The 56,615-nt window shown below is 59.4% G+C and carries 57 protein-coding genes and 1 tRNA gene (2 of these 58 only partly in view); 33 read left to right on the forward strand and 25 right to left on the reverse strand.

Translation table 11 applies throughout. From position 1 onward, the window contains the following. From VK574_RS20175 to VK574_RS20195, 5 genes are all read left to right on the forward strand, one after another. Positions 1-790: the 3' end of a sulfate adenylyltransferase subunit 1 gene (locus VK574_RS20175; RefSeq protein WP_472801673.1), read on the forward strand. The gene continues 992 nt to the left of window position 1, outside the view; the window shows 790 of its 1,782 coding nt (coding positions 993-1,782); its start codon lies off the left edge, out of view; it ends in the stop codon at positions 788-790. Next, complete coding sequence (locus VK574_RS20180) at positions 768-1,448, forward strand: phosphoadenylyl-sulfate reductase (RefSeq protein WP_472801674.1); 681 nt, start codon at positions 768-770, stop codon at positions 1,446-1,448. The genes VK574_RS20175 and VK574_RS20180 overlap by 23 nt, the downstream gene beginning before the upstream one ends. Before the next feature lie 14 nt (positions 1,449-1,462). After that, positions 1,463-2,215, forward strand: a complete 753-nt coding sequence (locus tag VK574_RS20185; protein WP_472801675.1) for a sulfite exporter TauE/SafE family protein — start codon at positions 1,463-1,465, stop codon at positions 2,213-2,215. A gap of 149 nt (positions 2,216-2,364) precedes the next feature. Beyond that, on the forward strand, positions 2,365-3,183 hold the full coding sequence (locus tag VK574_RS20190) for a ferredoxin--NADP reductase (RefSeq protein WP_472801676.1): 819 nt from the start codon (positions 2,365-2,367) through the stop codon (positions 3,181-3,183). Positions 3,184-3,191: 8 nt separating this feature from the next. Beyond that, positions 3,192-3,392, forward strand: a complete 201-nt coding sequence (locus VK574_RS20195; RefSeq protein ID WP_472801677.1) for a hypothetical protein — start codon at positions 3,192-3,194, stop codon at positions 3,390-3,392. A 13-nt stretch (positions 3,393-3,405) separates the two neighbouring features. On the opposite strand, the gene VK574_RS20200 is transcribed toward VK574_RS20195, so the two are convergent. Then, a complete protein-coding gene (locus VK574_RS20200; protein WP_472801678.1) occupies positions 3,406-4,245 on the reverse strand; it encodes a LytR/AlgR family response regulator transcription factor in 840 nt (279 codons plus the stop codon). Between the two features lie 68 nt (positions 4,246-4,313). Here VK574_RS20200 and VK574_RS20205 point away from each other — a divergent pair, with 68 nt between their 5' ends. Continuing rightward, positions 4,314-4,550, forward strand: coding sequence for a hypothetical protein (locus tag VK574_RS20205; RefSeq protein WP_472801822.1), 237 nt, complete (start codon positions 4,314-4,316; stop codon positions 4,548-4,550). A gap of 83 nt (positions 4,551-4,633) precedes the next feature. On the opposite strand, the gene VK574_RS20210 is transcribed toward VK574_RS20205, so the two are convergent. From VK574_RS20210 to VK574_RS20225, 4 genes are all read right to left on the reverse strand, one after another. Beyond that, a complete protein-coding gene (locus tag VK574_RS20210) occupies positions 4,634-5,170 on the reverse strand; it encodes a double zinc ribbon domain-containing protein (RefSeq protein ID WP_472801679.1) in 537 nt (178 codons plus the stop codon). A gap of 394 nt (positions 5,171-5,564) precedes the next feature. After that, entirely contained in the window at positions 5,565-5,927 is a 363-nt protein-coding gene (locus VK574_RS20215) for a hypothetical protein (protein WP_472801680.1), read from the reverse strand. Then, a complete protein-coding gene (locus tag VK574_RS20220) occupies positions 5,924-6,574 on the reverse strand; it encodes an RNA polymerase sigma factor (protein ID WP_472801681.1) in 651 nt (216 codons plus the stop codon). Before VK574_RS20220 ends, VK574_RS20215 begins: the two co-directional genes overlap by 4 nt. A gap of 195 nt (positions 6,575-6,769) precedes the next feature. Continuing rightward, positions 6,770-7,063: a hypothetical protein gene (locus VK574_RS20225; RefSeq protein WP_472801682.1), complete on the reverse strand. Its 294-nt coding sequence runs from the start codon at positions 7,061-7,063 to the stop codon at positions 6,770-6,772. A gap of 157 nt (positions 7,064-7,220) precedes the next feature. On the opposite strand from VK574_RS20225, the gene VK574_RS20230 reads away from it, so the two are divergent. Then, positions 7,221-7,520, forward strand: coding sequence for an ASCH domain-containing protein (locus tag VK574_RS20230; RefSeq protein WP_472801683.1), 300 nt, complete (start codon positions 7,221-7,223; stop codon positions 7,518-7,520). A 62-nt stretch (positions 7,521-7,582) separates the two neighbouring features. On the opposite strand, the gene VK574_RS20235 is transcribed toward VK574_RS20230, so the two are convergent. Continuing rightward, on the reverse strand, positions 7,583-7,798 hold the full coding sequence (locus tag VK574_RS20235) for a hypothetical protein (RefSeq protein ID WP_472801684.1): 216 nt from the start codon (positions 7,796-7,798) through the stop codon (positions 7,583-7,585). Between VK574_RS20235 and VK574_RS20240 the strand changes: the two genes are divergently transcribed. The 6 genes from VK574_RS20240 (at position 7,799) to VK574_RS20265 (ending at position 14,055) form a co-directional block, all read left to right on the forward strand. Then, positions 7,799-8,479, forward strand: coding sequence for a YdeI/OmpD-associated family protein (locus VK574_RS20240; protein WP_472801685.1), 681 nt, complete (start codon positions 7,799-7,801; stop codon positions 8,477-8,479). It begins immediately after the preceding gene. 23 nt (positions 8,480-8,502) lie between these two features. Continuing rightward, positions 8,503-9,309 carry a 23S rRNA (guanosine(2251)-2'-O)-methyltransferase RlmB gene (gene rlmB / locus VK574_RS20245; RefSeq protein ID WP_472801686.1) on the forward strand — a complete coding sequence of 269 codons (807 nt, stop codon included), beginning with the start codon at positions 8,503-8,505 and terminating at the stop codon, positions 9,307-9,309. Continuing rightward, positions 9,306-11,285 carry a M1 aminopeptidase family protein gene (locus tag VK574_RS20250; protein ID WP_472801687.1) on the forward strand — a complete coding sequence of 660 codons (1,980 nt, stop codon included), beginning with the start codon at positions 9,306-9,308 and terminating at the stop codon, positions 11,283-11,285. The genes rlmB and VK574_RS20250 overlap by 4 nt, the downstream gene beginning before the upstream one ends. 103 nt (positions 11,286-11,388) lie before the next feature. Beyond that, the gene (locus VK574_RS20255) at positions 11,389-12,747 is read left to right on the forward strand and encodes an APC family permease (RefSeq protein WP_472801688.1); all 1,359 of its coding nucleotides are present in this window, start codon (positions 11,389-11,391) and stop codon (positions 12,745-12,747) included. A gap of 60 nt (positions 12,748-12,807) precedes the next feature. Beyond that, positions 12,808-13,386 (forward strand): carboxymuconolactone decarboxylase family protein, encoded by a 579-nt coding sequence (locus VK574_RS20260; RefSeq protein ID WP_472801689.1) that lies wholly within the window; start codon positions 12,808-12,810, stop codon positions 13,384-13,386. A gap of 108 nt (positions 13,387-13,494) precedes the next feature. After that, positions 13,495-14,055 (forward strand): carboxymuconolactone decarboxylase family protein, encoded by a 561-nt coding sequence (locus tag VK574_RS20265; RefSeq protein WP_472801690.1) that lies wholly within the window; start codon positions 13,495-13,497, stop codon positions 14,053-14,055. A gap of 171 nt (positions 14,056-14,226) precedes the next feature. On the opposite strand, the gene der is transcribed toward VK574_RS20265, so the two are convergent. After that, the gene (der, locus tag VK574_RS20270; protein WP_472801691.1) at positions 14,227-15,729 is read right to left on the reverse strand and encodes a ribosome biogenesis GTPase Der; all 1,503 of its coding nucleotides are present in this window, start codon (positions 15,727-15,729) and stop codon (positions 14,227-14,229) included. A 133-nt stretch (positions 15,730-15,862) separates the two neighbouring features. Further along, a complete protein-coding gene (locus VK574_RS20275; RefSeq protein ID WP_472801692.1) occupies positions 15,863-17,179 on the reverse strand; it encodes a hypothetical protein in 1,317 nt (438 codons plus the stop codon). Between the two features lie 314 nt (positions 17,180-17,493). Here VK574_RS20275 and VK574_RS20280 point away from each other — a divergent pair, with 314 nt between their 5' ends. The 4 genes from VK574_RS20280 (at position 17,494) to queD (ending at position 20,989) form a co-directional block, all read left to right on the forward strand. Beyond that, the gene (locus tag VK574_RS20280; RefSeq protein ID WP_472801693.1) at positions 17,494-19,521 is read left to right on the forward strand and encodes an ATP-dependent DNA helicase; all 2,028 of its coding nucleotides are present in this window, start codon (positions 17,494-17,496) and stop codon (positions 19,519-19,521) included. Between the two features lie 36 nt (positions 19,522-19,557). Beyond that, positions 19,558-20,190 carry a bifunctional nicotinamidase/pyrazinamidase gene (gene pncA / locus VK574_RS20285; RefSeq protein ID WP_472801694.1) on the forward strand — a complete coding sequence of 211 codons (633 nt, stop codon included), beginning with the start codon at positions 19,558-19,560 and terminating at the stop codon, positions 20,188-20,190. Positions 20,191-20,234: 44 nt separating this feature from the next. Next, positions 20,235-20,507, forward strand: coding sequence for a hypothetical protein (locus tag VK574_RS20290; RefSeq protein ID WP_472801695.1), 273 nt, complete (start codon positions 20,235-20,237; stop codon positions 20,505-20,507). 104 nt (positions 20,508-20,611) lie between these two features. Then, the gene (gene queD / locus VK574_RS20295; RefSeq protein WP_472801696.1) at positions 20,612-20,989 is read left to right on the forward strand and encodes a 6-carboxytetrahydropterin synthase QueD; all 378 of its coding nucleotides are present in this window, start codon (positions 20,612-20,614) and stop codon (positions 20,987-20,989) included. A gap of 81 nt (positions 20,990-21,070) precedes the next feature. On the opposite strand, the gene VK574_RS20300 is transcribed toward queD, so the two are convergent. Further along, the gene (locus tag VK574_RS20300) at positions 21,071-21,652 is read right to left on the reverse strand and encodes a DNA-3-methyladenine glycosylase I (RefSeq protein WP_472801697.1); all 582 of its coding nucleotides are present in this window, start codon (positions 21,650-21,652) and stop codon (positions 21,071-21,073) included. A 45-nt stretch (positions 21,653-21,697) separates the two neighbouring features. Further along, a complete protein-coding gene (locus tag VK574_RS20305; protein ID WP_472801698.1) occupies positions 21,698-22,363 on the reverse strand; it encodes a hypothetical protein in 666 nt (221 codons plus the stop codon). Positions 22,364-22,419: 56 nt separating this feature from the next. On the opposite strand from VK574_RS20305, the gene VK574_RS20310 reads away from it, so the two are divergent. The 5 genes from VK574_RS20310 (at position 22,420) to VK574_RS20330 (ending at position 27,357) form a co-directional block, all read left to right on the forward strand. After that, positions 22,420-23,763, forward strand: coding sequence for a 3-deoxy-D-manno-octulosonic acid transferase (locus VK574_RS20310; protein ID WP_472801699.1), 1,344 nt, complete (start codon positions 22,420-22,422; stop codon positions 23,761-23,763). Continuing rightward, the gene (gene lpxK, locus VK574_RS20315; protein WP_472801700.1) at positions 23,760-24,767 is read left to right on the forward strand and encodes a tetraacyldisaccharide 4'-kinase; all 1,008 of its coding nucleotides are present in this window, start codon (positions 23,760-23,762) and stop codon (positions 24,765-24,767) included. The genes VK574_RS20310 and lpxK overlap by 4 nt, the downstream gene beginning before the upstream one ends. A gap of 12 nt (positions 24,768-24,779) precedes the next feature. Beyond that, complete coding sequence (locus VK574_RS20320) at positions 24,780-25,853, forward strand: glycosyltransferase family 9 protein (RefSeq protein ID WP_472801701.1); 1,074 nt, start codon at positions 24,780-24,782, stop codon at positions 25,851-25,853. Continuing rightward, positions 25,850-26,479, forward strand: a complete 630-nt coding sequence (locus VK574_RS20325) for a methyltransferase family protein (RefSeq protein WP_472801702.1) — start codon at positions 25,850-25,852, stop codon at positions 26,477-26,479. The genes VK574_RS20320 and VK574_RS20325 overlap by 4 nt, the downstream gene beginning before the upstream one ends. Positions 26,480-26,577: 98 nt before the next feature. Next, on the forward strand, positions 26,578-27,357 hold the full coding sequence (locus VK574_RS20330) for a DUF3108 domain-containing protein (protein ID WP_472801703.1): 780 nt from the start codon (positions 26,578-26,580) through the stop codon (positions 27,355-27,357). A 111-nt stretch (positions 27,358-27,468) separates the two neighbouring features. Here the strand turns inward: VK574_RS20330 and VK574_RS20335 are convergent, their stop codons facing one another. Together VK574_RS20335 and VK574_RS20340 are read right to left on the reverse strand one after the other, a co-directional pair. After that, the gene (locus VK574_RS20335; protein WP_472801704.1) at positions 27,469-27,795 is read right to left on the reverse strand and encodes a hypothetical protein; all 327 of its coding nucleotides are present in this window, start codon (positions 27,793-27,795) and stop codon (positions 27,469-27,471) included. A 97-nt stretch (positions 27,796-27,892) separates the two neighbouring features. After that, positions 27,893-28,999: a DnaJ domain-containing protein gene (locus VK574_RS20340; protein ID WP_472801705.1), complete on the reverse strand. Its 1,107-nt coding sequence runs from the start codon at positions 28,997-28,999 to the stop codon at positions 27,893-27,895. Positions 29,000-29,146: 147 nt separating this feature from the next. Between VK574_RS20340 and mnmG the strand changes: the two genes are divergently transcribed. Then, positions 29,147-31,249: a tRNA uridine-5-carboxymethylaminomethyl(34) synthesis enzyme MnmG gene (gene mnmG / locus VK574_RS20345; RefSeq protein ID WP_472801706.1), complete on the forward strand. Its 2,103-nt coding sequence runs from the start codon at positions 29,147-29,149 to the stop codon at positions 31,247-31,249. A 12-nt stretch (positions 31,250-31,261) separates the two neighbouring features. Here mnmG and VK574_RS20350 read toward each other — a convergent pair whose 3' ends face one another. Together VK574_RS20350 and VK574_RS20355 are read right to left on the reverse strand one after the other, a co-directional pair. Continuing rightward, entirely contained in the window at positions 31,262-31,828 is a 567-nt protein-coding gene (locus VK574_RS20350; protein ID WP_472801707.1) for a nuclear transport factor 2 family protein, read from the reverse strand. 98 nt (positions 31,829-31,926) lie between these two features. Next, a complete protein-coding gene (locus tag VK574_RS20355) occupies positions 31,927-32,676 on the reverse strand; it encodes a Crp/Fnr family transcriptional regulator (RefSeq protein ID WP_472801708.1) in 750 nt (249 codons plus the stop codon). A gap of 631 nt (positions 32,677-33,307) precedes the next feature. Here VK574_RS20355 and VK574_RS20360 point away from each other — a divergent pair. The 6 genes from VK574_RS20360 to VK574_RS20385 all read left to right on the forward strand — a co-directional run bounded on the left by VK574_RS20360 (position 33,308) and on the right by VK574_RS20385 (position 40,875). Next, positions 33,308-34,276: a DmsE family decaheme c-type cytochrome gene (locus VK574_RS20360; protein ID WP_472801709.1), complete on the forward strand. Its 969-nt coding sequence runs from the start codon at positions 33,308-33,310 to the stop codon at positions 34,274-34,276. Positions 34,277-34,290: 14 nt separating this feature from the next. Next, positions 34,291-36,684: a hypothetical protein gene (locus VK574_RS20365; RefSeq protein ID WP_472801710.1), complete on the forward strand. Its 2,394-nt coding sequence runs from the start codon at positions 34,291-34,293 to the stop codon at positions 36,682-36,684. A 173-nt stretch (positions 36,685-36,857) separates the two neighbouring features. Next, positions 36,858-37,181: a c-type cytochrome gene (locus VK574_RS20370; RefSeq protein ID WP_472801711.1), complete on the forward strand. Its 324-nt coding sequence runs from the start codon at positions 36,858-36,860 to the stop codon at positions 37,179-37,181. Between the two features lie 226 nt (positions 37,182-37,407). Further along, positions 37,408-37,728 (forward strand): c-type cytochrome, encoded by a 321-nt coding sequence (locus VK574_RS20375; RefSeq protein WP_472801712.1) that lies wholly within the window; start codon positions 37,408-37,410, stop codon positions 37,726-37,728. Positions 37,729-37,848: 120 nt separating this feature from the next. Then, complete coding sequence (locus tag VK574_RS20380) at positions 37,849-39,276, forward strand: cytochrome c3 family protein (protein ID WP_472801713.1); 1,428 nt, start codon at positions 37,849-37,851, stop codon at positions 39,274-39,276. Between the two features lie 120 nt (positions 39,277-39,396). Further along, positions 39,397-40,875 carry an RNB domain-containing ribonuclease gene (locus tag VK574_RS20385; protein ID WP_472801714.1) on the forward strand — a complete coding sequence of 493 codons (1,479 nt, stop codon included), beginning with the start codon at positions 39,397-39,399 and terminating at the stop codon, positions 40,873-40,875. Positions 40,876-40,897: 22 nt separating this feature from the next. Here the strand turns inward: VK574_RS20385 and VK574_RS20390 are convergent, their stop codons facing one another. From VK574_RS20390 to VK574_RS20410, 5 genes are all read right to left on the reverse strand, one after another. Further along, positions 40,898-41,716 (reverse strand): hypothetical protein, encoded by an 819-nt coding sequence (locus VK574_RS20390; protein ID WP_472801715.1) that lies wholly within the window; start codon positions 41,714-41,716, stop codon positions 40,898-40,900. A 72-nt stretch (positions 41,717-41,788) separates the two neighbouring features. Then, positions 41,789-41,865, reverse strand: a tRNA-Arg gene (locus VK574_RS20395). Between the two features lie 121 nt (positions 41,866-41,986). Further along, positions 41,987-42,244: a hypothetical protein gene (locus VK574_RS20400; protein ID WP_472801716.1), complete on the reverse strand. Its 258-nt coding sequence runs from the start codon at positions 42,242-42,244 to the stop codon at positions 41,987-41,989. A gap of 65 nt (positions 42,245-42,309) precedes the next feature. After that, on the reverse strand, positions 42,310-43,173 hold the full coding sequence (locus VK574_RS20405) for a sugar phosphate isomerase/epimerase family protein (protein ID WP_472801717.1): 864 nt from the start codon (positions 43,171-43,173) through the stop codon (positions 42,310-42,312). Between the two features lie 23 nt (positions 43,174-43,196). After that, positions 43,197-44,534 carry a Gfo/Idh/MocA family protein gene (locus tag VK574_RS20410; RefSeq protein ID WP_472801718.1) on the reverse strand — a complete coding sequence of 446 codons (1,338 nt, stop codon included), beginning with the start codon at positions 44,532-44,534 and terminating at the stop codon, positions 43,197-43,199. A gap of 165 nt (positions 44,535-44,699) precedes the next feature. Between VK574_RS20410 and VK574_RS20415 the strand changes: the two genes are divergently transcribed. Further along, positions 44,700-46,454, forward strand: coding sequence for a coagulation factor 5/8 type domain-containing protein (locus tag VK574_RS20415; protein ID WP_472801719.1), 1,755 nt, complete (start codon positions 44,700-44,702; stop codon positions 46,452-46,454). Between the two features lie 73 nt (positions 46,455-46,527). Then, the gene (locus VK574_RS20420; RefSeq protein ID WP_472801720.1) at positions 46,528-48,360 is read left to right on the forward strand and encodes a 30S ribosomal protein S1; all 1,833 of its coding nucleotides are present in this window, start codon (positions 46,528-46,530) and stop codon (positions 48,358-48,360) included. Positions 48,361-48,553: 193 nt separating this feature from the next. Here VK574_RS20420 and VK574_RS20425 read toward each other — a convergent pair whose 3' ends face one another. The 6 genes from VK574_RS20425 to prpB all read right to left on the reverse strand — a co-directional run bounded on the left by VK574_RS20425 (position 48,554) and on the right by prpB (position 55,634). Next, positions 48,554-48,814 (reverse strand): UBP-type zinc finger domain-containing protein, encoded by a 261-nt coding sequence (locus VK574_RS20425; RefSeq protein WP_472801721.1) that lies wholly within the window; start codon positions 48,812-48,814, stop codon positions 48,554-48,556. 27 nt (positions 48,815-48,841) lie between these two features. Continuing rightward, positions 48,842-50,416, reverse strand: coding sequence for a glycerol-3-phosphate dehydrogenase/oxidase (locus VK574_RS20430; protein WP_472801823.1), 1,575 nt, complete (start codon positions 50,414-50,416; stop codon positions 48,842-48,844). Then, positions 50,416-51,903 (reverse strand): glycerol kinase GlpK, encoded by a 1,488-nt coding sequence (gene glpK / locus VK574_RS20435; RefSeq protein WP_472801722.1) that lies wholly within the window; start codon positions 51,901-51,903, stop codon positions 50,416-50,418. The genes VK574_RS20430 and glpK overlap by 1 nt, the downstream gene beginning before the upstream one ends. An 82-nt stretch (positions 51,904-51,985) precedes the next feature. Then, on the reverse strand, positions 51,986-53,431 hold the full coding sequence (locus tag VK574_RS20440) for a bifunctional 2-methylcitrate dehydratase/aconitate hydratase (RefSeq protein ID WP_472801723.1): 1,446 nt from the start codon (positions 53,429-53,431) through the stop codon (positions 51,986-51,988). A gap of 92 nt (positions 53,432-53,523) precedes the next feature. Continuing rightward, on the reverse strand, positions 53,524-54,687 hold the full coding sequence (gene prpC, locus VK574_RS20445; RefSeq protein ID WP_472801724.1) for a bifunctional 2-methylcitrate synthase/citrate synthase: 1,164 nt from the start codon (positions 54,685-54,687) through the stop codon (positions 53,524-53,526). 47 nt (positions 54,688-54,734) lie between these two features. Then, entirely contained in the window at positions 54,735-55,634 is a 900-nt protein-coding gene (gene prpB / locus VK574_RS20450; RefSeq protein ID WP_472801725.1) for a methylisocitrate lyase, read from the reverse strand. Between the two features lie 125 nt (positions 55,635-55,759). Between prpB and VK574_RS20455 the strand changes: the two genes are divergently transcribed. Continuing rightward, positions 55,760-56,311, forward strand: coding sequence for a DUF2911 domain-containing protein (locus tag VK574_RS20455; protein WP_472801726.1), 552 nt, complete (start codon positions 55,760-55,762; stop codon positions 56,309-56,311). A 101-nt stretch (positions 56,312-56,412) separates the two neighbouring features. Beyond that, on the forward strand, positions 56,413-56,615 hold the 5' portion of the coding sequence (locus tag VK574_RS20460; RefSeq protein ID WP_472801727.1) for an FmdB family zinc ribbon protein. 133 nt of this gene lie beyond the right edge of the window; the window shows 203 of its 336 coding nt (coding positions 1-203); the start codon lies at positions 56,413-56,415; the stop codon falls past the right edge of the window.

Raw genomic sequence — 56,615 nt, forward strand, 5'->3', positions numbered from 1 at the left:
CGATGGCGAGCTGACCCATGCCCGCGCCCCTCAATCCGTAGTCCTCACTCTCGAAGACGAAATCGACCTCAGCCGCGGCGATATGATCACCTCCATCGCCGCCCCGCCCCGCAAAACCAGCCACATTGAAGCCACCGTCGTCTGGATGCATTCGAAGCCCCTTCGTCCCGGCGCAAGCTACATGCTCAAGCACACCAGCCAGAACCTTCGCGCAACGATCACCGAACTCCGCTCTCGAATCGACGTCGAACACCTCGCCGAAAACTCAGCCTCTCAGCTATCCCTCAACGACATCGGCCACATCGTTATCGAAACGAGCCGCCCTCTGATCGCTGATCTCTATCGCGATAGCCGCGCCACCGGCAGCCTCATCCTCATCGATCCCACAGACAACACCACTGCCGGCGCCGCCATGATCCGCGCAATCCACGACACATTCAACGCAACCGGATCACATGCAACCATAGGGTTGCTCAACGTCGGCTATCGTTCCGGTCACGCCACTCGGATCGAACAATCCCTTCGCGCCGAAGGCGCCATCGTCTTACGTACCTGGGCCCCGGTTTCACCCCAGCTGCTCACCTTTGCGCGCCTCGGCGCATTCGTGATCCTTGAGTCAAATGAAGCCACGCCCATTACATTCACACGGGCCGACGTGGCCGATGCCAAGCCCATTCAGCTGCCTTCTGACCTCGTCTACGCCGGCCCCGACGAGATTCTCAACGAAATCCACCGCCTCGCCTCAGCCCCAACAGGAGAAGACGACAATGACAACGGCCTCGGCATCTGACGCTCTCGCTCTCACCGCCTCGATCTTCCTCCGCGAGCACCTCCAGAACGCGCATCGCGCCTGCATCTCCTCGAGCTTTCAGGCCGAAGACGTCGCCGTGCTCCACATGGTGCTCCAGCTTCAGCCGCAGATCCCCGTCATCTTCCTCGAGACCGGCTATCACTTCCCGGAAACACTCGTCTATCGCGATCGCATTGCCTCCGAGTGGAACCTGAATCTCGTCAACGTCGAGGCTGAGCAGTCCGTCGCCGATCAGGAGGCGCAATTCGGCATTCTCAATCAGACCGCACCCGACCGCTGCTGCGGCCTGCGCAAGGTCGAGCCGCTCTTCCGCGCCCTCGGCTCTTACACCACCTGGGTCACCGGCCTGCGCCGCCAGCAGTCCAAGTCGCGAGCAAACCTGCAGCGGCACGAGTTCTTCACCCTGCCCACCGGCAAAATTCTCGCCAAGCTCAGCCCCCTCGCAGAGTGGACCACTCGCGACGTCTGGCATTACGCCGAGCAGCACTCGATCCCATTGCTCCCGCTCTACGAACAGGGTTATACCTCCATCGGTTGCGCTCCATGTACCAGCCTGCCCTTCGACGAAAGCGACCCGCGCTCGGGCCGTTGGTCCGGCCGCAAGCTCGAGTGCGGCATTCACCTGCAGGCTCACTGACCCCGGAGATCGCCATGGAACTGCTTTTAGGATTTGCAATCGCCACGCTCATCGCCATCACCGGCGTCGGCGCCGGCACGCTCATCGCGCCATTGCTCATCCTGTTTCTGCACGTGCCCGTTGCCGAGGCCGTCGGCACCGCCCTCGCCTACTCCGCCGCCGTTAAACTCGTTGTCGTTCCCGTGCAGATATGGCGCCGACAGGTTGAGTGGCGCACCCTCGCAATCATCCTCACCACAGGAATTCCCGGCGTTGCCATCGGTTCACTCATCTTCCAGCGCGTCGCCCACAACACCGCCAACAACCTCTGGCTCTTTCTCGCTCTCGGCATCATGATCGCCGTGTCTTCCGCTTGGCATATCTTCCGTCACTTTCGCCCCGCCGCCGAACCCGCGCAGCGCACCAACTCCCCAAAGTGGCTCGCCCTCGTCATGCTCCCCATCGGCGCTGAAGTCGGCTTCTCCTCTTCCGGCGCAGGGGCTCTCGGCACTCTCGCTCTCCTCGGCCTCACCCCGCTCGATACCCGCCGCATCGTTGGCACAGACCTCGCCTTCGGCCTCTGCCTCTCGCTGATCGGTGGCACGCTTCACCTCAGCAGCGCCGGCCTCAATTCCGGACTGCTGATCAACCTGATCGTAGGCGGCGTTCTCGGCGCTCTCGTTGGCACTGGCCTAGCCTCCCGCATCCCCGTCCGCACCATGCGACTCGCGCTCTCGCTCTGGCTATTCGTCATGGGACTCCAACTCTGCTGGCACGCGCTGGCATAGAACAAAACCACCGCAGCCTCCGTCGTTTCATTCCATAAACTTCCGTATCTATGCACGCAAAATGCCGGCCCGGCTCTGCGCATCCCGGGCGATATACTGCATTTGGCTATCCTTAAGCCATATTTTCTTTTCGCAAGCGAGAATCCACCTTGGCGCGTGAAACCTATACGGCACGTCTGGCAAGCAAGTCGTTAATCTCTGAATCGGCCCAGTGTTACCACTTCGATTTCGTTCTCGACGGTCTGGAATCTTTTCCCTTCATCTCCGGCCAATTCATCTCAGCCGTTGCTCCTGACCCCACAGGTAAGCAGCAAACTCGCGCCTACTCCATCGCCTCCGCCGCCAACGTCAACCACTTCGAGTTGTGCGTCAACCGCGTGCCCCAGGGATTCTTTTCCAACCACCTCGCCGATCTCACCGAACTCCCTCCCGGTGGCACCGTCCAGGTTCACGGGCCACACGGCCACTTCATCCTCAAGCAGCCGATCACGGATTCCATCTTTATCTCCACCGGCACCGGCATTGCTCCCATGCGCGGCTTCGCGCAATGGCTTTTCCCTGAAACCGGTCCTGACGCCGGCATCGATCGCAGCGAAGGCAAAGAGATCTGGATGGTTTACGGAACCCGCCATGAAAGCGAGCTCTACTACCGCGAAGAATTCGAAGCCCTCGCCGCACGCAAGCACAACTTCCATTACCTGCCCACGCTCAGCCGCGCCGACGATACATGGAAAGGCCTTCGCGGTTATGTGCAGGAGCACGTAGCCCTCATCGTTGAAGAGCGCGCCGCACGCCTCGGCCAGACGCTCCCCGCCCCTCCGCCCGATCCGTCCGTGCCTCCGTCTGAATTGAAGTTCGACATCTACTCCTACATCTGCGGCCTAAACAATATGGTCGCCGGCGTCCGCGAAAAATTAGCCAGCTACGGCTGGCACCGCAAACAAATCATCTTCGAACGCTACGACTGATCGCATGCTTGAGTGTCATTTCGACCGAGCGTAGCGAGTGCAGGAACCTGCAATTGCTCTTCTTTCAGCTTCTCCGCCCGCGCATGGACCTCATCGCAGATCCCACAGGCACACTCTGGCACACTGCCGCCATCCTCCGCGCCAGTGCATTCGTTTCAATTGTCATTGTGGGATCGTTCGCGTTCATCGCCTGGCTCCGCATCCCTTGAGCCAGTTCCACCGCTAAAGGTTAAACAACTCCCGCAGCCGCTTCGTCTGCGCCCGGCTCACCGGAATCTCCGTCTGCTTCTTGTCATTCATGCGCAACTGGTACGTCGACTTGAACCACGGCACCACTTCGCGGATCTGGTTGATGTTTGCCACAAAGCTCCGATGCGCGCGCCAGAACATCGCCGGTTCCAGCTGATCGAGCAACTCCTCAATCGTCCGGCACTTCGACTGTCCCTCGAACTGCTGAGTCACCACACGAATCACGCCTTCTTCAATCTCGGCAAAGCAGATATCAGCCTGGTCCACCAGCAGCAACCTGCTTCCCGCCTGCACAATCAACTTCGCCGGCGGTGCCGTGCGCGCAGCACCCTGCGGACTCTTCAGCAAGCTCAGCAACGCATCCAGCTGCGATTCGATCGGAGACTCGCTGCTACCATTCGCCGCAGCGGCGCCGTTCGTCATCCGCCCCCGCACCCGCTCCAGCGCCTTCTCCACCCGCCCGCGATCAAACGGCTTCAGCAGATAATCCACCGCGTTCACGTCAAAGGCCCGCACCGCGTACTGGTCATATGCCGTCGCAAATACAAACTGCGGCAGAGACCATCCGTTGCTGCCGTCCTTCTGCTTGCGATGCCGATCCATTACGCGCTGGATCACCGCAAACCCATCCAGCCCTGGCATCTGCACATCCAGAAAAACCAGGTCCGGATGATGCTCTTCGATCAGTTCCACGGCCTCGATGCCGTTTGCCCCCTGCGCCACCACGTCCACATCCTTCGCCGACTCCAGCAGGTACGCAAGCTCGTCGCGAGCCAATTGTTCGTCGTCGATAATCAGTGCGGATATTGTCATGAGAGGAACGGAAGGCGCAGCCACGGCACAAACTACAGTCTACCCGCCCCGGGGCAGCCAATCCATCAATCGTTTCTCTCCGCCATTTGCTCGGCATGTCCCGCCAGGTCATCGTGCTCGCCTATCAATCCAGCGTTCTCATCGGATGCCTGCTCGCGCCCACTGCCGGCCCCACGCTCGCCATGCTCGCTGTCGCAAAAATCCCTTACAGCAAATCGCTCCGCGCCATGACCGTTCCTGTGGCACTCCTGATTATCCTGTCTCTTGTGGAAGTATTAGTCGGCGTAAAGCTGAACCTGCGTTGAGTAAAGCTGAATTTGCAGTGAAGGGAACTGTTGGAGCGTCAGTCTAGATCAAAATAAAAGCCGCGACGGGATGATTCCGTTTTCTAGTCCCTAGTCCCTACGCCCTGAAGCCTCAGCCGCGCTGGCATCTGGTCCGTCTCTAGTTCATGCCCGCAACGCGTGCAGTACTGATCCGTCCCCCGCACCGTCCTGAAGCAATTCCCGCAACTCGCCGTCAGCTGATAATTGCATTGTGGACAGAAGTGAAAATCACCCTGCACATGCGTCCCGCACGCCGGGCACTTCGAAACCAGCGGCGCACGCAGCAGGAAGTACAGCACCGCACCGATCCCGCCCGGCATCACAAAGCAGATCAGCATCCAGAACCGCGCACTCATCGCCCGCCGCGGCGCATCCTTGCTCACATATCCCACCATCAGGAAATAGAGCGACGCCAGCAGCCCCCACGACAGGTTCATGTAGATCCGCAGACCCAGCGGCGGAACGTGGTGCTGCGTCTGCGGAAACACCAGCCAGAAGTAGTACTCCACCAATACAAACACCACCGCCGCGATCGCAATCGACCACAACGGCACCAGCCGCGTCTCTTCGTTTGGGTTAATCACTTCAGGTTCACGCATAGGAGTTCCACCCTCGCCCCGAGGGATCGAGCAGCAATCTGGCCAAGCCGAATGCTATTCAATGGACGAACACAATCGCAGTGAAGTTGCGACTGAGTATAGAGGAAATGCACCCCGCAGGTGAAAGATCCTGACATTGGTGCATTACGAAGATGCGCTATGGAGGGTTTGCATCAAGGCATGACTTCAGTCATGCATCGGGAACATCCAAGCCGGTGTCATCCTGACCGGAGCGGTTTTGGAGCCCCGCAGACGCGCGCGTCTGGGGGTAGGCGGGGGAAGGATCCGCTTTCGCACTCACCCCGTGTCAGGAAACAAGTGCTTCCCGGCCGCCGGATGAGGGAGGATTTGTTTCTGAGCACCTGACAATTGCCGTGGGTTCTAGAACTCAGCCCTACGACTTCCGCCGTAACCACCCCGCCAGCAGCGCCGAACCCAGGAGCGCAGTCACTGAGAAGAATCCCCACACGGCCAGTTCGCTTACCAGGCTAGTCAAGTGCTCTTCCTCAATCAGCGCCTCCGCCACCCACCACACCGGCGGGCCCACCACAAAGAACACCACCAGCGTCGCCGCGAGCGCCATCGCGCGCACCCGTTTCCGGCCCGCCCGCTGTTCCTGCATTACCCCTGCTGAAGCCACCACCACGCGCCGCGTCCGGTCTGCCGTCGCCCGCTCGCGATCCGCGCCAAATCCTGCCACGGCCTTTACCAGCTCGCCATGCGCGGACGGTTCCGTCACCGGCCCCGGTACGGTCACACGGCCTCCCGGCGATGCGCGCGCTCCAGGTGAGGCTTGATCGAGGCCATCCCGCGGTACAGCCGCGACTTCACCGTCGACAGCGGAGCCCGTGTCACCTTCGCAATCTCTTCGAGTGATAGATCCTCGTGGAAGCGCAGCACCAGCACCTCGCGATACAGCGTATCCAGCTGCAGCAACGCGGTCACAATCTGCTCCCGGTCTTCCACGTTCGACATTCGGTCAAACGGTCCCGGCCCGTGATCGGCAACCTCGAGAGTCATCGGCTTGTCGTCGTCGCCGCCTGCTTCAAACATCTCGTCCAGGCTGCTCATCGTCCGCTTGCGCCGCAGGTCGATCACCAGGTTGCGCGCAATCGTGAACAGCCAGGTCTCAAACCGGGCCTTCCCATTGAACTGCCCGCCCCGCGTCAACACCCGCATCCAGACCTCTTGGAACATGTCCTCGGCGATCTCGCGGTTCCCGGTCAAAAACAGCAGATACCGCAGCAGCCGGTGCTGATAACGCACAATCAGTTGGTCCAGCAGCCCCACATCTTGTCGCTTAAGTCCTTCAGATACAGCAAGATTCTCCTGCCGAACCAGCTCCTCGGCCGCGGAGGAAGCTCCCGCGACAAACAATGATCGTATGGCCGAAACGGTACTCATCTTGCTCAATTAGACGGCAAATCACACCCCAAAGCCGCAAAAAAGAAAGCGTTTGCACCAAAAATACAGCGATTTACTTGATTTCGCGGTGCTCCATGCGGAACTGTATCTCGTGTCAGGGCACGACTTCAGCCACGCGCCGCGCGCGTTTCTGAGCGGCATTGTGCCGCGAAGCGTTGAATTGGGAAATGGTACCTACTCTTCGATGTCGGCAACGTAAAGCAGTCCCAGGTCGCGCAAGGTTTGACCCGAGTTGCGCCCCAGAACCTCGGCAACATTTTCGGCCAATCCCCTATTCGAAGCGAAGAATCGGAAGGTCACGACTTCTTTGCCGAACATGCAGGTCATGTCGATGCGCGTGCCCACAATCCTGTCGACTTTCCTGAAGGTCACCGATTCCGGAGACTTCACAAAAGTGGCTTTGCGGGTATCAAATGGCCCGGCGCCTCCCTGAGGCGGCCAACCAGCTAAATTCAACAACTGCTGCATTCCGTACTCCCTGCAGACTTGATGTTACCCTACAGAACGTCGATTCGGACGTTCGTCCAGGTTTTAAGGCGATCGAAAGTTTCCTTGAAAGCATCGGATCTCACGCCATTCTTGCTGGTCTCTGCTCCTGGCACACCGCTGGCGTAAACTCTCTCCCATGATGTTCACCAGGCGCCTCCGCGAAGGCGTTCGTTGCGGCGACATCACCTCGAGCATCCGTATCTGGAAGAGCCCCCGCGTCAAAGTCCGCGGACGTTACCCCATGGAAGAAGGCGAAATCGAAGTCGATTCCATCGAACCCATCGGTTTCCCCGACATCACTCCCGAGCTGGCCCGCGCATCCGGCTTCCTCGGCGTCCTCGACTTGTTGAAAGTAGCCAAACACGGCAGCGGCGACAAGATCTACCTGGTTCGCTTCCACTACATCCCGCCCGCCAAACCCAAACCCCGGGGCTAACTCACATGCCTAACTCCGCTAGCTCCGCCAACTTTCCGGTTGCCTGGCGATCCCTGTCTCTCTCACTCACACCGCAGAGCCGTCAATGGATCCACCCGTGTCGCGCGCCGCGCCGGAATCCAGCCAGCCAGCACCCTCATCGCACTTACCACGAGGCCCGCAGCAATGAACGCAATCGGGTCCATTGCGCTGACCTGGTAAAGTTGCGCCTTCAGCACGCCCTCGAGCTTTGCCATTGATCCGACGACGTCGAAATCTGCAAACTGGGAATTCAGCACGTGAACTCTAAACTCACCCAATCCTTTCGCGCCCCTCTCGAAGCCACTGGCACCTCGCTGCGCTGGGTCATCGCTCGCGTTCCCGTCGACCTGAAAAAAGCCTGGCCCATGTGGAAGAGCCGCCGCGTCTTAGGCGAAATCAACGGCTTCGCCTTCAAGACCGCGCTAATCCCCGGCACCAGGGGCCAGGGCCACGTCCTCATCGTTAATAAGAAAATGCAAACCGGTGCGCGCGTCCGCGCTGGAGAACGCGCCCTCATAAAGCTGACTCCCGACCTCGGCGAAGTCGTCATCGATCTCCCGCCGGAGTTTGCGAATATTCTCAAGGGCGATCGCGCCCTCAGAAAGTTTTTCGATGCCATGAGCCCTTCCATGCGCAAGGGCTTCACCAATCTCATCGCCGACGCAAAGACCGACGAAACGCGCCGCAAGCGCGCCGAAGCCATGGCCGAAAGTCTCATGCTCGCAATGGAAGGCGAAGTGGAACCGCCGCCCATTCTGCGCGCCGCATTCCAGCGCCAGCCCGAAGCCCGCCGCGGCTGGGACCGGATGACGCAAACCCAGCGCAGAAACCATCTCCTCGGCATCTTCTACTCGCAGACCGTGGAAGGCCGCGAACGCCGCGCCGCCAAAGCTATCGAAAGCTGCCTCGCCGTAGCCCGCCGCCGATCGGATCCTTAGCGCGAGCCATCTACACTAGACACATGGAAGTTCTCTACGGCGTCCATCCCGTTGCCGAAGCTCTCAAGGCCGGCCGACGCCGCTTCGATCACGTTTTGGTTGCCGCCGAACGCCACGACGAACGCCTCGCGCGCCTCGTCGCCGATTGCAAGCAGGCCGGTGTTCGTGTCCGCCAGGAACCACGCGACCAGCTCACGCACCTCGCTGGAACAACGTCCCACCAGGGTGTCGTCGCCCTCGTCCGCCCGCAGGAAGCACTGGCCATCGAAGACCTCTTCACTGCGCCCGATCCATCGCAGCCCCGCCTGCTCCTCGCTCTCGACGGCGTAGAAGATCCGCAGAATCTCGGCGCACTTTTGCGCGTTGCCGACGGAGCCGGCGTCGACGGCATCGTCCTCACCGAGCGCCGCTCGGCACCCCTTAGCCCTGTTGCCGTGAAAGCAAGCGCCGGCGCCAGCGAACATCTTCGCATCGCCCGCGTCGTCAACCTCGTCCGCGCACTGGAAGAATTGAAGCAGCAGAACATCTGGGTGATCGGCCTCGACGAACGCGGCTCTTCCGACTACGACCAGTTCGACCTGACCGGCGACTGCGTCCTGGTGCTCGGCCGCGAGGGCGCCGGTCTTCACGACCTCGTCCGCCGCACCTGCGACCATCTCCTCAGGATCCCCATGGCCGGAGGCGTCAGCTCACTCAACGTCTCCACCGCCGGAGCCGTCGTTCTATACGAAGCTGCCCGTCAGCGCCGTGCCGCTACGCGCAAGCCCGCAGATGCTCGCTACGACAGTGCTCCAGCGTCCAAAAAGAAGCAGAAAGGCCTAGGTTCATGAAGTTGTTTCTCGCCCGAGCGCTGGCGATCACCTCCTTTGCCGCGCTCATGGCCGCAGTCCCTGATCAAGCCCAGACTCCCGCTAACCCCAGTCCCGCCAGTCAATCCGGCCCGGACCAACCTACTCCTCAGCCCGCCAAGCCCTCCGGCAAGGTCCTCTTCCAACGTTCCCTCGACCCCAACGGCGACACCGTCAGCACCACCGGCCCCGCAGCAAAGCCCGCGCCCACCGCCGAAGCCGCTTCAGTCAGTGACGCTGAGTTGAAGTCCCTGAACATCACCGCGCTTGATCTCGACGTCCGCCTCAACACGACCGCCCAGCAACTCGCCGCCCGCGCGCTTGTCACCGTTCGCAACACCGGTACCACGCCGCTGTCGCACATTCCGCTGCAGATTTCCTCTTCCCTCAACTGGGAAAGCATTCGCATCGCCGGCCGCAACATAACCTATCCGCTCGCCACCATCAACTCAGACGCCGACCACACCGGGCAGTTGCACGAAGCCGCCGTGGCTCTCGCCGAGCCGCTCGCCCCCGGCGCAACTGTTCAGCTCGACGTTACCTACGCCGGTACCATCGCCGCCACCGCGCGTCGCCTGGTCTCCGTGGGAACACCGGAGGACTCCGCATCCCACTCCGACTGGGATGAGATCAGTCCCGCTTTCACCGGCCTGCGCGGCTTCGGCAATGTCGTTTGGTATCCCGTCGTCAGCGTCCCCGTCATCATTGGCGATGGAGCGCGTCTCTTCGACGAAATCGGCCGCCAGAAACTTCGCTCGTCTGGAACTGAATTCCGCCTTCGCCTCACCGTAGAGTTTCCCCACGGCCAAGCGCCCAACATCGCTGTGGTCAATGGAAATGCAATCCCATTCAAGGCTGTTGATTCACAGACCGCGGATTCCGACCTGCCCGGCATCGCGACCGCCGAAACCGGTCCAACCACGCTCAACTTCGAGTCACCCAGTCTGTTTGTTGCGACAGAAGCGGCTCATGCGGGCACTCATCTCAATGTCTACACCATTCCTGAAGATGAACAATCGGTCCAAAACTGGCTGACCACGGCGACAAATGTATCCCCCATGATCGAACGCTGGCTCGGTCCCAACCCGCGCACCCAACTCACGGTGCTCGATTTGCCAGACACCGAGGATGTGCCTTGGGAATCAGGTCCACTGCTCGCAATCCCTCTGCGCGGCGGACCGTCCGACCAACTCTCTTCCGTGCTCGCGCACGCCATGACCCATGCGTGGATGGCTCCCAACCCCTATTGGCTTAACGAAGGCACAGCCAATTTCATGGGTACGCTTTGGGACGACCACCTGCACCGTCGCGATCAGGCTCTCGGCACGCTTGAGGCGGGCCGGCAGGCGCTGGCGCTCCAAGAACCACCCAGCCCCGGTGAAGGCGCGGGTCAGCCCCTCGCGCATGCCACATCGCCCGTCTACTACAGAACCAAGGCTGCGTACATTCTGTGGATGCTCCGCGATCTCGTCGGCGACGATGCGCTTGCCGGCGCTCTCCGCGCGCTCAACGACGCAGCCGACAAGGGTACAGACCCAACAAATGGCTTCCCATCTGCTTCGTTTCAGGCGGCTTTGATGGCTGCCGCGCCCAGGGCGAATCTCAAGTGGCTCTTTGCTGACTGGATCGACGCCGACCATGGCCTGCCCGATCTCACCATCGACAGGGTCTTTCCGAACGCAGTGCAATCCGGCAACTGGCTCGTCTCGGTCACCATCACCAACGCTGGCTATGCGGCCGCTGAGGTTCCCGTCACCGTGCTCTCAGCGACGAATACTACGACCGAGCGCGTTTTTCTTCCGGCACGCGGAACGGTCACACCCCGCCTGCTTGTGCAGGGCAAACCAACTGAAGTCCAAGTGAATGATGGAACCGTGCCGGAGATTCAGGCGAGCCTGCATATAACTCATCTTGACCAGCGGCCGGATTCCGAACCGACAAATGTCGCTCCGCAATAGCAAAACCCCGCATCCGCACCCGATCAATCCTCTCGACGGGTCCGGCTTCTCCATCCAAAGACTGATGCGCTGGCATAGATCATCTACGTAGGATTGGCAGGCCATGGAGGCCCTTCCCCAAACCCGACGGCAGATGGGCGTGTGGGCGGCCACGGCGGTCGTTACCGGGGAAGCAATCTCTCTCGGCATCTTCCTGACCCCTGCCGGCATGGCACGCTCGCTGGGCTCGCCAGCACTGCTGGCCGCTGTCTGGTGCGGCATGGCGTTGCTCACGTTGGCCGGGGCGCTCTGTTTTACCGAACTGGCCATCCGCAATCCCCATGATGGCGGCGAATATCTTTACCTCCGCCGCGGCTTCGGAGCGCGCGTGGCATTTCTGTATGGCTGGATGGTCGCCATCGTCATGTATCCCGGCGTGGCCGCCGCTCTCTCCGTTGGCAGCGTACCGTATCTTCAGGCACTTCTTCCCGTTTCCACCGCGGTTGCCAAAGTCCTCCCCGCATTGATTCTGATCACCCTCGGAGCACTCAATTACTTCGGTGCAGGGTTCAGCAGCCGCGTGATGACTGCGCTTAACTGGCTCAAAATTCCCGTTCTCGCAGCCTTGGTCGGCTGGGCGCTTCTCTCCGGGCACGCCACGATGGCCAATGTCGCCCCGTTCGCTGCGCGGCGACCTGGTTCAGATCCCTTGATCGATGCCATTGCCGGAGCTGCTATCAGCGCCTTCTTTTGCTTCGGTGGCTGGTGGGAGGCCGGAAAAATTGCCGGCGAGGTTCGCAACCCATCGCGCAACCTCGCAGTTGCCTTTTCCGGTGGAGTGTTGATCGTGACGGCAATCTACCTCCTGCTCAGCTTTGCGTTCGTGGCCGTCGTGCCCATGCAGCAGATTCAGTCAAACACTGCCTTCGTCGCTCTGTTTGGCCAGGCACTTTTCGGTTCTGCCGGCAGCCGCGTGCTGTCAATGTGCGTCGTGCTCTGCGTCCTCGGCGGCCTGTTGGTGCTTAGCATGGCCGTTCCGCGGGTCACGTACGCACTCGCTCTCGGGGAAATGGGAGGCACAAAGCAGGGCGGACCTCTTTCCGCATTTGCGCGCCTGCATCCGCGCTATGGCACGCCGGCCAACGCGGTCCTGTTGCAAACCGGTATGGCCCTTCTCGTCATGATGCTTGGCGCTTTCGACCGCATCCTTGCTTACATTATCTTTTGCGCCGTCGTCTTTCTCGCGCTCACCGTTGCAACGCTGTTTCGGACCATTACGCCTGTGCGCCGCTGGTGGTATCCGCTCGCGCCTGTCGTTTTCATCGGCGGCAGCGGTGTGCTTGCCATCATGCTCCTGATGCACAACCTGGGCTCCGCGCTGCTTGGTGCCGGTGTCGTTCTCTGTGGTCTTCCCGTTCGCTGGCTTCTGACGAGGCGAAGTGAGACGCCATCCGTCGTTGCAGCAGATTCCGTTTCTTCATAGAACCTTCGCTTTCCAACTTAATTGCGTTGAACTAAGAACTCAGAACAGGAGTAACTCCCAATGCCCCACATCCCGTTATCCCCTGAACACATCGGCATTCGCGGCGCGATGGCCTTTCGACCCGAAACGGCGCGCCCCCTCAACGACCTCGTCGAAATCCTGCTCACCGGACCAAGCACATTAAGCAAAGGAGAGCGTGAATTGATCGCCACCTACGTCTCGAGCCGCAATTGCACGCACTTCTGCGCCAGCATTCACGGCGCGATCGCCGCAGCCCACCTGGGCGGAGACGAGGCGCTGGTCAAACAGGTGAAAACCGACTTCACGCAGGCCGACATCAGTCTCAAGCTCAAGGCGCTTTTCGTGATCGCCGGCAAGGTCCAGAAGGACGGAAAGCTCGTAACCGCCGCCGACGTTGAAGCCGCTCGTAATCTGGGTGCCACCGATCTGGAAATCCACGACACAGTCCTGATCGCCGCCGCTTTCTGCATGTACAACCGCTACGTCGATGGACTCGGCACCGTCCAGCCCGACGACGAAGCTCTTTACCGCGAACGTGGCCGCATGGTTGCGCGCAACGGATACGTCAACACCAGCAAGGAATACCTCGGCAAAACCGAAGAGGTTCACAGTTCATAGTTCGTAGTTCGCAGGCAATATCTGCAGGATCAGGTCAGATTTCGGCCTGTGCTCTCTCGGGTTGTGAACTAAGAACCAAGAACTCTGAACTCTGAGCTGAGGTCAATCATGCCGCATATCGATCTTCCCGAAGGCTATCCTGGCATCAGCGCCGGATTCATCTATCGTCCCGAGACCGCGAAGCCCATGCGTGAGCTCGCCGATATTCTGCTCCATCAGCCCAACTCGCTCACCGCAGGCGAACGCGAACTGATCGCCACCTATGTCTCATCACGCAACTGTACGACGTTTTGCGTGCTTAGCCATGGTGCCGCGGCGGCAAGTCATCTCAGAGACTCTTCCGTTGTTGAAAAAGTGAAATCGAATTTCCTCGCCGCACCCATAAGCGCCAAACTCAAGGCGCTGCTCACCATCGCCGGAAAAGTTCAGCAGGATGGAAAGCTTGTGACCGAAGGCGACGTGCTCGCTGCGCGTCAGTTGGGCGCAACCGACCTCGAAATTCACGATACGGTCCTGATCGCTGCGGCCTTCTCCATGTACAACCGCTATGTCGACGGACTCGGCACTGTGCAGCCAACCGATCCCGGCATGTACGCGCAGATGGGAAAGCATCTCGCCGAAGAAGGCTACACCAAGCCTTCCATCAGACACCCCGTAGCCGCATCATGAGTCTTGAAGAAACGCAACTGAAGAGTTGCACAGTGCGAGATAGTGCATCAGATCAAGAGAATTGCGAGATATAAGAATCGCGCCGAATGCGATGAGCACTCAGCGCGCAATTCTTCGTCTTCATTACTCCCTACTCCCTAGTCTCTAGCCCCTAGTCCCAATCCCTAGTCCCTAATCCCTGTCTTTAACATTCCTCGCCTTCACCTTGAACCAGATCGGCGTCCCCTTGAATCCAAATGCTTCTCGGATCTGATTCTCCAGGAATCGCTCGAAGGCGAAGTGCAGCTTGATGTTGCGGTCGGTGAACAGCACAAACGTGGGCGGCGCCACCGCAGCCTGCGTCATATAGAAGATGCGGATGCGCTTGGCCATCGGCACTGGCGCGCGCTGGAAGTCGATCTTTTCGAGGAACCTGTTCATCTGCCCGGTCGTCACGCGCTTGCGACGCTCCGCCGCCACAGACTTTACTTCTTTGAGAACGCGCGGCATCCCTTTCACTTCAAGTGCCGAAAGAAAAATTACCGGCGCATAATCGAGATACTTCAACGCCCTGCGTATCTGTTTCTCGAAGATCTCGCGATCTGCTGCGGGCTTTCCGTCTGTGCGTCCTGTCGTCACCGCATCCCATTTGTTCACGATAATGATGACGCTGCGGCCGCTCTCATGTGCGTAGCCACCGATGGTCGCGTCGGCTCCCGTCACACCCTCGGTCGCGTCGATCACCAGCAGCGCAACATCCGCAGCCTCGAGGTGGCGCCGTGCCATCACCACGCTCATCTTTTCGGCCATCAGGTGGGTCTTGCCCTTGCGCCGGATGCCGGCCGTGTCTACGAACCGCAACGTGTCGCCCTCAAACTCAATCGCCTCGTCCACCGCATCGCGCGTCGTGCCGGCAATCGGCGACACGATAGCGCGCGAAGTTCCTGTCAGTGCGTTCAGCAGTGTGGACTTGCCCACGTTAGGCCGTCCAATGATCGCAATCGCCGTTTCCCGCTGCTCAAACTCGCCGTGAGTACGAATCAATCGCGTGTGCGATTCGTCTTTCCCGCCCGGTTCGAGCGGGCCGCCCTCGGATATATCGTTCTCCTCGGCGATTTCCTCCGCGGTCTCCGCCTCAATCTCCGCTTCCGTGGTGGGAATCGCCTCCGAGATGGCGTCCAGCAAATCGCCGATGCCCAGCGCGTGTTCCGCGCTGATGGCGTATACGTTCTTGATCCCAAGCTGGCGGAAATTCTCGGCGGCATAGGCCATCGCTTCGCCCTCGATCTTGTTCACCGCAAGGAACACAGGCTTCTTGCTCCGCCCCAACAGCCGCACCAGGTCGTAATCCGGGCTCGCCAGCTCGGTGCGTGCGTCTACCACCATCACCAGTGCCTGCGCTTCCTTCAGCGCTACCTTCGCCTGGTTGTAAATCTCCGTCGGAATCAGCTCCGGGTCGTCCGGAACGATCCCGCCCGTATCCACCAATCGAAAGCGCCGTCCGGCCCAATCGAATTCACCGTAGATGCGGTCGCGCGTAATCCCTGGCTCGTCGCCGACAATCGAACGCCGGCTCTTCGTCAACCGGTTGAATAGCGTGGACTTGCCCACGTTAGGCCGCCCCACGATGGCCACTAATGGCAGTGCTTCCGCTCCGGGCCGCGCGGGAATTACCGATCTGCGATACGTAGGCAAAGCGTTCTCCCTCGGCCTTTTTTCTCAAATCGGCCTCATCACCATCATCTCCTATGGCGCTCAGATGAGGGGGACCACCTGTCTGTGCCGATCGTGCCCGACTTCGAATTCGTTCGCGAAATGTTCTAGGCGACTAGAACTGGCTGCAGGCCCCGGTCTCGCCGACGCACGACGCTCCAGCGATGCCTGAGGACACGTCAGGGGGGACGTTAGGATTCACAGCGTTGCCATCGAAAAGGAATAGGCCGGAGGGCCCGAATCCCATTCCGTCATCAGTAGTGATCAGCGCCAAACCGGAATTGCCCCATCGAACGAGTTTTCTCGGTTGTCCCGTGAAGGCCGCATTGCTTCCTCCGGAACCCGACGATCGCCATCCGAAATAGGTTCGTTCAATGAACGCGTACGAGTTGAGGTCGTACACCCAAAGCTCATAAAGCAAGACGTCACTACCGCCATCAAAATACGCGGTCGCACAATAATAGCGTTGGAGCGTTCCATCTTCGGTGCAGGCTGCCGAGCCAGGCAGAGGAAACCTACCTAACAATCTGGCGGTCGGAGGATCGTATGCCATGCCGACCGCATTGTCGTAAAGGATGTTCTGCTTTCGATCCATTACCGGTCGCCACGGGGCTGAGTCGCCATTTGAGCTCTCAAAGGTTATCCCCGCAGAAGTGACACTGAGCACCGAGATGCTTCCATTATTGAAGTCATAGCCGCCGTAGAGAACCGAATCGTCGGGCCCCCAGCGAGCCCAGGCGATGGGCGGTCCGCCAGCCATCCAGGCAGGCAGGTTTCCGGGTCTCTGCACATCGTCGTCAAAGATGTAGACACCGTCGTAAGGCGGGTAGATATCCCATAGGCCCACCACGATTGCCGCAGATCGCGGACTGGCCGCGCCGGCGTCAAGGCTGATTACCTGCTGCGGTACGCCTCCCACCAGCGGCGTAGACACCGTGAACTCCTGAGCAAGGCCGGGCAATGAGAATCGCTCCAGCGCGTAATCGCCATCGAGCGTCACCCACAGATGTGCATTATCCAGTGATGCCGACATCATGTAAGGTCCCTGGCCGGTGGGAGTGATTCGGGCGACGCCGGCTGCAATCGGTTCCAGAGAAACGATGCTGTTGGGGTACATCGAATCAGTTGCCGGCATGGACAGATAAAGCAATCCTCGCACCGGATCGGCAAGAATGTCCTTCGCATCAGAAATCTGGAGAACGGTGCGAACATAAGTTGGCGGGGGAGCTGCTGCCACCGTGAAGGTCAGCGAAGAAGACAGTCCACCTCCTGGGCTGGGGTTCTCAACTGTGACTTGCACGATCGCAGCGCTGGCGAGATATGACTGAGGGACAATCGCACTCAGGGCGGTTCCCATGCCGGAAGTCGTCAACGCGACTCCGTTCCACTTGACGACAGCCCCAGATAGAAAATTCGAACCCTGAACGGCCATTGAGATTTGGGCCGTCCCTGCGATTGCCAGTGAGGGAGTCAGGGATTTGATGGTCGGGATGGTCGGTGGAAGTGTACTTCCTCCACCTCCGTTCACGCTTGAGCCGCTGCTCCCACACCCGGAACTGACGATCAGAGTCAACGATGCGAAAAGAAATAATGCGGAGCGACCAAGGCCGTTCATAACGGACCGAACCAATCTGGGGAATCTCGCGAAAAGTATATAACCTCCTTCGGTTTGTGGCTGTGCGAGACGCCACACAGCCATCAATCCGCTGAACCGCGGGTTTCACTATGATGGAGGTACCGCGGCCGATGACCCTTTCCTCCACGCCAACCCGAATCCTGCCCACTCTGCACGAGTTCTTCTCGCCCGGCGGCATCCTCTCTCGTTCGCCGCTTCCCTACGAATACCGCCCCGGACAACTCGAAATGGCTAAGGCAGTCGAGCGCGCCCTCGCCGAGCGTCGCCATCTCATCGTCGAGGCCGGCACCGGCACCGGAAAGACCCTGGCCTACCTGCTTCCCGCCCTACGCACCGGCCAGCGCATCATCGTTTCCACGGGCACAAAGGCCCTGCAGGACCAGCTCTTCTTTCGCGACGTGCCGTTCCTTGAGTCCCTGCTCGGTCCCCTGCAAGTCTGCTACATGAAGGGCCGCGCCAACTACCTCTGCCGCCACAAGCTCGTCACCCTGCGCGATCAACCGATTTTGTCGGGATTGGAAGAGATCGACCAGTATCGCCAGATCGCCGAGTGGGAAAAGACGACCGAAACCGGCGATCGTTCCGAGCTTTCAGAACTGCCAGAATCGAGCGCCCTCTGGCACAAGCTCGACGCCCGCAGCGACGCCTGCCTCGGCACAACCTGCCCTGACTACCGCCGCTGTTTCATCACCGAGATGCGCCGCCGCGCCCTCGAGTCCGACATCATCATCGTCAACCATCACCTGTTCTTCGCCGACCTCGCCGTCAAGCAGCAGGCGTCCGGCGCGCCAGACGTGGGCATCCTTCCCGAGGCCGCCGCGGTGGTATTCGACGAGGCCCATGAGTTGGAAGACATCGCCTCAAGCTACTTCGGGCTCTCGGTTTCAAATATCCGATTTGAAGAACTGGCCCGCGACACCGACGTGCTGCTGCGCGGCAAGTCCGGCGCAGAAAAATTGCCGGCCTCCACGCAGCAACTACGCGACCGCGCGCGCATGTTCTTTTCCAGCCTGCCCAGCAATGGCGACGGCCGCCAGCCCTTCGACAACCGCGAAGAATTCCTCGAAACCTCGGGCGATCTCTATCTTTCGCTGCGCAACACCCTGCGCCTGCTTGAGTCCGAGATGGAACTACTCACCGACATCGACGAAGCCCCCGGCCTGCGCAAACGGGTCGGCCGCCTCCGCAGCGAGCTTGAGTTCCTGCTCGAATCCAATTCCAGCAATATGGTTTACTGGCTCGAGCGCCGCATCGTCGGCGGCATGAACGCGGAAAAGTCCGGCTCTTCCGCTCGCTCGGGCATGCGATCGCAAACCCGGCACACGTTTCTGCAGGCCACGCCCATCGACGTATCGGAGATGCTGCACGAACTGGTTTTCGAGAACATACCCACCGTTGTGCTCACGTCGGCAACCCTCACCGTACAGGGAGGCTTCGAGCACATCCGCAAGCGCTTGGGCATGACGGAAGCGCGCGAGCTCGTCGTACCCTCACATTTTCGTTACGGCGAACAGGCTCTTCTCTACCTGCCGCCCAATATGCCCGACCCGCGCGATCCGGACTTTCCCGAAGCCGCTGCCAACTGTATCCGTCGCGTGCTCGAAATCACCAGGGGCCGCGCCTTCTGTCTCTTCACCAGCTACGCCCAGATGCGCGACCTCTACGAGCGCCTCCTGCCCGTACTCGACTACCCGATCCTGCTTCACGGCACAGCCCCGCGGAAGGCGCTGCTCGAACAGTTCCGCACCACGCCGAATGCCGTCCTCTTCGGCACATCCAGCTTCTGGCAGGGCGTCGACGTGCAGGGTGAAGCGCTCAGTTGCGTCATCATCGACCGGCTTCCCTTCGCCGTTCCCAGCGATCCTGTCGTGCAGGCCCGCATGAAGGCCATTGAAGAAGCCGGCGGCAAGCCCTTCTTCGACTACCAGGTCCCGTCTGCGGTGCTCACGTTGAAGCAAGGCTTCGGCCGCCTCATCCGCTCCCTCGAAGATCGCGGCGTGCTCGTCCTTCTCGACCCCAGAATAAGAAAGCAGCGCTACGGCCAGACGTTTTTAGCAAGCCTGCCACCCTACCGCATGACCGCAACGATCACTGAAGTGGAAAGCTTTTTTGAAGAGAGCAACGCTAGAAAGAACTGAAGCAATGCAGCCAATGGCGCAGGTCATCGAACAGTCATGATGAAGATCACTCCCAGCGATGTCCTCCTAGTCACCGACGTGCAGAACGATTTCTGCCCCGGTGGCGCTCTTGCCGTTAGAGGCGGAAACGCCGTCATCGATCCCATCCATCGCGCCGCGCAGAACTTCCAGCACATTATTCTCACGCAGGACTGGCACACCCCCGACCACAACTCCTTTGCCTCCGTCCATCCCGGCAAAAAGCCCTTCGAGCAGATCGAACTCAGCTACGGACCGCAAACTTTATGGCCCGATCACTGCGTTCAGGGCACCCTCGGAGCAAAATTTCACCCTGAACTCCAGCTCACCCGCGCCGAACTCATCCTGCGCAAAGGCTTCCGCCCTGCAATCGATTCCTATTCCGCCTTTTTTGAAAACGATCGCACCACCGCAACGGGGCTTGCGGGATACTTGCGCGAGCGCGGCCTTACCCGCGTCTTCCTCGCCGGCCTCGCCTACGACTACTGTGTCGGCTACTCCGCTCTCGATGCACGCCGACTCGACCTTCCAGCGGTCATCCTTCGCGACGCCTGCCGCGCCATCGACCTCAACGGCTCCGTCGCCGCCATCGAAAGGGAATTCGTCGCCAGCGGTGTTCAACTAATGAACACCGCCGATCTCTCCCGCTGATCCCACTGCCTGCAGCACGTAAAATCCTCAGTAGGTCCTCTCGCATGTCGCGCAACTTCTACATCCTGGCCGCCGCGCTCGGCTTCTTCGCTCTGCTTGCGGCAGGCATGACGTTCGTCCCGTCGAGCTTTCAACCCGGTTTGCCGGCCAACGGATCTCTGTGGCGCACGGTCGCGCTGCTCATGATGCTCGCCGCCCTCGCCTGCGCCTTGATCGCGGTGATGAGCAACCTCTTCGAGCAGGTCGACCGCCGCAGCGAACATCAGCGTCAGGACGAGCGCCGCAAACGCAGAGATGCGCAGCCGCCGCACGAATGATCATTGATACAAAAGACCTTGCAAGCATCGTGAGATGGCATCGTTGTCAAAAGAACTAAAATGGAGGCAGTCGGGAGATTACCCGCAACAGGACGTGATCGCTGATGTTTGAAGTTACCGTGGAGGGCGGCTTTTCCTCCGGGCACTACCTTCGCAACTATCGTGGCAAATGCGAAAACCCGCACGGGCACAACTACAAGGTGCGCGTGACGCTCTATGGCAAGGAACTGGACGAAGCCGGCCTCCTGCTTGACTTCAAGTTGCTGAAGCAGGTGATGCGCCCCGTCATCGACCGCATCGATCACCAGATGCTCAACGAACTCGAGCCGTTTACAGTGCTCAACCCTTCCGCCGAAAACATCGCGAAGTTTTTCTACGACCAGACCAACGAACAACTCGCCGAAATGACCAAAGGCCGCGTGCGGGTAAAAGACTGCACCATCTGGGAAACGGACACTACCACGGCAACCTACTTCGAGTAGCCTCTCGAAAGCTCTGTCATTCCGATCGAGCGCAGTGAGTGGAGAAACCTGCAGTTGCTTTTCGCGATAACTGCAAACCGTTTATCCCTTGCGCCCGCCGCTCAATTTCGCGCAAACTTTACGCCGAAAGCACTCCACAGCATGGTCGTTGACCAAGCCCGCCGCCTGCATCCACGCATACACAATCACCGGCCCCACAAACTTGAATCCCCGGCGCTTCAGTTCTTTTGAAATCGTGACGGAGAGCGGCGACTCCGCCGGTAAAGGTCCCGAATTCTGAATCGGCTTTCCGCCAACAAACTCCCACACCCACGCGGAAAAATCGATCCCGGCTCTTTGCATTTCAAGAAATATCCGTGCGCCCTGGATAGTGGCCTCGATCTTCGCGCGGGCGCGGATGATCCCTGGGTTCTGCATCAACCGTTCAATATCGGCCTCGTTGAATTTGGCGACCTTCGCCGGATCAAACTGCCGGAATGCTTTTCGGAATTCATCGCGCTTGCGCAGAACAGTGATCCACGCGAGCCCCGCCTGAAACCCTTCCAGCATCAGCAGTTCCCACAGCGCCCTGCTGTCATGCTCCGGTACACCCCACTCTTCATCGTGGTAGGTGCGCAGCAGCGGATCGCTCTCCGCCCATCGGCATCGAAGTTTTTCCTTCATGTCTCCATGCTACGAGGGGGAATCGGGGTACGAGCGGGAATTGCTCTAATTCATCTCTTTCGATTTCGACTTCAGATACGTGTCGAAAGGAATCTCGAAGTAGAACAGTTCGTTTCCGGTTGAGTCGCGCAGTTCGTGCAGGTGCATCTTGGCGCCTTGCAGCGGATGATCCAGCTGCGACACGTCGTAAAACAGAAATCCAGCCCGCGTCGTATGCGGTTCGACCACCAGCGCCTGGTATTCGAATTGGTCGAAGTCTTCCTCGATTGCCTTGTTGCTGGCCTTCGGCTTCGTCTTGATCGGAGGCAGTGGCCCCGGCAAGGGAATCTTCTTGCCCTCGCGCTCTGAGCGCGTCATCAGCCGCTCCACGTCCTCCGGTTCCGCTGCATTGATCTTGTCACCACCCGCGGTGTAGAAGAGGATCCGCGCATCCCGCAAAGAAATTGGCTTGTCGCCGCTGTTGGTAATGATGAGCCGCACCGGCATCACGCCATGAGCCAGGTAGTCGACGCGGAAAATGGATTCCTTTTCCTTGGTGTCGAAAGGCTCAACTGCGATAGCGACATGTTCTTTGTCGTGGACCTCGACCGCCGGATAGGTAGTCGCGGGCTGCACCGGCGGCGCCGTGTGATTGCTGGCCCCTGCCGTCACGGCCAGCCCCATTACAGCCATCCCAACGACCAGAAGCGTCAGCGTGCTGGGGACCCTCATCGCGTTCGACTGTATCATTTGAGGGTTAGACCGGGGGAAGGCGAATTCCGTCTCGCATGGTTCTCTTTTTCTATAACCTCGCGCTCCTGGCGACCCTGGTGGCCAGCGCTCCGTGGTGGCTTTGGCGCATGGCGACCACGCAGAAGTATCGCGAGGGACTGGGCGAGCGACTGGGGCGGGTCCGTGAGCGGCTGCATTCGGTGTACGGCAAACCGGTCATCTGGCTTCACGCTGTTTCCGTTGGCGAGGTGCTGGCGGTCAGCCGCCTGGCGCACGAAATCGATACTGCTTTTCCCGGTTTCCGCCTCTTGATCTCCACCACCACCCGGACCGGCCAGGAGTTGGCGCGCACGCGCTTCGGCGCCGAACGCGTCTTCTATTGCCCGCTCGATTTGCCCTGGGCTGCTCGGGCTTACCTCAAAGCACTCAAGCCGCGGATGCTTATTCTTGCTGAAACGGAGTTCTGGCCCAACCTGCTGAACGGCTGCCTTCGCCGCGACATTCCGGTCGTGGTTGTCAACGCCCGCATCTCCGATCGCTCCTGGCCGCGCTACCAGATGCTGCGCCGCTTGTGGCGCCCGATTCTTGCCCGGCTGACGCGCGTACTCGCGCAAACCGAAGCAGACGCTCAGCGCCTGATCGCTCTTGGTTGTGATCCGGACCGCGTCAGCGTCTCGGGGAATTTGAAGTTCGACGTGCGTGCCGCAAAGCAGGCGGAGGCGACGCGCCTTCTAAAATCTCTCAGAGGTAGCCTGCGCTTTCTTGTTGCCGGCAGCACCCTGGAAGGCGAAGAAGCGGCCCTGCTCGAAGCATGGCCAAAGCTTGTCGCCTCTGGATCCCAGCTTGCCATGGTACTCGCCCCGCGCCATCCGGAGCGCTTTGCAGCGGTGGCTACTCTTCTTCAGAATTCAGGCTTGGCATGGAATAAACGCTCGGACTGGGAAGGGAAGTCAACGGGTGCCATCGCACCGCTCAAACACGGTCAGATTGTTTTGCTCGATACCATCGGTGAACTGGCGTCGGTGTATTCCATCGCGGCCGTCGCCTTCGTGGGAGGCAGCCTCATCTCCGCTGGTGGGCACAACCCCCTTGAGCCTGCGCAATTCGGTGTGCCCGTCGTCATGGGACCGCACTACGCAAATTTCCGCGCCATCACTGACGATCTTCGTGGCCACAATGCCATTCGCATCGCTTCCAAAGAGGATCTGGCGGACTCCATCGCGGCCCTGCTGTCGAATCAGAGCGACGCTCAAGCGTTAGGCGAGCGCGCCCGACATGTCTTCGACCAGCAGGCCGGCGCAACCGGGCGCTCCGTCGTGGCGTTGCGCGAGATTCTTGATCCCTCTTCACATGTAACGCAGATGCAAAGCCACCCAGGGAATGCTGAGGGAGCGGTATGAAACGGCCCTTGATGCTCCCGCTGGTGCCGCTCTACGCCGCTGGTCTCGCGTTGCGCGATCTTCGTCTGACTCGTGGCTGGGAGCCCATCCGGCGCCTGCGTTACCCCGTCATCAGCATCGGCAATCTCTCCACCGGCGGTTCCGGTAAGACGCCACTATCCATTACGCTGGCCCGCCTGCTCTCTGCGCGCGATTTTCATGTCGACGTACTCTCGCGCGGCTACGGCCGCAACAGACGTGAGCCCGACCGGGTCATGCCCGATGGCGCCGCAGACCAATACGGCGATGAGCCGCTGTTGATCGCGCGCGAAGCCGGCGTGCCTGTCTACGTGGCTCCTGAACGATACGATGCCGGCCTGCTCGCCGAAGTGGATGCGAAGCAAGATAATCCCCGGCCGCAGGTTCACATCCTCGACGACGGATTTCAGCATCGGCAACTCCACCGCGACATCGATGTCCTGCTCGTCAATCGCGAAGACTGGCACGACCACCTTTTGCCCGCCGGAAACCTCCGCGAGACGTTGACCGCGATCAGGCGGGCCAGTGCACTCGCCATTCCTTCTGACGATTCCGCATTCGAAGCCGAACTCCGGGACCGGGGATGGACCGGCCCCGTCTGGCGACTCCGCCGCCGCATGGAGATCCCGCAGGTAACGGGGCCTGTCGTCGCCTTCTGCGGCATCGCCCGCCCCGGGCAGTTCTTTGCCGGGCTCGAAGCTGCAGGCGTTAAGATTGCCGACCGCCTCGCATTTCGCGACCATTTCAGCTATCGCAAGGCTGACCTCAACGATCTTTTCGACACTGCGACCTTACCGGGTCGTGGCGTATCCGCGTTCATCACCACCGAAAAGGACCTCATCCGCCTCGGCGATCTGGCTCTTGCCTTCCCGCACGATCTGCCCCTCCTCTCCGCGCGCCTGACTGTCGATATCGAAGAGGAATCGCAAGTGTCCGAATGGCTCGCCGGTAGGCTACGGGCGAACCAAACACTTCAGTCATTGTGAGAAAATCAGAATTTGCAAACCCAGTCCAAGTTTCGCCTGCTCGTGGTCCGTCTCGGCGCCATGGGCGACATTCTCCATGCCCTCCCGGCCGTCACTGCGCTGCGCATCGCCCACCCCGCATGGACGATTGAATGGGTGGTTGAACCATCATGGCGTGCACTGCTCGCAGCAAAACAGAATGCAGGGCGCGATACAGGCAACGACCGTCCAATGCAGCCCCTCGTAGATCGCATCCACATCGCATCGTCAAAACAGTGGCGCAAAACCCCCTTCTCGGGCCAGACGCGCCGCGAAATCAATACTCTTCGTCGTGCTCTCAAAAATGAACGCTACGATGCCGTTCTCGATCTCCAGGGGGCTCTGCGGTCGGCGGTGATAGCCCGGATGGCATCGAGCCCGCGCTGTATCGGTGAATCCCACCCCCGCGAGGCGATCGCCCGCTGGCTCTTTACAGAGCGAATCGATACGCACAGCGCGCACGTCATCGAACAGGATCTCGAACTAGCCTCGGCGGTCGCCGGAGACACTCTTGCTCCTGTGCAACCCTGGCTTCCTGCCGATCCTGAAGCCGAGGCCTGGGCATGCGAACAGCTTCGACCGGGCGAGACCACCGTCCTCATCAACCCCGGCGCGGGATGGGGTGCCAAGCGCTGGCCCGCCGAGCGCTACGCCGAAGTTGCGCGTGCCTTGCTGAATCGTGGAGTCCGCGTCCTGGTCAACGCCGGACCCGGCGAATTGTCTCTCGCCGACTCTATCGTCAAGAAGACCGGAGGCGGCGCCTCTTTTCTCCTTTGCTCCGTCGAACAGCTCATCGCCATCACTCGCCGCATAAGCCTCGCCATCGCCGGCGATACCGGTCCACTTCATCTCGCCTGCGCCCTCGGACGCCCCGTCGTCGGTATCTATGGCCCCACCGATCCGAGCCGCAATGGTCCTTACGGTACGTGCTTCAAAGTGCTCCGTAGTCCCGAGAGCCGCCGCGACCATTCACGCCGCCAGGCCCCGGAAGCCGGTTTGCTCACCATCACGCCGGAAGATGTCCTGAGAGCTGCCGAGGAACTGCTTTATTCTGAGGCGGCGCGATGACTCAGCAAGAACAAGGTCCAAAACTCAAAGGCGCGGAGCGCTGGCAGAAGGTGGCGCGGCGCATCCGGGTGCCTCTCGGATTTCTGACAGCCGCCTTGTATATCTTTGAACTCTGGCGCCGTGTGCCCCGTCCCTCGGCAATCGCCTGGAGCTTGCTCCTTGTGCTGCCGGGGCTTTGGCTCCGCGCTTATGCGTCCGGTTATGTCAAAAAGAACCGGGAACTCACCCAGACCGGGCCTTACGCGTACACGCGCAATCCGCTCTACCTGGGTTCCATTCTCATTGCTGCTGGATTTGCCGTCGCCTTGCTCAGTTGGCCCGTAGCGGCGACGCTCGCAGCCATGTTCTTGATCATTTATGTGCCGGTAATTGCCGCAGAAGAGAGGTTTTTGCGCTCGAATTTCGCCGATTTTGCGGCCTATTGCCAACGGGTTCCGCGTCTTTTCCCTCGGATTTCGCCAGCCCACCCATCCGTCGGCAATACCGAAGTTTCATCCGGCAAGTTCTCTCTTGACCTATATTTAAGACACCGCGAGTACAATGCATCTATAGGGGCCGCCCTGCTTTATCTCTGCCTGCTCTTCCTCCGGCCGGCGCTGGGATTGTTCCTACACATGCCGCAATGAGCTGCATCGCGGCGCAATCAGGGGTTCCACCGGCTGCCGGTTTCATTGCCAATTCCGTCCAATTCACACAGGAGTCGAGTCCAGCGGTGAGAAAGCGCATGATGTTTAGAACAATTTCTTGCGCTCTCGCCTTTGCATCGGTATTGCACGCCCAGCAACCGCCGCCTGCGGCTACGCCGCTCCCGGCGCTCCCCCCACCCCGGCCGGGTTTCAGCTTCCCCCAGAATCAGACACTTACCTACATGGTGGATTGGCGCGTCTTCTCGGCGGGAACCGCCGTTATCCATTTCGAGGCAGCCGGCGACCGTGAGAAGCTCTCCGCCAATGCCGACACCCTCGGCGCAATCAACCTGCTCTTTCACGCCAGCGACCAGTTCCAGTCAACCTTCGATCGAGCCAAGGGGTGCACCTACGAGTTCGACAAGCAGACTGTTGAAGGTCGCCGCAAGATCAACTCCACACTCAAGCTTGACTACACTCAGTCGAAATCCATTCTCGATGAGAAGAATCTAGTGACCGGGAAGGCGAAGCACGTCGAATCTCCGGTTCCGGGCTGCATGACCGATCTGCTTACAGGGGTGTTCTACACCTCGTCGCAGCCGCTCGAGATTGGCCACAATGTGGTGTTGCCGGTCGTCGATGCGATGCACAATGTGCCCGTCACCATGAAGGTGGAAGGCAGGGAACTCATCAAGACAACGCTGGGCACCTTTAAAACAATTCGCGTGCAGCCTACTTCAGATGCCGGCGTGGTCAAGAACCGCGGCAGCATCTGGATCTGGTACACCGATGACGACCGCCACCTGCCCGTCCAGATGCGTGCGCGCCTCTTCTGGGGAACCATCACCTTCCGCCTGACGGGCAATGAGAATAAGTGAGAAGTGCAGTGAAAAAGTGACAATGCGGTGATGAAAGAAGTGAAGAAGTCAAGAATTGAAAAAGACGTCGTTTACTTCTTCACTCATTCACTTCTTCACTCTGTCACTCCTTCACTGCATCCTGAACCGTTCGCGCATCAGCCGTTGCAGGCGTGGCCAGTAGATCAGGTTGAAAGCAAGCTCCTTGTCGGGAAACATCAGCAACGCAGCCTTGCGCGCGTCCGCGACCATCTCCGAGGCCTCTTCCACGCTGAGCGTCAAGTCCTGCGCGATGACCTGCATCACCATGCTCATCATGATCTGCAGGCGGCGAATCTTGCGGCTTTCTTCCTTCAACTCCTCTGCCGATTGGGCGGGTTGCTCGATCGAAGCATCCGAAGCTGAGGGCGAACCTGGGACGGTTTCGTGCGGTTCCCAGACGTTCTCTGGTTGGACCATGCAGCAATTCCTCCTGTGCATTGGATGAAATTGTCGTGCTTGGCGTGCATCTTACCGGCGGTTTTACACCACGCCTCCACACCCGCGGATGGATGAATTACTTGGCCACCACTCGTAACCTCACCGACGCAGGATCCTCTTTCCAGCCCGCAACGCGATCGTTCTTGAAGTACACAATCGACCCGCCGTAACCGAACTCATTGTCTGAGAAGTGGGTTGGCGTCCCTTGCAAGGCAATCACATCGCTTTTTGGCGAACCGATCGCGAATGCCTGCACCCCCGGCACCAATGCTTGATCGGGCCACAATTTCACTCGTATCGGAGTCTTCGGATCAATCTTCCATGCCGCCACACGCCCATCGCGGAAATCGATTTCCGTCCCGTTGTAGAACATTTTTTCTCCCGACGAGGATGTCGGGTTACCGAGAATGGCCAACACCTCAGTCGGCGTCAATCCCGAGGTGATGTATGGCTTTGCCCCGGTCGCAGCGTTCGCTGGCGTCGTGGCCCGTGTTTCCGCTCCCGTCTTCACCGTGGCTTTGGGAACTGGTGCCGGCTCGTTGCCTTGCGTGGGCGCGGCCGGTGGCGCAGCGGTTTCTGCCTGCGATTTATGCAGGTCATCGCTCGCGTTACCCCACAGGCGCACTACGGAGGCGTGAACATCCCGCGATAACTCGGTTTTGAATTCTTCCCAGGGGCGTTGCGTCATTGGATTTGCGGAAAGCAGGAGATCGGTCGAGATCCACAGAAACGCTACCACTGCAATCCCACCAGCTGCGAAGAAAACGCGGGGAAGAACCGTCTTGCTGGACCGTCTCTGGTAGTGTTTCAGAACCCTTCTTACCTCGTCGGGCTCCTCCTCGTCCGTCGATTCGGGCGCAACGAATGTCTCTGCTGCTGGCTCTTCCGGTTTCGGGATGGATTCCCGCTCCTCGGTCACAAACCTGGGCACTTCAACCGCAGCCCCGGAAGCCAGATAGTCGTGCGCCGCGTTGATCTCCTTCAGTTTTTCTTCGGCGGCTCGCCTGAGCTTCTGATCGTTCTGAAATCGATCCGGGTGCCATACCTTCACAAGGGTCCGATAAGCGTCTTCAATTTCTGCCGGGGATGTGTATGGTTCCAATCCAAGCGTCTGCAGGGCTGCACAGCGACCGCACAGGCCGCCAAACGTATCCGCTGGTTTACCGCAGGAGCAGGTGCTCATGAAGGTCGACGAACTCCTCGTCAGTCCCAATTTCCCGGAATGCCGCCATTATAGAGAACTCGAAGATCATTGTGGCGATTGCCCGGATTCCTGATCTTCATTCGATTCGCCGATTACAATACCCGCGAACCCGTAAAATAGCCTTGGATGCCTTTCACCGAACAATACGATGTCGTCGTGGTCGGTGCCGGGCACGCCGGTTGCGAAGCGGCCATGGCTGCCGCGCGCATGGGCCTGAAGACGGCTCTTATCACCATGAACATGGATCTCATCGCCCAGATGAGCTGCAATCCGGCCATCGGTGGCGTTGCCAAGGGACACCTTGTACGCGAAGTCGATGCACTCGGCGGCATCATGGGTGAGGTAGCAGATGCTGTCGGCATCCAGTTCCGCCTGCTCAATACTTCGCGGGGCCCGGCCGTCTGGAGCCCCCGCGCCCAGTGCGACAAGCGGCTCTACCGCGTGAAGATGCGCGAGGTCCTCGAAGCTCAGCCCGGTCTCCACATCCGCCAGGCCGAAGTCGTTGACCTCGTGATTGAAGAACAGGGAACAGGGAACAGGGAACAGGGAGTAGAAAGCCTAGATGAGGCGCTGGGCGCCCCCGGTCCCTCGCATTTGGGGACCGGGGAAACCGCGGTCACCGGCCCGCCGGAAATCCCACGTCCAACACGTCCCCACCGCCGCGTTCTCGGCCTCAAGCTCCGCGACGGTCGCAACCTTCTTGCCGGCGCCACCATCATCACCACAGGCACCTTTCTCAACGGGCTCATCCACTGCGGCGAAGAGCGCTATCCGGCCGGCCGCAGCGGCGAACCTGCCTCGGTGCTGCTGGGTGAAGCCCTGCGCCGCCTGGGTCTACGAACGTGTCGCCTTAAGACCGGCACTCCGCCTCGCCTCGACGGACGCACCATCCGCTGGGATGCATTCGAAGAACAACCCGGCGACGCCGAGCCCACTCCGTTCAGCTTCCGTACGAAGAAGATTGTTCAGCCCCAAGTAAGCTGCCACATCGCCTTCACCACGCCAGAAACGTTGCGCCTGATCCGCGAGAATGTACACCGCTCCGCAATGTACTCCGGCCAGATCGAGGGCATCGGCCCGCGCTACTGTCCGTCCATCGAAGACAAGATCGTCAAATTCCCCGACAAGACGCAGCACCAGTTCTTTCTCGAACCCGAAGGTCTCAACACCCACGAAGTCTACGTCAACGGGATGTCCACTTCGCTGCCGATGGAAGTGCAGTGGCAGATCGTGCGCTCCATTCCCGGCCTCGATCAAGCGGAGATGCTGCGTCCCGGCTACGCCATCGAGTACGACTCCGTCGACGCTACCGAACTCGACCGCAGCCTCCGTGTGAAATCGATGCAGGGTCTCTACCTCGCGGGCCAGATCAACGGAACCAGTGGGTATGAGGAAGCCGCCTGCCAGGGCATTATGGCCGGCATCAATGCGGCTCTCTGGCTCAAGGGCGAGCCCCCGTTCCACATGGATCGCACCGAGGGTTACACCGGCATCCTTATCGACGACCTCATCTCCAAGGGCACGAATGAGCCGTATCGCATGTTTACGTCGCGCGCGGAGTTCCGCCTCCACCTGCGCATCGATAACGCCGATCGTCGCCTCACCCCGCATGGACGTCGCCTCGGTCTCATTAACGACGAAGTATGGGCCGAGTACGAGCAAAAGCAGGCCCGCATGGTTGCACTTGAAACACTTCTCACCACGCGTAAGGTCGATGCTGCAGCGCTCGCCGCTGCGGGTCTGGGCGAGCTCGGGTCCGTTACCGGACAAACCTGGGCGCAGCTCCTCAAGCGTCCCGAGGTTGGGATTCAGCCCGTATTGACCGCCCTCGGCAACACTCTTGCCTCCGATCCCGTACTCGCCTGGTTTGCAAACGGACCCACTCCATCCGCCGAAGCGCGAAGTGCGGCCCGAGCGGTCGAAACCGAAATCAAGTTTGCGGGATACCTCGATCAGCAACGCAAAGCCATCGATAAGCTGAAGGCTGCTGAGTCCGTTTCCATCCCCGATTGGATCGACTACAGCGTGATTAGCGGGCTCTCCCGCGAGATGCGCGAAACCTTTGAACGCGTTCGGCCCATCACCATCGGCCAGGCCAGCCGCATCCCCGGCGTAACACCCGCGGCACTTTCACTCGTTCACGTTTCCATCCGAGTACAGGGAGCGGGGCGAGGGCCGGGAACCATTGGCGCACCCTCTGTCAGGCCTCCGGCCACAAAGGTCGGATAGAGCTTCCAGTGGTTACTCGTTCTTCTTCTCGCTCTTCCCGAAAATCGGAAAGTGAAATGGCAGGTCGGCATTGGACTGCTTCTTGCTCTTGCCGCCATCCTCGCGGAGCACTGTGCGCTGCGAATTGATGCAGAGCCAACCGTTGTGTGCGCGCTCAAACACGTGCGTGAACACACCCTTCTCGTCCACCTGGCCGGAAGAGGCGCGATGGTGCAGGACATAAGTTCCATTTGCCACGGCGATGTCGCCCAGCATCCGAACCGTCACCACCTTCTGTTCAAGGTGAAGTGTCTTATCCTCGGTCGTAAGCAGGTAGGCCACCTGCTGATTCCGGGTTGAAATGTCCCCCGACGCCGCAACATCAAGAAACAACGGGGAAAGCACTAACTCCAGGCCATACTGATCGCGCCGATTAACAGCGTCGTCCCAGGAATCCTCTATCTTCTGGAATTGCCGCATGTCCGGGGATGACGCTGACGTAACGGGCATTTGCACAGGTGGGGGGGTAGGAGCCGGAACCTGTGCCACCGCAGTGCAGGAGAGAAGAAAACCAGAAAAACAAATAGCAAAACGAGTCATACGCGTGCCAATACTCCCAGGTACGATGATATCTCTTGGACTCCGGGGAGGGGCTTGGCGGAAGCCGCAGGCGCTAGCCGGGGATGCCGAATTTCAGCTTAGAACAGGTTTTGCAGCCGATCCGGCTGATGGAGCGTGATCACGGAGTCCTCGATAGAAATCGTCCCATCCTTGCGGAATTGGCCGAGCGTCCGGGTCACCGTCTCACGCGTCGTGCAAGCCATTGAGGCCATTTCTTCGTGCGTCAGGAGCAGCGGAAAGCGGAATCCGCCGTTCACGTGCTCGCCGATCTGGTGCGCGAGTTCCAGAAGTAGCCGGCCAAGCCTGCCCGCAACCGTCTCTGCCAATGAAATGCGGCAAGCGTCCTGCAAAGCAAAGCGATATTCCTGGCATATGCACTGGACCGCGCGCATCTGCGCTTCCTTATGATTGCGCAGAAAGGTGAGGAATCGTTCTCGCTCGATCGGACGAAGCTGTGCCGGAGTCAGCGATTCGGCTGAGACCTCGTATACTCCGTGCGACAGAGCGGCGTACAGGCCAAGCATCGACCCAGGGCCTGCCACGCGGACAATCATCTGCCGATCCTGGGCACGTCCAGCCGTAAGTTTAAGATATCCGCTGCAAATCAGGTAAAGGCAGCGCGCGTCTTCACCCTGTGTGAAAAGGGTGGCCTCGCCAGGCAGGCTGATTGTGCTGGTCACGAGTTCCAAATCCGCAAGAACTGCGCTGCCAAGCGAACAGAACCAGCCCGGACGACGATTGGCGCATGCCGCGCAGCCGACGGGAGACGGACGGGAGAGGCTCCTTTGCCGTCTTTGTGGGCTCGCGATGACTTCGTACTCAGCCATAATATTATCCACGTTCAGTCTGCCTATCCGCGCGCCAAAGTGGATGTGATGGGGCTCACGTGACCGCGCCCATTCCAGCAGTTTGCCACCTCAAAAATGAACTCTGAATCCTGTTCAGTTTCTGCGACCTTCCGTGACGTTCCTGTGAAGAAAAATTTAGCCAGATGTATGCCATCAGGGAGGAAAGTCGCGCGTGTGACGGTGCGCAGGATACCTGGCTTCTAACCTGACCTGAATCGGTTCGGCAGGAATCTCTTCGAATCTGGCAGCCCACAGTGTCACTACAGGCGTGCCATCAACCGCAAGATTATGCAAAATAGACACTTATTGTGGGGAGCAAGCAGCATTAACCCAGAACTGGAATGGCATATGCTCCGCGCCATCAAGATTCATTCCCTATCCCTTCACCTGTAATAACGCGATGTGATGGAGGTCACCGTAACTGCCTTCAAGGCACAGTACGATTGCGCACATAAGGTGATGCTCCACACAGAAATGCAGCTTTCGCTCCAATCCGTTCAAAACTGCTCAACCTCTTAGAGGGGTAGCACGAGAGAATGGCGAACGTCGAGCCGAAGCCTGCCACGGGAGCTCACCAAGGGTGGTTCTCATGCATAAGGAAGGGCCAAAAATGCGAACGCAAGAGATTGAAGCTCCGGGAGTTCGCCCCGGGTCACTCCTCTCGTTGTTGCTTTTGCTCGTGGTGTTCCTCTTTTCCGCGCGCGCATTTGCAGCTCCCGCACAGGGTGCCAACCCGGTTGGTGCGAAATCCAGCCAAAGTGCAGCCGCTCCAGGCGACTACGTAGGTCAGGAGACCTGCGCTACCTGCCACGATGAGGTTGCGAAGGGGTTCGGTTCGAACCCGCACTCCAAGCTGGCTGAAGTGCACGGCAAGACTGGCGTCACCTGCGAAGGTTGCCACGGGGCGGGAAAAGCACACGTCGATAGCGGCGGCGACATCACCAAAATCTTCAACCCCGCCAAGGCGACTGCAAAGGAAGTGGATGCAAAGTGCCTGAGCTGCCATCAAGGCCAGCACGCCAACTTCGAGCGGACCGCCCACGGCCAGAACAATGTGAGCTGCGTCAGCTGCCATAGTGTTCACCACGGCGAAGACAAGGAACAGTTGCTTAAGGTTGCTGAGCCCAAGCTCTGCTTCCAGTGCCACACTGACACCAAATCGCAGTTCAACATGCCCTTCCATCACAAAGTGGAAGAAGGACTGTTGAAGTGCTCGGACTGCCACGATCCACACGGCTCATTTGACAAGAAGAATCTCCGCTCTTCGTCCCAGATGGATGCCGTCTGCACCAAGTGCCATTCCGAAACAGCGGGACCGTTCGTCTACGAGCATGACGTCGTCAGAGCAGAAGGCTGCACTGCCTGCCACTTCGCGCATGGCGGACCGAACCCGCGCCTGCTCAATCGTGCAAACGTCAACACGATCTGCCTGCAATGTCACTCACCGTCGCCGAACTTCACGACTAGCCAGCCTCTTGGGCCGGCCCACAACCAGGCGACTCAATACCAATCCTGCACCATTTGCCACACCAGCATTCACGGTTCCAACGTGAGTCCGGTGTTCTTCAATTCGAATTGAGTAAGGGGCGAGCGATGACAAAACAGACAGAACACGCACATAGTCTGGTTGGGTCGCCGGCCGGGTTCAGAATCTCCCGGCGGTGCACCCTTACCGCAGCGGCCATGCTGGCCATTGGCATAGTCAGCGGCTTCGGCCAACAACCCCAGGCAACGCAAGTTGAAACCGCCAAGCCGGCCGCCGCAAAGAAATCCGCAGCCGAGCCGAAGGCAAAAATGCTCGGCAACTACAGCATGCACTCCAGCGTCGAACTGGGCGGCGTCATCACCCAGAAAGACGGCAGTCGCGCGATGTGGTCCACCATGGTGAACGAGGGGACAGGGATGCGCGTCCTGAACCAGTCGCTCGAACTCCGCACCATGAACCCCTCGAAGACACCGTTCTTCGATACTCTTTCAACGGCGAGCTTCGGCTACGGCGGCGAACCCAACGACGTTTCCTTCCTGAAGATGTCGAAGGGCAAGCTCTATGATTTCAGCGGCAGCTTCCGGCGCGATCGCAATTATTTCGACTACAACCTGCTGGCGAATTCGCTTCTTTCCACGGCCACTGCAGCCAACCCGGCGTTGGTTCCCGAGCCGGACTCCCTGCATCTGTTCAACACCGTGCGCCACAACTCCGACGCGGTGTTTACGCTGTTCCCGATTTCGAGAGTAAGTTTCCGAATCGGCTATAACCACAACACCAACGAGGGGCCCACCTTCGCGACCGTACACAATGGTGGCGATGTGCAACTCTCGCAGTGGTTCCGTAACGGACTCGACACTTATAGCGGCGGCGTCGATCTCAAGCTGGCCAAGCGCACCACGTTGAGCTACGACCAGTTCTTTGCACTCTATCGCGGCGACACGACATTTCAACTTGCGCCAACGCCGTTCACGCTCGCCAATGGAACACCCACGTCACTCGGTGTTGACACGCTAGCTGGTACAACCTGTGGCACGGGCGCCACCAAAACTGCTGAAGTTGTGAACGGCATCGTCAACCCGTTCTGTAGCCAGACCCTCGTGCAAAGCGAAGTCTCGCCGACGCGCACCACGTTCCCAACCGAGCAGTTCCGCTTTAGTTCGCACTACTGGGATAAGGTGGCGTTCAATGGTCGCCTCACCTATGTCGGCGGCGTCATGAACGTCAACAACTTCAATGAAACCTTCAACGGACTTCTAGCCCGCACGTTCCTTCGCCAGGAGATCAGCACCGGCGGCATGGGGAATGGCCGGCTCGCGCATAACAAGCGCGACAGCCTCAATGGAGACTTCGGCGTCGAAGCGGAACTCAGCAAGTACTTTTCGATTTCCGATGCCTTCACATATCGCGATTTCCGGCTCGAAGGCAACAACATCCTCGTGAATGAAACCTGGGCCGACACTGGCACTCCTCCGCCGGTCCCTACCGCGAATCTGAATGTCAATACTCCCCTTAGCAGTCTCGTGGATTCCACCTCGACCACACCGAACAACGATTCCCTGAACCAGAAGCTCGTCGGCAACACGATTCTTGGCACGGCGACGGTGATTCCCGAGTTCAAGTTCTCGGCCGGATGGCGCTTCGATACGCGCAACATCGTGGATCCGGGCGACGACCTCACCTGGCATCAGAATGGTCTTCTGCTCGGCGCAGTGATCACGCCGTTGCCGATCATCCGGGTCAACCTCAATCTCGACACGCTGCATTGGAAATCCGCCAACGCTGACACACCCAGCAACACCTACACCCGCGAGGGGCTGGACAGGGTCTATCACGTAAGGGCGCGTGCCAGCGTGAAACCCGCCAAGTGGATAAACTTCGCCGTGACGGCCAATGACTTCGAAGGCAAGAATGATGATCCGCTGGTCGATCATCATGAGCACAGTCACGATCTGAGCTTTGCAACGCAGATTATCCCTACTGAGAAGTTCAGCTTCGACATCAACTACGCTCGCGACGACGTCTTCTCTATCACGAATCTCTGCTACATCTTTGTGCCGACTGCAGCCTTTCCGCTGCCTCCCGGGGCGCAGGGATCCACGGGAACTTGCCTGCAGACCGCCGACAATCCAGGAGGCACGCTGCCCACGCAGTCGGCAGGCACGCAGCTTTATCTGGGGAGCGGCCGCTACGACGCTCCGGTCAACTTCTTCTCCGGCGCCATCAGTTGGGCTCCGTCGAAGTACTTTCGCTATAACGGTGGCGCTCGTGTGACTCACACCGACGGCACTGCCGAGTTTCTTAATCCGCTGATGGTTTCCGGCGCACTGCAGTCAAAGGTTCTGTCGCCCTTCAGCGATTTGCAAATCAACATCGCGCCACAGTGGGTGTGGCACGGTAACTGGGTTCACCATGGGTACGACGAAGCCGGCGGTCCTGGTCCGGCTCCCCGCAGCTTCCATGGTGATGTTGTAACTCTGGGTGTGAAGTACGCATTCTGAGTTGATCGGGCGGATTGGACACGGCTGAGTTTTACCGGTCCGCCCATCCATCAATGAACGACGCAGTTGCGGTGATTGCTTCAAAAGAAGCGCCGCGGCTGCTTGAACAGTGTCCCTTTCGTCGGCGATCTTCCCCGCGCAGTTGTGAGGGGAGATCTCTGGGAGAGCAAGACATGAGTAATTTGACTCGCAATAGTGTGACGGCAATTCTGGTTCTGCTCCTTGCCGGCACAGTGGGCTTCGCGCAATCTGCTGGCGAAGCGACGTACAAGGCAAAGTGTCAGATGTGTCACGGAGAAAAGGGATTGGCGGATTCGGGTGCAGGCAAGGCGATGAAGGTAAAACCCGCCACTGATCCTGATGTAAAGAAGATGAGCGAAGCGCAGATGATCGATGCAGTCCACGACGGTATGGGCAAGATGCAGCCCTACAAGGACAAGTTGACCGACGCGCAGATCAAGGATGCTGTCGAATATTTCCGTACTTTTGCAAAATAGTGGAAGTGTTTCGTTGGTAGTTCGTTGTTTGTATGCAGGGTGAAAGCAGTTCCGGCGCGTCTCGGAAAACTCGAGCATGCGCCGGATTTCAGTTAAACGGTTCCTGGTGCGCATCACAGGGCAAAGCCACTTTTCGTTGCCGCTGGTGTTTGAGCAAATAAGGTTCCAATCAACGGGCCTGGCCCCCAACCATCTGGCCATAATGAATTTCTCAAGGAGTCTTGCAATGACGAAGACGATTCGATCGATGGCGGTGTTGGCTGCGACTGTGTGTCTGGCCGGCTCCATGGGCTTCGCTCAATCAACGGGTGAAGCGGTTTACAAGGCAAATTGTCAAAGCTGTCACGGCAGCACCGGAACACCAAGCCCCGGCATCGCCAAGATGATGGGCGTAAAACCGAGCACGGATCCGGATTACAAGAAAGAGTCCGCGGCGGACATGATCGCTTCCGTGAAGAACGGCAAAGGCAAGATGAAGGCGATGTCTCCCAAGCTCACCGACGCGCAGATCAAGGACGCCGTCGACTACTTTCGCGCCTTGAAATAGACACCAAACCTGGCCCGCTTCACGCCGCGAGACCACGGTCGCAAGTCCGGGGTCCCGAGCGACAGGTCTTTGCTGCTGGGGTGAAAGAGGCGGGCCATTTACTGTTCGGGGGAAATACCAATGCTGCAACGATTCCGCGAGAACTGGGTCCGGCCGGCACTGTTCTTCGGCAATAATCCAATTAGCCTGGCCGGTGGCGCCATTACAAGCGCTGCGGGTGTGACCATGATCGGTTACTGGCTGGTGGAGTTATTCGGCCGGCCTAACGATAATCCATATCTTGGAATCATCTTCTTTCTTATCCTGCCCGCGGTTTTTATACTGGGGCTGCTGCTCATCCCGATCGGCGTGTTTATCCGCCGCCGGAAGCTGCAACAGGCGGGCCAGATTCCTGCCGAATTTCCCAAGATCGATCTCAACGACCGCATGTTCCGGCATGGCCTCGATATCGTGCTGGTCGCCACCATCGTAAACCTGCTGGTTGTCTCCGTGGCCAGCTATCGCGGCGCTGCTTACATGGATTCCCCGCAGTTCTGCGGTTCGTCTTGCCACGTCATGCATCCCGAGTACACCGCATACAAAGTTTCCGCGCACTCCCACGTGGCCTGCGTCGAGTGCCACATCGGCTCCGGCGCACAATCCTATTTTGAAGCAAAAGTGAATGGCACCAAGCAACTCATTGAGGTGGCTTTCAATCGCTATCCACAACCGATTCCGTCGCCTGTTCGCAATTTGCGTCCGGCTCGCGAAATCTGCGAGGCATGCCACACGCCGGCCAAATTTGTCGGTGAGAAGCTGCTGGTCAAGTCCAGCTTCGCTGACGACGAAAAGAATACCGAGACGCAGAGCGTGGTCCTGCTTCACCTCGGCGGCGTCGACTCGCTGTCGCATCTTACCGGCATCCACGGCGTCCATCTCGGACATATCGAGTACATCGCAACCGATCCCACGCGCACCTCAATCCCGTGGGTTGAACGCACCTACGCTGATGGCTCCAAAATGGCATTTGGCACTTCAACCCTGAAGGGGGCGGTTCCGCAGGGAGAGCGCCGCGTGATGGATTGCATCGATTGCCACAATCGCGCCGCTCACACCATGCAGACCGCGGAAGATGCACTCAACCGAGCCCTGGCCGAAGGCGCCATCAACCCCGAGTTGCCCTGGGTACACAAGAAGGGTCTGGAGTTGCTCAAGGCCGATTACAAGTCTGAAACTGAAGCGCGCGTTAAGATTCCCGAGGCACTCACGCAGTTTTATCGCAATGAGCACCCGGAGATATTGGCCCAGCATCCCGATCTGGTGAAATCGGCAGGCGAGGGACTTGTGACCGTTTTCACCACCAACGTGTTCCCGGAAATGAAGGTGACCTGGGGCACGCACCCAAATCACATCGGCCACATGAATTATCCAGGTTGCTTCCGCTGCCATGACGGCGATCACGTGTCCAACAACGGCAAGTCGCTTACCCAGGACTGCAGCGTCTGCCATAACCTGCTGGCTGTGGACGAAGCAAAGCCAAAGGTCCTTTCCGATCTCGGCATTCAATAAATTGTGGTACGCCGGTTGGGGAACAAGAGGGATGGCGAATCAGCCACCCCTTGGTGCGTTTGCCTAGTTGACATCTGCGCGTGATAGGCTGGCTCTTCAATCCTGAGGGCCCAATTCACAATGCACTCCACGAAGACGCTGAATTTTGACCTTGTAGCAGCGGCGCACGCCGACATGACCCAAAATGGCTTTCAACCTGATTTTCCGGCCGGTACCGATACTGAGCTGGCAAAGATCAAGGCGCAGCCTGCCCTGCCTGCGGTTCCTGGCGCGCAGGATCTGCGGAGCCTTCTCTGGTCGTCCATCGACAACGACACGTCGAAGGACCTCGACCAGATCGAGTGGGCCGAGCAGCTTCCTGACGGTCGAATTCGCGTGCTTATCGGCGTGGCCGATGTAGACATTCGCGTGCCACACGGAAGCCTGCTCGATAAGCACGCCCAGTCTGAGACGACGTCGGTCTATACGGGCGTAAAGGTTTTTCCGATGCTGCCGGCCGACCTCTCCGAGGGAATCACGTCTCTGAACGAGAACGAGGATCGAGTCGCGGACGTGGTCGAGTTCACAGTCGACCCGACAGGCTGCGTCTCTGGAGGAACGGTGTATCGCGCGCTGGTTCGCAACGGTGCGCAGCTCGCCTACAACAGTGTGGGCGCCTGGCTGGAAGGCCGCGGCCCGGCACCCGCCAAGGTTGCAGCCAATGCCGATCTGGCCGCTCAACTCAAACTTCAGGACAAGGCCGCGCAGATTTTGGTCGGCTGCAGATTCCAACATGGCGCGCTCGATCTCGAAACCATCGAGACGCATCCGGTGATGTCAGCCGATGATCAGGCCGTCGATATCAGCAAGCTCGAAAAGAACCGAGCCACGTCCCTGATCGAGGAATTCATGGTCGCGGCCAACGGCACCGTCGCTCGCATATTCGAGGCGGCGGGGATCGCATCGATCTGGCGCATCGTGCGCACCCCCAAACGCTGGGATCGCATGGTGGAGGTTGCAAGCGGGCTGGGAACAAAACTGCCTGTGCAGCCGGATTCCAAGGCGCTGAACGATTTCTTGCTGGCACAGAAACAGAAAGACCCCGATCACTTTCCGGACCTCTCGCTCACCGTCGTCAAACTGATGGGTCCGGGCGAATACGTTCTCGTAAAGCCCAATGAACCCTCACCCGGCCATTTCGGCCTTGCGGTGCGGGACTACCTGCATTCAACCGCGCCGAACCGCCGTTTTCCGGACATCATCACGCAGCGCATCATGAAGGCACATCTGGCCAAGGCCGACCAGCCTTACTCGGAAGGCGATCTGAGCGCAATGGCACAACATTGCACGCAGATGGAAGATGCCGCGCGCAAGGTGGAACGCATCATGCAGAAACGGATTGCTGCCGTTGTCTTGCATCCGCGCATTGGCCAGTCGTTTCCAGCGATCGTTACAGGCGTAAGTCAGAGTGGCACATTCGTGCGCGCGCTCAATCCCCACGTTGAAGGAATGCTCGTGAACGCCGGCAAGCCCGGGTCGAAACTGGACGTGGGCGACAAGCTGACAGTCAAGCTGGTCAACACCGATCCGCAGCGCGGCTATATCGACTTCTCCATGTAGCCTTGCCGCAGTGTGGCCGTTCTCAGGCGTCCCCGGTTTCGGCTTCGGTTATCTTCTGTGTATCTGGCGTGTCTGACGACGGCGCAGCGGCGGCGGTCCCCGGCTCATCGATCCAAAGGCAGACGATCCACCAGATCAGCACAATCACGTAGACCGCGCTGTTCGTGTTCAACAGCTTCTCTTGGAGCCCCAGCACCCGCTCGTATTCAGCCTGCGAGTGCGGAGTTGTGTGTCGAGCGATGATCTCCCAAATCCCCTGCGCTCCAATCTGCGCGATCGACGCCGTCGAGAGGCCGATCATGATGCGCTGCACATGGCTGTGCCAACCCGCGCCGTATCGACGTCCCAGCGCCACCACGAGCAACCCGAGAGCAATCGAAAGCACATCGACCAGCAACCCTGTCTTCACCGCGATCAGTTGCATGAATTGAAGCCTGGCGATAGTCGTATCGAATGCAATTGCTTTCCACGCCGGCCACGGTCCCCATTTCCACAACACCACACCGGCCAACGCGAGCAACCCGAGCGTCCAGCCGGCCCATGCGAGTGAGCCGGCTTTCTTGAAAGCGCGCCGTGCCATTTCGACAGGCACCGCGAACCCCACCAGCACTGAAAGATCCGCCAGCGAAATCGCAATGGTCGCCATGGTCAACTGCGGCAATTTGTCATGCAAAAGCCGGTTCGTCAGCAGCCGCAATGCGACCAGCACAATCGAAGCCGTAAACCACGGAAAAAGGCGCGCTCGGTCACGCCCTATGAGCACCACCAGCAACACCAGCAGTGACGCAAAAGTCAGCGTCCACATAACCGAAACAGCCGTGAAGTGATAATCAAAATGCATGCAATTCCTTGCAGGCCCGAATTCAGGTCCGGACCAGGTTCAAATTGATTTCAGGATGGGTGAGAAGGGAAATGGTGCGCCCGGAGAGATTCGAACTCCCGACCTAACGCTCCGGAGGCGTTCGCTCTATCCAGCTGAGCTACGGGCGCGCTCTACCAGCATACCGCATTCGACGGGCAAAGCTCGTGAGAGGGCTTTATCCCAGTCTGGCCGCGCATTTGCCCTGATTCCATAAGCTCTGGCGCTCTCCTGATCCCTGCTCCCTAATCCCTATTCCCTGTCTTTCCGCAGTTCTTCCATCACCGACTGGATCAGAGCCTTCGCCCCTTCCATCCCGCTCAGCACCGCCTGCAAATCCAGTGCCGGTTTTGATGGATTCCGGCTGGACGCGCAATACACGCCGTGCTGTCCCACCATAATCAGCGAATCGGTCAGAAGGTCAAGCGCCACCGCCAGCCTGCCCCGCTCCACACCCATCATGAATTCGTGCTTTTCCAGCTCCGCGCGCTTCTCACTAAAAACATCCATGAATCAAGCCTACCCGAAGCACCTCGGCCAGCACGATTTCGGTCCGCAACCTGCACGCAACGTATCTAGAAGTCCAGCTTTTTCATGAAATCGGCGTCCTCGCGCAATTCCGTGATGGGGTCGCCTTCGAATTCTTCCTGCTCGATAAAGTAGTGCTTCAGTCCGGTTGCCGCGCGGAAAATCGGCTTGTAATCAATGAATCCCTTCCCCATCACAACGTTGCGCAATTTACCATCCGGCTCCTTCACCATGTCCTTCACGTGAAGCAGGGGGAAGCGCTCTGGGAACTTGCTTAGATACTCGACCGGATTGTGTCCGCCGCCCACCACCCAGCCGCAGTCCATCTCGAACGACACTACTTTCGGGTCTGTCCGCTTTAGCAATTCGTCGAAGAAAATCACACCGTTTTCTGTTCCGAACTCAATCACGTGGTTGTGATAGCCAAACGTCATGCCGGCAGCCTTCACCTTTTCTCCAATGACATTGAACTGGTCCGCCACATAGCGCCAGTCGTCAAGGTTCAGATCGCCCTTCCGCGTTGGATCGCGATGCACGCCCGCCCACGAACAGATGATGTACTCGAGCCCAAGCGCCTGTCCGTACTCGATCAACTGGTTGAATTGTGTCTTCAACTGGGTAAGCTGGTGGTGTGTACTGATGCACTTCAGTCCCGCCTTCTGCAGGGCATTTCCAAAATCGGCCGCAGTCTTGTCGAAATAACCTGCTGCCTCGACTTCTTTGTATCCGGCCGCAGCAAGCTTTTCGAGTGTGCCATCAAAATCCTTCGGCAGCAGGTTGCGCACCGAATACAGCTGCAGCCCGATCGGCAACTGCGCCCGCTCGGCCATCAAGTAGTCCCCTCCAACGCATGCCGCAGCCGCCACTGCGCCCGAAGCCTTCAAAAAACTGCGGCGAGAAAAACTATTCATTCACTTGTTCTCCAAGGCCTTTGTCATCCCTTAATCGTTTGTGCGCCCGCGTCCCACGTAGCCACGTTGTTTTGAGAATAGGAGTAATTGGCCATATGGCACGCAATCGCCGTATTGTTGCCGAAGACCTCATCCTCGACAACATGCTCACGAGTCTCTACCGCATGGAAAAAATTGGCAATATGATCTGCTGTGTCATCGTATCCCGGTGGTGGTGAAAATGTCTCCGCCTGCGGCAAAGCCGCGGACGGCTGTGGATGCGCTGCGTGCCATTCTTCCATGTACTTCTGCTTCGTCTCAGCCGTCCACCCGTTGAGCGAGTAGCCCTCCGGCTGCGGCCGCGTATCCTGCGGAACCACGGTGAGCGAGTTGCCGTTGATCGTCATCGTGGACTCCTTACCGTAGAAGATGGTGATGTCGCCCGCCGCGTTGTTCTGATTGCAGTGCATGTTCACCCTTACTCCCGGATAGTCGTAGAGCGTCACCAGAAGATCAGGGAAATCGCGTCCATCTTTGAAATGAGTCAGGCTTCCCGTCGAATACGCGCGCTCCGGAATCGCGTTGATCCCGGTCACGCACTGCATTCCCGACAACAAGTGCACAAACAAATCGCCGGCGACCCCTTCGCCGTAGTCTGCAAAGCAGCGCCAGCGGAAGAACCGGGCCGCATCAAACGGGCGCGAAGGCGCGTCGCGCAACCATGTCGTCCAGTCGATGGTTTCCGCGCTGGCATCCGGCGCAACCGGATACACCCACGCCCCGGATGGAGAATTGCGATCCGTATGAGCTTCAATGGACGTGACCTCACCCAGCCGTCCCGACTTGTAGATCTCCTCGGCCTTCTTGAAAACGGTGTTGCTCACGCGCTGGCTGCCCGCCTGAAAGATCCGCTTGCCCTCCTGCACGGCCTTCACCATCGCGAGCCCATCAGCCACGTTGTGCGACATCGGCTTCTCGCAGTACACGTCCTTGCCCGCCGCAACGCAATCCAGCACAACGCGCCGATGCTGAAAGTCAGCAACGGCAACAATCACCGCATCAACATCCTTGCGGTCGAGCAACTCGCGATAATCCCGCGTCGTGGGAATGTCGGAGCCCCACGCCTCTACGCCGGCCTTGCGATGCATGTCGTACAAATCCGAAGTCCCCACGCACACACCGCTCTGTAGCTTTCGCGCGGACCGCAGCAGATCGCATCCGCGAATTCCGGTGCCGATGGAAACAAAGCGAATCTTTCGTTCCGCCTGCGCAGTCTGTGCCGTCAAAACCTCCGGCTCCAGCGCAATCGATTTAGCCGCGGCGCCCGCCGCCATCGCGCCTGCGCCAAGACGCACAAAATCCCTGCGTGAAATTGGTCCCATGTGAAGAAGCCTTTCCCGTGCGACCGCAATTCTCGCCTGCTAGACGGCGCCGTGTCCACCCGCACAGGCGTGACAAGAGGGGAATGGCATACGATGCTTAGGTCAACGAATTCCAAACCCAAAAGGAAGCTCGGGCCAATGCACAAGACAAGACTTGGAGCCAGCTTGAAATCAAAACTTACCTCTCATGCTACGGGCAGCCTTCTGGCAGTGACACTGATGCTTTCCACCGCATGCGCGCAATCACCGCAGGGTTCTAAACCTGCGACGCATCCCGATCTGGGCCCCAACGTTCTTCTCTTCGATCCCTCGATGCCCTCGGCCGACATCCAGGCCCAGATCGACAAGGTCTACGGGAGCCAGCAGCACAGCGAATTTGGTACGGCCCGCTACGCCCTGCTCTTCCTTCCCGGCGAATACCACGTCGACATCCCCGTTGGCTTTTACACCCAGGTGATCGGCCTCGGCGTGACGCCCGACGCTGTCCACATCATCGGCAACGTCCACTCTGACGCCAGCCTCCCGCGCAACAATGCCACCTGCACCTTCTGGCGCGGAGTCGAAGGGTTCTCCGTCACGCCGACAGACGGCACGATGCAATGGGCCGTCTCCCAGGCCGTGCCCTTCCGCCGCATGCATGTCATTGGCAATATCGTTCTCCATCAGAAGGGTGGATGGGCCAGCGGCGGATGGATGTCCGACTCGCTGATCGACGGCAACGTCGGCGCCGGTCCGCAGCAGCAGTGGATCTCCCGCAACAGTGAATGGGGCAGTTGGACAGGCGCTAACTGGAACATGGTCTTCGTCGGCATCCCTCATCCGCCCGCGGGTGAGTGGCCGCAGCCACCCTACACCAAGGTTGAACGCACGCCCATCGTCCGCGAAAAACCCTTCCTCGAAGTCGATGCAAAAGGGAAGTGGAGCGTCCGCATTCCTGCCCTGCAAACCGACAGCCAGGGCATTACCTGGCACGGCGGATCGACGCCCGGCCGTAGCGTCCCACTCACTTCGTTCTATATCGCGCAATCAGGCCGCGACTCGGCCACGACCATCAACGCGCAACTGGCCAACGGCAAAAATCTGCTTCTCACACCAGGCATCTACGACCTCACCGAGCCGATCCGCGTCAATCGTGCCAATACGGTCGTCATCGGTCTGGGCTTCGCTACTTTGCGCCCAACCCGCGGAACCGCCGTCATGACTACCGCGGATGTGGGCGGAATCGAAATTGCCGGCCTGCTCTTCGATGCGGGATCAGAAATTTCGCCGGTGCTTCTTGAGGTCGGGCCGTCAGGTAGCAAAGAGCTTCACATTCAAAATCCGACAACAGTGCACGATGTATTCTTCCGCGTCGGCGGGGCAGGCGTGGGCCGCGCCAAAGTCAATCTGCTTATCAACTCCAACGACACCATCATCGACCACACGTGGATCTGGCGCGCCGATCACGGCGCCGGGGTCGGCTGGACCAGCAATCTGAGTGCAAATGGCCTCGTCGTCAACGGCAACAGCGTCACCGCCTACGGCCTCTTCGTTGAACATCATCAGCAGTTCCAGGTGCTTTGGAATGGCAACGAAGGCCGAACCTATTTCTATCAATCTGAGATCCCCTACGACCCGCCGGATCAGCCTTCCTTTACCTCTGCACCCGGCACCAACGGCTGGGCCTCCTACAAGGTCGCAGATACGGTGATCAACCACCAGGCCTGGGGACTAGGCATCTATAGCGTCTTTCGTCACCCCAACGTTGTGCTCACACGCGCGATTGAAACTCCAGTGCACGTTAACGTGAGTTTCCACCACATGATCACCGTCGCCCTCGACAACCTCGGCGAAATCTCCAACGTCATCGACGACAAAGGCGGCCCCACCCACGTCGCACCCGACCGCGTCACGCCCAAGGTTGCGGAATTCCCGCGGTAGGCCTCAAGGAGCGAAGCTCGGCGGACCAGCAAGCGCGCCGGGTTTCGCATGGGACAATGGAACAGTAGACATCATGAGCGACGAAAGCATTCCCGAGTCCCAGCCGGCCCCCGAGTCTCCTGAAATCTCCAGCGAGCAAACCGCTCCGTCCGCATCGAGTGTCCCTTCTGACGCGGTGGAAACTGCAGTTCCCCCTGCGCAATTCGTTCAGCCAGCTACTGCGGAAGCCCCGGCTGAAGAGCCCGCCGAGCCTGAGGAAAACTTCGCCGACATCCTCTCCCAATTCGAAAAGAGCCATACCCACAAGCCCGCCTCCGGCGTTAAGCAGATCGAGGGCACCATCGTCTCCCTCGCCGCCGAACAGGTCTTCGTAGACATCGGCTACAAAACGGAAGGCGTCCTCCCGCTCTCCGCTTTTCCGAACAATGCCGAGGCGGTTAAGGCCGGCGACAAGGTCCTCGTCTCGGTCAAGGGTCGCAATGAAGAGGGCTACTACGACCTCACGCGTTTCAAGGTTTCTCAGCCTCGCGACTGGTCCGCGCTCGAAGAGGCCTTTGCGCAGAAAGCTGCTGTCGTCGGCACCGTCACCGCTGTTATCAAAGGCGGTCTTACCGTCGACATCGGTGTCCGCGCCTTCATGCCCGCCAGCCGAAGCGGTACCCGCGATGCAGCGGAACTCGAGAAAATGGTCGGCACTGAAATTACCTGCCGCATCACCAAGCTCGACGTCACCGACGAGAACGTCGTCGTCGATCGTCGCGTTGTCCTCGAAGAGCAAGCCCGCGCTTTGCAGGAAGGCCGCTACACCGCCATGCAACCCGGCGACGTTCTTGACGGCACCGTGCGTAGCCTCATGGCCTACGGCGCCTTCGTTGATCTGGGCGGCATCGATGGTCTTCTCCATGTCAGCGATATCTCGTGGAGCCGCGTCAACAAGCCTGAAGACGTACTTTCCGTCGGCCAGCAAATCCAGGTTCGCATCCTCAAAATCGATCCCGACACCAAGAAGATCTCGCTAGGTCTCAAGCAGCTTCAACCCGAACCGTGGGAGGCCGCGCAAGGCAAGTATCAGGTTGGCCAGCGCATCACCGGCTCTGTCACCCGCCTCGCTGACTTCGGCGCCTTCGTCGAGATCGAGCCCGGCATCGAGGGCCTCATCCACATTTCCGAAATGTCCTGGGGCAAAAAAATCCACCATCCCAGTGACGTGCTCAAGCAGGGCGACACAGTCGATGCCGTTATTCTCGGCATCAAGCCGCCTGCCGAATCCCAGCCCGGCCGCATCTCGCTCGGCTTGAAGCAGACCCTCTCCGACCCATGGTCCGACGTCACCAGCAGATTCCCCGTCGGCTCCCAGATCGAGGGCCCCGTCACCAAGATCATGCCCTTCGGAGCGTTCATCCAGATCGCCGAAGGCATCGAAGGCCTCGTCCACGTCAGCGAAATCAGCGCGGATAAACGCATTAACCATCCGCAGGACGTGCTGCGCGTAGGTCATGTCGTCAAGGCGCAGGTACTCGGCATCGCGCCGGAAAAGCGCCAGATCAAGCTCAGCATGAAACAGCTGATCCCCACAAGCATCGACGAGTACATCGCCGAGCACAAATCCGGCGACATCGTTTCCGGCCGCGTAGTCGATGAGTCCGGCTCAGTCGCATCTATCGAACTCGGCGAAGGCATTCGCGCAACGTGCCGCCCTGCGAAGTCCGCACCGGCTGCAGCCGAATCACAGCCCTCCACCAAAGCCGACCTGTCCTCGTTGTCAAACATGCTGCAAGCCCGCTGGAAGGGGAGTGCGACCGCCCCAGCCGCAGCACCCGCGCCGCTCCAGGCCGGCCAGATCCGCAGCTTCAAAATCACAAAGCTCGACGCCGATTCCAAAACGATAGAAGTGCAGTTGGCTTAGTTCACAGGATTCTATTTAAAAGGCACGGCTTCGCGGCTTGGTGCCAAAGTCCGACGAAGAGGTGTTCTGTAACAGGGCACGAGTTTACTCGTGCCGCAAACGATGCAAAATCAATGGGGCTTTAGCCCCTGAGGAAAGCTCTCCATCGATTAAGACGATCTATGTTGCAGGCCTTGGAGCAGTCTTCCCCGATCTATAAATACGCCTCGTCGAGATAGCACCAGCGCCAGTCTTCGCCGCGCTCCGCCGAGCGAATGATTGGATGCTGGGTCGCATGAAAGTGCGCCCGCGCATGCCGGTTCTTCGACGAATCGCAGCAACCCACATGCCCGCATTCCAGGCACATGCGCAGATGCACCCACGTGTCGCCCGTTTTCAGGCAGTCCTCGCACCCTTTGCTGCTTGGCTTCACGCTCTTTATGTGGTCCTTCTCGTGTGTGCATTTCGTCGCCATTCGTCGCCTCCCCGGGAAAACCCGCCTTCACACCATATATTGTTTCGCCAGCGCGCGAAACTCCGCAACCTGCGCCGCGACCCACGTTCCATCGCGTCCCAGTTCCGCGACAAGTAGTTCGGCCACCGGCTCCGCCATCGCCACTGCCGCCCGCGCATTCAGGAACAGCGCCCGCGTTCTCCGTGCCAGCACATCCTCTACACTCCGCGCCATCTCAGCACGCACCGCCCAAACCACTTCCGCTGCAACATACGGCAGCTCCGCATGAAGCTTTCGTGCCAATTCCGGCCGTTCCTTCGTCAGTGCGCGAATCGCCCCAGCGTCCGCTCCGTAAACCAGCAGCGGATCTTCATCCTCGATCTTTGCCGTCTCCATGTATCCATGGATGCGCAGATTCTTCGTCGTGCAGGCCTCATCGCGCAATCGGCCCAGCGTAATCGCATGATCCACGCAGTCCTCGGCCATGTGCCGATACGTCGTCCACTTGCCGCCCGTGATCGTCAGCAGCCCCGACGTATCCACATGAATTACGTGATCGCGCGAAATTGCTGATGTCCTGCCCTCGCCATGACTCTTCACCAGCGGCCGCAATCCTACATAAACCGCCAGCACATCCGCCCGCGTTGGAGGCCTGCTCAAATAGCGCCCCGCAGTTTCGAGAATGAAATCAATCTCCTCGTCGAGCGCCTTCGGTTCCAGGGTGGGTGCATCCACCGGAGTATCGGTCGTCCCCGCCACCGCATGCCCATGCCACGGAATCACAAACAACACGCGCCCATCACTCGTGCGTGGCACCATCAATGCCGTATCGCCCTTCAGGAACGAGCGGTCAAACACCAAGTGGATTCCCTGGCTCGTCACCATCAGCGGCTCTGCCTGCGCATCCGCCATCCGCCGCACCTCGTCGGTGAAGACTCCGGTCGCATTGACCACGATTCGCGCCGCGATCCTGAAATCCTCTCCCGTTTCCTCATCGTGCGCCGCCACGCCATTCACATAGCCTTCGTTATCGCGCAACAATCCGGTTGCAGGACAGTAATTCACTAGTGTCGCGCCATGATCTGCCGCCGTCATTGTCAGATGGATCAAAAGCCGCGAATCGTCAAATTGTCCGTCGTAGTAGACAACTCCACCGCGCAATTCCTCCGGCTCCAACGCCGGCAATCGCTCCAGCGTCTCCTCCTTCGTCAGCAGCTTTGAAGCCCCAAATCCATACTTGCCCGCCAGCAGGTCGTAGAGTTTCAGCCCAATGCCGTAGAACGGGGCTTCCCACCACGAATAATTCGGCACCACGAACGCTAAATCGTGCACCAGGTGCGGCGCATTCTGCCGCAACAACCCGCGCTCCTTCAGCGCTGACATCACCAGCGGAATATTTCCCTGTTCGAGGTACCGCACGCCGCCATGCACGAGCTTCGTACTGCGGCTGCTGGTGCCCTTGCCAAAGTCGTGAGCTTCCACCAGCACCACGTCGAATCCCCGCGCCGCTGCATCAACGGCTACGCCCACACCCGTAGCACCGCCGCCGATCACGGCAATATCCCACGGCTCACCGGCTTCTGCCCGTTCGCGGATCCTGCGCAGCATCTCCTCTCTGCGCATCAGTTGCTCCAGTTTTTCGACCGTTCTACCGCGCGCTGCCATCGTTCCCGGCGCCCCTTGCATTCCGCCGCATCCATCCGCGGCTCAAAGCGCACGTCGCCTTCCCGTTGAGCGCGAAGCGCATCGCCGCTCGCCCAGAATCCCGTCGCCAGCCCAGCTAAATATGCCGCTCCCAACGCCGTCGTCTCCGTCACGCGCGGACGCACCACCGGCACACCCAGCACGTCGGCCTGAAACTGCATCATCAGGTCATTCACCGCGGCGCCGCCATCCACGCGCAGCGCGCCAAGCGGAGTTCCGGTCTCGCTGTGGACTGCCTCCAGTACATCCGCCACTTGAAACGCAATGCTCTCCAAGGCAGCCCGCGCGATATGTCCTGGCTTGGTATCACGGCGCAATCCAATCAACAACCCACCAGCGTGCGGATCCCAATGCGGTGCTCCCAACCCTACAAACGCTGGCACAAACACCACACCGCCCGTGTCCGGCACGCCCGCTGCCAGCGCCTCTACTTCAGCCGACGATCCAATCAGGCGCAGATTATCGCGCAGCCACTGCACAACGGCACCGCCAATAAAGATGCTGCCCTCCAGCGCATATTCCCGCCGTCGTTGCGCACTGGCCGCCAGCGTCGTAATCAGCTTGTGCTTCGACCGCACAAATTCCGTTCCCACATTCTGCAGCAGAAAACATCCGGTACCGTAAGTGTTCTTCGCCTCTCCCGCGTTCCAGCAAAGCTGCCCGAACAGCGCTGCCTGCTGATCGCCAGCGATCCCCGCGATTGTCACGCCACCCAGTCCCAGTGTTGTCGTCACTTCGCCGATGCGCTCGCTCGACCACGCTACCTCTGGCAACAGGTTCGCTGGAATATCGAAGATGCGCAACAACTCCGCATCCCACTCGCCCTTCACGATGTTGTAAAGCAGCGTGCGCGACGCATTCGTCACGTCGGTCACATGCCGCATGCCGCTGGTCAAGTGCCAGATCAGCCAGCTATCCACGGTACCGAACGCCAGCTCTCCGCGTTCCGCTCTTCCCCGTGCCCCCGGCACGTTGTCCAGTATCCAGCGCACCTTGGTCGCCGAAAAATACGGATCCAGCACCAACCCCGTTTTCGAAGAGACTTCCTCGCCGACTCCACTCTTTTCCAAAGATTCACACTGCGCAGCAGTTCGCCGGTCCTGCCACACAATTGCCGGATGAATCGGCTTCCCTGTTTCGCGCTCCCACACAATCACCGTCTCGCGCTGATTGGTAATCCCGATTGCCGCCACATCGCGCGGACGCGCACCTGCCTTGCCCAGCACTTCCACCGCGCAGGCAAGCTGACTTGTCAGGATCTCCGTTGGATCGTGCTCCACCCACCCCGCCTGCGGGTAGAACTGCTCAAATTCATGCTGCGCCACTGCGGCAATCGATCCGGCTTCATCAAAAAGTATGGCGCGCGAACTCGTCGTGCCTTGGTCCAATGCAAGAATGTAGGCCATCGTGTCGGGAATTCCCCCGGACCAAGTCAATCACGCGCGCCCGGCGCACCGCAACCGCCCGCGGTTCGAGAGCGAGACGAATTCACACAACATACAAATCCACGTACTCACTCACCGGCATCCGCTCCAGCCTCTGGCGATCAAGAGACACATCCAGAATCCGCCGTTGCTGGTCTGTGCCAAATCGCCGCGCAAGGTTCCGTTTGAATTTCTCCACCAGCAGCGGCATCCCTTCCTTGCGTCGCCGCTTGTGTCCGATGGGGTACTCGACCGTCTCCTCCAGCACTGTTCCGTCTGCGAGTTCAATACGCAGCGAGTTCGCAATCGACCGCTTCTCCGGAGCGTGATAATCCCGTGAAAATTGCGGCTCTTCCACGCACACGACCTTCGCTCGTAGGGCGTCAATGCGTGGGTCGCTCGCAACTTGATCCTCGTAGTCCGCTGCGGTCAGCTGTCCGAAAATCAGCGGAATCGCAATCATGAACTGAATGCAATGATCGCGATCCGCCGGATTCGAAAGTGGCCCTTTCTTGTCGATGATGCGCAAACATGCCTCATGCGTGCGAATCGTGATCTTCCGGATATCTTCGGCTGTCTTGCCCTGTGCATGCAGCTTGCCGCGCAATGTCATCGCTGCTTCCACCGCTGTCTGCGCATGAAACTCCGCCGGGAAGCTGATCTTGAACAACACGTTTTCCATCACGTAGCTGCCATACGGTCGCTGAAATTTGAACTCCTGCCCCTTGAACGAAACGTCGTAGAAGCCCCATGTCTTCGCAGTCAATGCCGACGGATACCCCATTTCGCCGGCCTCCGCCATCAGCGCCAGTCGCACCGCCCGGCTGGTTGCATCGCCCGCCGCCCAGCTCTTTCTCGAACCCGTGTTCGGCGCATGTCGATACGTCCGCAAACTCTGTCCGTCCACCCACGCGAGCGAAATCGCATTCAATGTCTGCTCGCGCGTCATCCCCAGCAGCCAGCACACCACCGCCGTCGATGCCACTTTCACCAGCACCACGTGATCGAGCCCCACCTTGTTAAAGGAGTTCTCCAGCGCAATGCACCCCTGAATCTCGTGTGCCTTGATCATCGCTTCCAACACCCGCCTCATCGACAGAAGGGGGCTGCCCCCCGCAGGGGTCCGCGACAGCCAATCCGCCACTGCCAGAATTCCGCCCAGGTTATCCGACGGATGTCCCCACTCCGCTGCCAGCCACGTGTCGTTGAAATCCAGCCAGCGAATCATCGCGCCAATGTTGAACGCCGCCTGCACAGGATCAAGTTGGAAACTCGTCCCCGGCACACGCGCACCATGCGAAACCACGGTCCCCGCCACGATCGGCCCCAGCAGCTTGGTGCATGCCGGATATTCCAAAGCCTCAAGTCCACATCCCAGCGTGTCGATCAGGCAATAGCCTGCCGTCTCATACGCAAGATCACTCTTGATTTCATACCCAAGCGCATAATCCGCAATGTCAGTGAGAACTCTATCGGGAGCCGGCCGTTCACTACTAATGTGCGATGACACTTATTCTCCTGCTCCGAATCTGGGTGCCCATGTCTCGATTCTGAGACATGGGAGGTGATGTCGATTTGACCGTTATCCAGGGTCGAAACGCACTACGCCCGTTTCTCGATCGACACGAACTTTTTATCTTCAGGTCCCGTATACACCGCCGACGGCCGGATAATCTTTCCATCCTGCCGCTGCTCAATCACGTGCGCGCACCAGCCCGCAGTCCGCGCCATCACAAAAAGTGGCGTAAACAGATCCACCGGCACGCCCATCAAATCGTACGCCACCGCGCTGTACCAATCCAGGTTCGGAAACATCCGCTTGGCATCTTGCATGGTGGTCTCAATCCGCTCGGCAACATTGAAGAGCCGCGTATCTCCGCCCGCCTTTGCCAGCCCGCGCGCCACTTCCTTGATAATGTCGCTGCGCGGATCGCTGATGGTGTACACCGGATGTCCAAATCCGATAATCACCTCACGCTCGGACACACGTCGCCGCATGTCCGCGTCGGCCTCGTCCGGCGTCTCATAGCGCTTCTGGATCTCGAGCGCAACCTCATTCGCGCCCCCATGCTTCGGACCTTTCAACGCACCGATCGCACCGGCAATACACGAATAGATATCCGATCCCGTCCCTGCAATTACACGCGCCGTAAACGTCGAGGCATTGAACTCATGCTCCGCATACAGAATCAGCGACGTCTGCATCGCCCGTGTCCACTCTTCGCTCGGCGCCGTGCCATGCAGCAAGTGCAGAAAATGCGCGGCAATTGAATCCTCAAATCGCTCCACCTCGATGCGCCGTCCATTGCGTGCATAGTGGTGCCAATACAGCAGCATCGATCCCAGGCACGCCAGCAGCGTATCGGCAATCCGGCGTGCGCCGCTTTCCTTGTGGCTTTCGCCCTCTGGCAGCACGCAGCCCAGCGCCGAAACTCCTGTTCGCAACACGTCCATCGGATGCGTCGACGGCGGCAGCAGCTCCAGCGCCTGCTTCACCGCAGCGGGCAGGCTGCGCAGCGGTCGCAAGCTGGCCTTGTATGCCGCAAGCTCCGCGACGTTAGGCAACTTGCCATGAACCAGCAAATAGGCAACTTCTTCAAATTCGCAGTGGCCTGCCAGGTCCTTGATGTCGTATCCGCGATAATGCAGATCGTTCCCGCTGTGCCCCACCGTGCAAAGCGCAGTTGAACCAGCCGGCGTTCCCGACAGCGCAACTGATTTCTTCGGCTTGAACGCCACTGGTGCAGAATTGGCTTCGTTGCTCATTGCGACCCCCGCAGAGCATCAAGCTAAAGGATCAACGGCAAAAGTGTCTAGCCGCCTTGTTTACCCCGCGCAAATAGGTCGTCGAGTTTCTTCTCATACGCGTGGTAGTCGAGGTATTTGTAGAGATCGGCCCGCGTCTGCATTATCGGGATTACATGCTTCTGCGTTCCCTCGGTGCGGATTGCCTCATAAACCTTCAGCGCCGCCGCATTCATCGCCCTGTAAGCCGCACAGCAGTAAAGAATGATGTCCACTCCCGCAGCCGCAAGTTCCTCCCGCGTCCACAGTGGCGTCTGCCCGAACTCCGTAATGTTCGCCAGGATCGGCACACCCACAGCCTTGCGAAATTCCGTGTATTGCTGCAGTTCGGTCGCGGCCTCCGCGAAAATCATGTCTGCGCCCGCCGCCACGTAGGCCTGCGCCCGCTCCATCGCCGCTTTCAGCCCCTCACCCGCAAGCGCATCCGTTCGCGCCATAATCACAAAGCCTCGATCGGTGCGCGCGTCGACCGCCGCCTTGATCCGATCCACCATCTCTTCTGCCGGGACAAGCTCTTTTCCCGGCCGATGCCCGCAGCGCTTTGCACTCACCTGGTCTTCCATGTGCACCGCCGCCGCGCCAGCGCTGATCATTGATCGGATTGTCCGCGCAATGTTAAATGCCGATCCCCATCCCGTATCGATATCCACCAGCAGCGGCACTGTCGTAACCTCGGTAATCCGCCGCACATCCGTCAGCACATCTTCCATCGTGCTGATCCCCAGGTCCGGCATTCCCAGCGAATTCGCTGCCACTCCGCCGCCCGAAAGGTACAGCGCGCGAAACCCCGTAGCCTCCGCCATGCGCGCCGTGTAGGCATTGATCGCACCCACCACCTGCAGCGGTTTCTCCTCCGCTACCGCGGTGCGAAACCTTTCACCCGGCAATCCATTCCGTGTCTGCTGCATACAGTGCCCTTCCGCCGCATCATAGCAGCAGGAACGACCAGGCTTTCCCACCCGCACCCTCTAGTGCGACAATCGTTCCCGTTGCAGCGGCCGCTGTTTCCAGCCGCTGCGGAGGAGAATCACCCATGAAGCCTCTCATTATCTGCGCAGGCCTTCTCTTTGCTGCGACCGCTCTCATCGCACAGAAGGCCCCTCCCAAGAGCCCGCCAGCCAAAGCGACAGCGACCATCGGCGGCCACGAAATCACCGTCACTTACTCCTCGCCCGGCGTCAAAGGCCGCGAAGGCAAAATCTTCACCGCCGATGGCCTCATCAAAACCAGCGGGGGATCGCAGTACCCCATCTGGCGCGGGGGTGCCAACGCTGCCACCACGCTCCACGCGGACGGCGATCTCATGATCGGCGATCTTTCCATCCCCAAGGGCGACTACACCCTCTTCGTCGACATCTCCAACCCTGACCAGTGGACTCTCCTCGTCAACAAAAAGACAGGGGAATGGGGCCTTGCCCACGACGGCTCGCAAGACCTGGGCAAAACCAAAATGACCATGAGCAAGCCCGCAACCATGGTTGAAAACCTTGTTTACACACTCGAAGACGACGGCGGCGGCAAAGGCACTCTGACGCTGGCATGGGAAGACCATTCCGCGTCCGTGCCCATTACCCTGCACAAATAACCGGCGCGCAATCAACATACGGCAGGGCGCGATCTCGACTCCCACCGCCCTGCCGCTACAATAGATATAGAGTTTTATCGCTTCCGGAGAGTCGAACAGCCTTGCCCCTTTACGCTTATCGCTGCACAACCTGCGGCAACAAATTCGAAAAAATCCAGAACTTCTCCGCCGAGCCGGAGACCGTCTGCCCCAAGTGCGGCAACGCCACGCTGATTCGTCCGCTTACCGCGCCCCGCCTGAATTTCAAAGGCGCCGGCTGGTACATAAACGACTACGCTCCCAAAGGTTCCGACTCATCGTCTGA

Source organism: Occallatibacter sp., from assembly GCF_035317045.1.
Lineage (GTDB): Bacteria > Acidobacteriota > Terriglobia > Terriglobales > Acidobacteriaceae > Telmatobacter.

What these genes read in the sequence shown, in the direction of transcription:
- VK574_RS20180 (WP_472801674.1), top strand. Translation starts at nt 768, where the DNA reads ATGACAACGGCCTCGGCATCTGACGCTCTCGCTCTCACCGCCTCGATC.
- VK574_RS20185 (WP_472801675.1), top strand. Translation starts at nt 1,463, where the DNA reads ATGGAACTGCTTTTAGGATTTGCAATCGCCACGCTCATCGCCATCACC.
- VK574_RS20200 (WP_472801678.1), bottom strand. Translation starts at nt 4,245, where the DNA reads ATGACAATATCCGCACTGATTATCGACGACGAACAATTGGCTCGCGAC.
- VK574_RS20210 (WP_472801679.1), bottom strand. Translation starts at nt 5,170, where the DNA reads ATGCGTGAACCTGAAGTGATTAACCCAAACGAAGAGACGCGGCTGGTG.
- VK574_RS20220 (WP_472801681.1), bottom strand. Translation starts at nt 6,574, where the DNA reads ATGAGTACCGTTTCGGCCATACGATCATTGTTTGTCGCGGGAGCTTCC.
- VK574_RS20225 (WP_472801682.1), bottom strand. Translation starts at nt 7,063, where the DNA reads ATGCAGCAGTTGTTGAATTTAGCTGGTTGGCCGCCTCAGGGAGGCGCC.
- VK574_RS20230 (WP_472801683.1), top strand. Translation starts at nt 7,221, where the DNA reads ATGATGTTCACCAGGCGCCTCCGCGAAGGCGTTCGTTGCGGCGACATC.
- rlmB (WP_472801686.1), top strand. Translation starts at nt 8,503, where the DNA reads ATGGAAGTTCTCTACGGCGTCCATCCCGTTGCCGAAGCTCTCAAGGCC.
- VK574_RS20250 (WP_472801687.1), top strand. Translation starts at nt 9,306, where the DNA reads ATGAAGTTGTTTCTCGCCCGAGCGCTGGCGATCACCTCCTTTGCCGCG.
- VK574_RS20255 (WP_472801688.1), top strand. Translation starts at nt 11,389, where the DNA reads ATGGAGGCCCTTCCCCAAACCCGACGGCAGATGGGCGTGTGGGCGGCC.
- VK574_RS20260 (WP_472801689.1), top strand. Translation starts at nt 12,808, where the DNA reads ATGCCCCACATCCCGTTATCCCCTGAACACATCGGCATTCGCGGCGCG.
- VK574_RS20265 (WP_472801690.1), top strand. Translation starts at nt 13,495, where the DNA reads ATGCCGCATATCGATCTTCCCGAAGGCTATCCTGGCATCAGCGCCGGA.
- VK574_RS20275 (WP_472801692.1), bottom strand. Translation starts at nt 17,179, where the DNA reads ATGGCCGTTCAGGGTTCGAATTTTCTATCTGGGGCTGTCGTCAAGTGG.
- VK574_RS20280 (WP_472801693.1), top strand. Translation starts at nt 17,494, where the DNA reads ATGACCCTTTCCTCCACGCCAACCCGAATCCTGCCCACTCTGCACGAG.
- pncA (WP_472801694.1), top strand. Translation starts at nt 19,558, where the DNA reads ATGATGAAGATCACTCCCAGCGATGTCCTCCTAGTCACCGACGTGCAG.
- VK574_RS20290 (WP_472801695.1), top strand. Translation starts at nt 20,235, where the DNA reads ATGTCGCGCAACTTCTACATCCTGGCCGCCGCGCTCGGCTTCTTCGCT.
- queD (WP_472801696.1), top strand. Translation starts at nt 20,612, where the DNA reads ATGTTTGAAGTTACCGTGGAGGGCGGCTTTTCCTCCGGGCACTACCTT.
- VK574_RS20300 (WP_472801697.1), bottom strand. Translation starts at nt 21,652, where the DNA reads ATGAAGGAAAAACTTCGATGCCGATGGGCGGAGAGCGATCCGCTGCTG.
- VK574_RS20305 (WP_472801698.1), bottom strand. Translation starts at nt 22,363, where the DNA reads ATGAGGGTCCCCAGCACGCTGACGCTTCTGGTCGTTGGGATGGCTGTA.
- VK574_RS20310 (WP_472801699.1), top strand. Translation starts at nt 22,420, where the DNA reads ATGGTTCTCTTTTTCTATAACCTCGCGCTCCTGGCGACCCTGGTGGCC.
- lpxK (WP_472801700.1), top strand. Translation starts at nt 23,760, where the DNA reads ATGAAACGGCCCTTGATGCTCCCGCTGGTGCCGCTCTACGCCGCTGGT.
- VK574_RS20325 (WP_472801702.1), top strand. Translation starts at nt 25,850, where the DNA reads ATGACTCAGCAAGAACAAGGTCCAAAACTCAAAGGCGCGGAGCGCTGG.
- VK574_RS20330 (WP_472801703.1), top strand. Translation starts at nt 26,578, where the DNA reads ATGATGTTTAGAACAATTTCTTGCGCTCTCGCCTTTGCATCGGTATTG.
- VK574_RS20335 (WP_472801704.1), bottom strand. Translation starts at nt 27,795, where the DNA reads ATGGTCCAACCAGAGAACGTCTGGGAACCGCACGAAACCGTCCCAGGT.
- VK574_RS20340 (WP_472801705.1), bottom strand. Translation starts at nt 28,999, where the DNA reads ATGAGCACCTGCTCCTGCGGTAAACCAGCGGATACGTTTGGCGGCCTG.
- mnmG (WP_472801706.1), top strand. Translation starts at nt 29,147, where the DNA reads ATGCCTTTCACCGAACAATACGATGTCGTCGTGGTCGGTGCCGGGCAC.
- VK574_RS20350 (WP_472801707.1), bottom strand. Translation starts at nt 31,828, where the DNA reads ATGACTCGTTTTGCTATTTGTTTTTCTGGTTTTCTTCTCTCCTGCACT.
- VK574_RS20355 (WP_472801708.1), bottom strand. Translation starts at nt 32,676, where the DNA reads ATGGCTGAGTACGAAGTCATCGCGAGCCCACAAAGACGGCAAAGGAGC.
- VK574_RS20360 (WP_472801709.1), top strand. Translation starts at nt 33,308, where the DNA reads ATGCGAACGCAAGAGATTGAAGCTCCGGGAGTTCGCCCCGGGTCACTC.
- VK574_RS20365 (WP_472801710.1), top strand. Translation starts at nt 34,291, where the DNA reads ATGACAAAACAGACAGAACACGCACATAGTCTGGTTGGGTCGCCGGCC.
- VK574_RS20370 (WP_472801711.1), top strand. Translation starts at nt 36,858, where the DNA reads ATGAGTAATTTGACTCGCAATAGTGTGACGGCAATTCTGGTTCTGCTC.
- VK574_RS20375 (WP_472801712.1), top strand. Translation starts at nt 37,408, where the DNA reads ATGACGAAGACGATTCGATCGATGGCGGTGTTGGCTGCGACTGTGTGT.
- VK574_RS20380 (WP_472801713.1), top strand. Translation starts at nt 37,849, where the DNA reads ATGCTGCAACGATTCCGCGAGAACTGGGTCCGGCCGGCACTGTTCTTC.
- VK574_RS20385 (WP_472801714.1), top strand. Translation starts at nt 39,397, where the DNA reads ATGCACTCCACGAAGACGCTGAATTTTGACCTTGTAGCAGCGGCGCAC.
- VK574_RS20390 (WP_472801715.1), bottom strand. Translation starts at nt 41,716, where the DNA reads ATGCATTTTGATTATCACTTCACGGCTGTTTCGGTTATGTGGACGCTG.
- VK574_RS20400 (WP_472801716.1), bottom strand. Translation starts at nt 42,244, where the DNA reads ATGGATGTTTTTAGTGAGAAGCGCGCGGAGCTGGAAAAGCACGAATTC.
- VK574_RS20405 (WP_472801717.1), bottom strand. Translation starts at nt 43,173, where the DNA reads ATGAATAGTTTTTCTCGCCGCAGTTTTTTGAAGGCTTCGGGCGCAGTG.
- VK574_RS20410 (WP_472801718.1), bottom strand. Translation starts at nt 44,534, where the DNA reads ATGGGACCAATTTCACGCAGGGATTTTGTGCGTCTTGGCGCAGGCGCG.
- VK574_RS20420 (WP_472801720.1), top strand. Translation starts at nt 46,528, where the DNA reads ATGAGCGACGAAAGCATTCCCGAGTCCCAGCCGGCCCCCGAGTCTCCT.
- VK574_RS20425 (WP_472801721.1), bottom strand. Translation starts at nt 48,814, where the DNA reads ATGGCGACGAAATGCACACACGAGAAGGACCACATAAAGAGCGTGAAG.
- VK574_RS20430 (WP_472801823.1), bottom strand. Translation starts at nt 50,416, where the DNA reads ATGCGCAGAGAGGAGATGCTGCGCAGGATCCGCGAACGGGCAGAAGCC.
- glpK (WP_472801722.1), bottom strand. Translation starts at nt 51,903, where the DNA reads ATGGCCTACATTCTTGCATTGGACCAAGGCACGACGAGTTCGCGCGCC.
- prpC (WP_472801724.1), bottom strand. Translation starts at nt 54,687, where the DNA reads ATGAGCAACGAAGCCAATTCTGCACCAGTGGCGTTCAAGCCGAAGAAA.
- prpB (WP_472801725.1), bottom strand. Translation starts at nt 55,634, where the DNA reads ATGCAGCAGACACGGAATGGATTGCCGGGTGAAAGGTTTCGCACCGCG.
- VK574_RS20455 (WP_472801726.1), top strand. Translation starts at nt 55,760, where the DNA reads ATGAAGCCTCTCATTATCTGCGCAGGCCTTCTCTTTGCTGCGACCGCT.